This is a genomic window from Actinocorallia aurantiaca, from assembly GCF_039533685.1.
Taxonomy (GTDB): Bacteria; Actinomycetota; Actinomycetes; order Streptosporangiales; family Streptosporangiaceae; genus Actinocorallia; species Actinocorallia aurantiaca.
Genome location: NZ_BAAATZ010000019.1, coordinates 41998 through 93101, shown reverse-complemented (window position 1 = coordinate 93101; position 51104 = coordinate 41998). Strand labels below are relative to the sequence as shown.

General features: G+C 72.3%; 51 protein-coding genes. 22 read left to right on the top strand and 29 right to left on the bottom strand.

Annotated features, from left to right (window positions below):
* Positions 1-105: 105 nt before the first annotated feature.
* From ABD327_RS22545 to ABD327_RS22530, 4 genes are read right to left on the bottom strand one after another with little or no spacing between them, the layout of a single operon-like run.
* Positions 106-879, bottom strand: coding sequence for an NRDE family protein (locus ABD327_RS22545; protein ID WP_344452595.1), 774 nt, complete (start codon positions 877-879; stop codon positions 106-108).
* A gap of 33 nt (positions 880-912) precedes the next feature.
* Positions 913-1641, bottom strand: coding sequence for an SCO1664 family protein (locus ABD327_RS22540; RefSeq protein WP_344452593.1), 729 nt, complete (start codon positions 1639-1641; stop codon positions 913-915).
* On the bottom strand, positions 1638-2195 hold the full coding sequence (locus tag ABD327_RS22535; RefSeq protein ID WP_344452592.1) for a DUF3090 domain-containing protein: 558 nt from the start codon (positions 2193-2195) through the stop codon (positions 1638-1640). The genes ABD327_RS22540 and ABD327_RS22535 overlap by 4 nt, the downstream gene beginning before the upstream one ends.
* A 9-nt stretch (positions 2196-2204) precedes the next feature.
* Positions 2205-2876 (bottom strand): MSMEG_4193 family putative phosphomutase, encoded by a 672-nt coding sequence (locus ABD327_RS22530; protein ID WP_344452591.1) that lies wholly within the window; start codon positions 2874-2876, stop codon positions 2205-2207.
* A gap of 31 nt (positions 2877-2907) precedes the next feature.
* On the opposite strand from ABD327_RS22530, the gene ABD327_RS22525 reads away from it, so the two are divergent.
* Positions 2908-3876 carry a magnesium and cobalt transport protein CorA gene (locus ABD327_RS22525; RefSeq protein WP_344452589.1) on the top strand — a complete coding sequence of 323 codons (969 nt, stop codon included), beginning with the start codon at positions 2908-2910 and terminating at the stop codon, positions 3874-3876.
* A 12-nt stretch (positions 3877-3888) separates the two neighbouring features.
* On the opposite strand, the gene ABD327_RS22520 is transcribed toward ABD327_RS22525, so the two are convergent.
* On the bottom strand, positions 3889-4749 hold the full coding sequence (locus ABD327_RS22520; RefSeq protein ID WP_344452588.1) for an SDR family oxidoreductase: 861 nt from the start codon (positions 4747-4749) through the stop codon (positions 3889-3891).
* Between the two features lie 60 nt (positions 4750-4809).
* Entirely contained in the window at positions 4810-5385 is a 576-nt protein-coding gene (locus ABD327_RS22515; protein WP_344452587.1) for a hypothetical protein, read from the bottom strand.
* A 117-nt stretch (positions 5386-5502) separates the two neighbouring features.
* Here ABD327_RS22515 and ABD327_RS22510 point away from each other — a divergent pair, with 117 nt between their 5' ends.
* The 3 genes from ABD327_RS22510 to ABD327_RS22500 all read left to right on the top strand — a co-directional run bounded on the left by ABD327_RS22510 (position 5503) and on the right by ABD327_RS22500 (position 8850).
* The gene (locus tag ABD327_RS22510; protein WP_344452586.1) at positions 5503-6438 is read left to right on the top strand and encodes an aldo/keto reductase; all 936 of its coding nucleotides are present in this window, start codon (positions 5503-5505) and stop codon (positions 6436-6438) included.
* The gene (locus ABD327_RS22505) at positions 6431-8092 is read left to right on the top strand and encodes a helix-hairpin-helix domain-containing protein (RefSeq protein WP_344452585.1); all 1662 of its coding nucleotides are present in this window, start codon (positions 6431-6433) and stop codon (positions 8090-8092) included. The genes ABD327_RS22510 and ABD327_RS22505 overlap by 8 nt, the downstream gene beginning before the upstream one ends.
* Positions 8093-8190: 98 nt before the next feature.
* Positions 8191-8850: a hypothetical protein gene (locus ABD327_RS22500; protein WP_344452584.1), complete on the top strand. Its 660-nt coding sequence runs from the start codon at positions 8191-8193 to the stop codon at positions 8848-8850.
* Positions 8851-8915: 65 nt separating this feature from the next.
* Here ABD327_RS22500 and fabI read toward each other — a convergent pair whose 3' ends face one another.
* A complete protein-coding gene (gene fabI, locus ABD327_RS22495) occupies positions 8916-9707 on the bottom strand; it encodes an enoyl-ACP reductase FabI (protein ID WP_344452583.1) in 792 nt (263 codons plus the stop codon).
* Between the two features lie 2 nt (positions 9708-9709).
* Complete coding sequence (locus tag ABD327_RS22490; RefSeq protein ID WP_344452581.1) at positions 9710-10414, bottom strand: beta-ketoacyl-ACP reductase; 705 nt, start codon at positions 10412-10414, stop codon at positions 9710-9712.
* Between the two features lie 209 nt (positions 10415-10623).
* On the opposite strand from ABD327_RS22490, the gene ABD327_RS22485 reads away from it, so the two are divergent.
* On the top strand, positions 10624-12120 hold the full coding sequence (locus ABD327_RS22485) for a TldD/PmbA family protein (RefSeq protein WP_344452580.1): 1497 nt from the start codon (positions 10624-10626) through the stop codon (positions 12118-12120).
* Positions 12117-13466, top strand: a complete 1350-nt coding sequence (locus ABD327_RS22480) for a metallopeptidase TldD-related protein (RefSeq protein WP_344452579.1) — start codon at positions 12117-12119, stop codon at positions 13464-13466. Before ABD327_RS22485 ends, ABD327_RS22480 begins: the two co-directional genes overlap by 4 nt.
* Positions 13467-13485: 19 nt before the next feature.
* Here the strand turns inward: ABD327_RS22480 and ABD327_RS22475 are convergent, their stop codons facing one another.
* Positions 13486-13704: a dodecin gene (locus ABD327_RS22475; protein ID WP_344452578.1), complete on the bottom strand. Its 219-nt coding sequence runs from the start codon at positions 13702-13704 to the stop codon at positions 13486-13488.
* Between the two features lie 72 nt (positions 13705-13776).
* Here ABD327_RS22475 and ABD327_RS22470 point away from each other — a divergent pair, with 72 nt between their 5' ends.
* Complete coding sequence (locus ABD327_RS22470; protein ID WP_344452577.1) at positions 13777-14142, top strand: DUF3099 domain-containing protein; 366 nt, start codon at positions 13777-13779, stop codon at positions 14140-14142.
* 169 nt (positions 14143-14311) lie between these two features.
* Here ABD327_RS22470 and ABD327_RS22465 read toward each other — a convergent pair whose 3' ends face one another.
* The 3 genes from ABD327_RS22465 to ABD327_RS22455 form a co-directional block, all read right to left on the bottom strand.
* Positions 14312-15151, bottom strand: coding sequence for a universal stress protein (locus ABD327_RS22465; RefSeq protein ID WP_344452575.1), 840 nt, complete (start codon positions 15149-15151; stop codon positions 14312-14314).
* 32 nt (positions 15152-15183) lie between these two features.
* The gene (locus ABD327_RS22460) at positions 15184-16038 is read right to left on the bottom strand and encodes a universal stress protein (RefSeq protein ID WP_344452574.1); all 855 of its coding nucleotides are present in this window, start codon (positions 16036-16038) and stop codon (positions 15184-15186) included.
* Positions 16039-16150: 112 nt separating this feature from the next.
* Positions 16151-17863 (bottom strand): GAF domain-containing sensor histidine kinase, encoded by a 1713-nt coding sequence (locus tag ABD327_RS22455; RefSeq protein WP_344452573.1) that lies wholly within the window; start codon positions 17861-17863, stop codon positions 16151-16153.
* Between the two features lie 163 nt (positions 17864-18026).
* On the opposite strand from ABD327_RS22455, the gene ABD327_RS22450 reads away from it, so the two are divergent.
* Positions 18027-18716 (top strand): response regulator transcription factor, encoded by a 690-nt coding sequence (locus tag ABD327_RS22450; protein WP_344452572.1) that lies wholly within the window; start codon positions 18027-18029, stop codon positions 18714-18716.
* 49 nt (positions 18717-18765) lie between these two features.
* Positions 18766-19221, top strand: coding sequence for a pyridoxamine 5'-phosphate oxidase family protein (locus tag ABD327_RS22445; RefSeq protein WP_344452571.1), 456 nt, complete (start codon positions 18766-18768; stop codon positions 19219-19221).
* Here ABD327_RS22445 and ABD327_RS22440 read toward each other — a convergent pair.
* Positions 19166-21559: a phosphoketolase family protein gene (locus ABD327_RS22440; RefSeq protein ID WP_344452570.1), complete on the bottom strand. Its 2394-nt coding sequence runs from the start codon at positions 21557-21559 to the stop codon at positions 19166-19168. The two genes, ABD327_RS22445 and ABD327_RS22440, sit on opposite strands and share 56 nt — an antisense overlap.
* Complete coding sequence (locus tag ABD327_RS22435; RefSeq protein ID WP_344452569.1) at positions 21556-22575, bottom strand: Acg family FMN-binding oxidoreductase; 1020 nt, start codon at positions 22573-22575, stop codon at positions 21556-21558. Before ABD327_RS22435 ends, ABD327_RS22440 begins: the two co-directional genes overlap by 4 nt.
* Positions 22576-22723: 148 nt before the next feature.
* On the opposite strand from ABD327_RS22435, the gene ABD327_RS22430 reads away from it, so the two are divergent.
* On the top strand, positions 22724-23140 hold the full coding sequence (locus tag ABD327_RS22430) for a pyridoxamine 5'-phosphate oxidase family protein (RefSeq protein WP_344452568.1): 417 nt from the start codon (positions 22724-22726) through the stop codon (positions 23138-23140).
* 12 nt (positions 23141-23152) lie between these two features.
* Here the strand turns inward: ABD327_RS22430 and ABD327_RS22425 are convergent, their stop codons facing one another.
* A complete protein-coding gene (locus ABD327_RS22425; protein WP_344452567.1) occupies positions 23153-24025 on the bottom strand; it encodes a universal stress protein in 873 nt (290 codons plus the stop codon).
* Between the two features lie 133 nt (positions 24026-24158).
* Between ABD327_RS22425 and ABD327_RS22420 the strand changes: the two genes are divergently transcribed.
* Positions 24159-25622, top strand: coding sequence for a bifunctional aminoglycoside phosphotransferase/ATP-binding protein (locus tag ABD327_RS22420; protein WP_344452566.1), 1464 nt, complete (start codon positions 24159-24161; stop codon positions 25620-25622).
* A gap of 6 nt (positions 25623-25628) precedes the next feature.
* Here ABD327_RS22420 and ABD327_RS22415 read toward each other — a convergent pair whose 3' ends face one another.
* The 3 genes from ABD327_RS22415 to ABD327_RS22405 all read right to left on the bottom strand — a co-directional run bounded on the left by ABD327_RS22415 (position 25629) and on the right by ABD327_RS22405 (position 27920).
* Positions 25629-26459, bottom strand: a complete 831-nt coding sequence (locus ABD327_RS22415; protein WP_344452565.1) for a universal stress protein — start codon at positions 26457-26459, stop codon at positions 25629-25631.
* A 58-nt stretch (positions 26460-26517) separates the two neighbouring features.
* Positions 26518-26928: an OsmC family protein gene (locus ABD327_RS22410; protein ID WP_344452564.1), complete on the bottom strand. Its 411-nt coding sequence runs from the start codon at positions 26926-26928 to the stop codon at positions 26518-26520.
* A 128-nt stretch (positions 26929-27056) separates the two neighbouring features.
* Positions 27057-27920 (bottom strand): universal stress protein, encoded by an 864-nt coding sequence (locus ABD327_RS22405; protein ID WP_344452563.1) that lies wholly within the window; start codon positions 27918-27920, stop codon positions 27057-27059.
* Between the two features lie 233 nt (positions 27921-28153).
* Here ABD327_RS22405 and ABD327_RS22400 point away from each other — a divergent pair, with 233 nt between their 5' ends.
* Positions 28154-29023, top strand: a complete 870-nt coding sequence (locus tag ABD327_RS22400; protein ID WP_344452562.1) for an iron-sulfur cluster-binding protein — start codon at positions 28154-28156, stop codon at positions 29021-29023.
* Positions 29024-29040: 17 nt separating this feature from the next.
* Here ABD327_RS22400 and ABD327_RS22395 read toward each other — a convergent pair whose 3' ends face one another.
* On the bottom strand, positions 29041-29550 hold the full coding sequence (locus ABD327_RS22395; protein WP_344452561.1) for a hypothetical protein: 510 nt from the start codon (positions 29548-29550) through the stop codon (positions 29041-29043).
* Positions 29551-29788: 238 nt separating this feature from the next.
* Between ABD327_RS22395 and ABD327_RS22390 the strand changes: the two genes are divergently transcribed.
* Entirely contained in the window at positions 29789-31042 is a 1254-nt protein-coding gene (locus tag ABD327_RS22390) for a sulfite oxidase (protein WP_344452560.1), read from the top strand.
* A gap of 222 nt (positions 31043-31264) precedes the next feature.
* On the top strand, positions 31265-32728 hold the full coding sequence (locus tag ABD327_RS22385) for an arylsulfatase (protein ID WP_344452559.1): 1464 nt from the start codon (positions 31265-31267) through the stop codon (positions 32726-32728).
* On the opposite strand, the gene ABD327_RS22380 is transcribed toward ABD327_RS22385, so the two are convergent.
* From ABD327_RS22380 to ABD327_RS22370, 3 genes are all read right to left on the bottom strand, one after another.
* Positions 32725-33477 (bottom strand): MBL fold metallo-hydrolase, encoded by a 753-nt coding sequence (locus tag ABD327_RS22380; protein ID WP_344452558.1) that lies wholly within the window; start codon positions 33475-33477, stop codon positions 32725-32727. The genes ABD327_RS22385 and ABD327_RS22380 overlap by 4 nt on opposite strands.
* Positions 33474-34757 carry an acyltransferase family protein gene (locus ABD327_RS22375; RefSeq protein ID WP_344452557.1) on the bottom strand — a complete coding sequence of 428 codons (1284 nt, stop codon included), beginning with the start codon at positions 34755-34757 and terminating at the stop codon, positions 33474-33476. Before ABD327_RS22375 ends, ABD327_RS22380 begins: the two co-directional genes overlap by 4 nt.
* Positions 34758-34951: 194 nt before the next feature.
* The gene (locus tag ABD327_RS22370) at positions 34952-35638 is read right to left on the bottom strand and encodes a hypothetical protein (protein ID WP_344452556.1); all 687 of its coding nucleotides are present in this window, start codon (positions 35636-35638) and stop codon (positions 34952-34954) included.
* Positions 35639-35724: 86 nt separating this feature from the next.
* On the opposite strand from ABD327_RS22370, the gene ABD327_RS22365 reads away from it, so the two are divergent.
* The 3 genes from ABD327_RS22365 (at position 35725) to ABD327_RS22355 (ending at position 39158) form a co-directional block, all read left to right on the top strand.
* Complete coding sequence (locus ABD327_RS22365) at positions 35725-36357, top strand: isochorismatase family protein (RefSeq protein ID WP_344452554.1); 633 nt, start codon at positions 35725-35727, stop codon at positions 36355-36357.
* A 79-nt stretch (positions 36358-36436) separates the two neighbouring features.
* On the top strand, positions 36437-37912 hold the full coding sequence (locus tag ABD327_RS22360; protein ID WP_344452553.1) for a class I adenylate-forming enzyme family protein: 1476 nt from the start codon (positions 36437-36439) through the stop codon (positions 37910-37912).
* A gap of 7 nt (positions 37913-37919) precedes the next feature.
* Positions 37920-39158, top strand: coding sequence for a DUF4437 domain-containing protein (locus tag ABD327_RS22355; protein WP_344452552.1), 1239 nt, complete (start codon positions 37920-37922; stop codon positions 39156-39158).
* Between the two features lie 92 nt (positions 39159-39250).
* On the opposite strand, the gene ABD327_RS22350 is transcribed toward ABD327_RS22355, so the two are convergent.
* The 6 genes from ABD327_RS22350 to ABD327_RS22325 form a co-directional block, all read right to left on the bottom strand.
* A complete protein-coding gene (locus ABD327_RS22350) occupies positions 39251-39886 on the bottom strand; it encodes an LPXTG cell wall anchor domain-containing protein (protein WP_344452551.1) in 636 nt (211 codons plus the stop codon).
* Positions 39883-40476 (bottom strand): neocarzinostatin apoprotein domain-containing protein, encoded by a 594-nt coding sequence (locus tag ABD327_RS22345; RefSeq protein ID WP_344452550.1) that lies wholly within the window; start codon positions 40474-40476, stop codon positions 39883-39885. Before ABD327_RS22345 ends, ABD327_RS22350 begins: the two co-directional genes overlap by 4 nt.
* Complete coding sequence (locus tag ABD327_RS22340; protein WP_344452549.1) at positions 40473-42137, bottom strand: hypothetical protein; 1665 nt, start codon at positions 42135-42137, stop codon at positions 40473-40475. Before ABD327_RS22340 ends, ABD327_RS22345 begins: the two co-directional genes overlap by 4 nt.
* Entirely contained in the window at positions 42124-43185 is a 1062-nt protein-coding gene (locus tag ABD327_RS22335; protein WP_344452548.1) for a hypothetical protein, read from the bottom strand. The genes ABD327_RS22340 and ABD327_RS22335 overlap by 14 nt, the downstream gene beginning before the upstream one ends.
* Positions 43182-44195 (bottom strand): hypothetical protein, encoded by a 1014-nt coding sequence (locus ABD327_RS22330; RefSeq protein ID WP_344452546.1) that lies wholly within the window; start codon positions 44193-44195, stop codon positions 43182-43184. Before ABD327_RS22330 ends, ABD327_RS22335 begins: the two co-directional genes overlap by 4 nt.
* A gap of 95 nt (positions 44196-44290) precedes the next feature.
* Positions 44291-45610, bottom strand: a complete 1320-nt coding sequence (locus tag ABD327_RS22325; protein WP_344452545.1) for a WxL domain-containing protein — start codon at positions 45608-45610, stop codon at positions 44291-44293.
* 172 nt (positions 45611-45782) lie between these two features.
* On the opposite strand from ABD327_RS22325, the gene ABD327_RS22320 reads away from it, so the two are divergent.
* The 4 genes from ABD327_RS22320 to ABD327_RS22305 all read left to right on the top strand — a co-directional run bounded on the left by ABD327_RS22320 (position 45783) and on the right by ABD327_RS22305 (position 49498).
* Positions 45783-46451 carry a class E sortase gene (locus ABD327_RS22320; protein ID WP_344452543.1) on the top strand — a complete coding sequence of 223 codons (669 nt, stop codon included), beginning with the start codon at positions 45783-45785 and terminating at the stop codon, positions 46449-46451.
* A 127-nt stretch (positions 46452-46578) separates the two neighbouring features.
* On the top strand, positions 46579-47379 hold the full coding sequence (locus tag ABD327_RS22315; protein ID WP_344452542.1) for a cyclase family protein: 801 nt from the start codon (positions 46579-46581) through the stop codon (positions 47377-47379).
* Positions 47372-48787, top strand: a complete 1416-nt coding sequence (locus ABD327_RS22310) for an MmgE/PrpD family protein (RefSeq protein WP_344452541.1) — start codon at positions 47372-47374, stop codon at positions 48785-48787. Before ABD327_RS22315 ends, ABD327_RS22310 begins: the two co-directional genes overlap by 8 nt.
* 3 nt (positions 48788-48790) lie before the next feature.
* Complete coding sequence (locus tag ABD327_RS22305; protein WP_344452539.1) at positions 48791-49498, top strand: hypothetical protein; 708 nt, start codon at positions 48791-48793, stop codon at positions 49496-49498.
* A gap of 3 nt (positions 49499-49501) precedes the next feature.
* Here the strand turns inward: ABD327_RS22305 and ABD327_RS22300 are convergent, their stop codons facing one another.
* Positions 49502-50308: an IclR family transcriptional regulator gene (locus tag ABD327_RS22300; RefSeq protein ID WP_344452538.1), complete on the bottom strand. Its 807-nt coding sequence runs from the start codon at positions 50306-50308 to the stop codon at positions 49502-49504.
* Between the two features lie 153 nt (positions 50309-50461).
* Between ABD327_RS22300 and ABD327_RS22295 the strand changes: the two genes are divergently transcribed.
* The coding region (locus ABD327_RS22295) for a flavin reductase family protein (protein WP_344452537.1) at positions 50462-51104 on the top strand (643 nt) is incomplete at its 3' end.

The following is a 51104-nucleotide window of genomic DNA, read 5'->3' as shown; positions in this document are numbered from 1 at the left end:
GACGCCCTGCTGGGCGTCGTGCTCTGATCCTCCCTGACCCGGAACGCCTGTCCGGACCGCGGCCGTCACCGACGCCTGCCGGGGGTGTCGTGCTGTGATCCGGCTCTAGCCCAGGACGGCCGTCCAGGCCGAGGGGTCGCCGGGACGGCCGGAGAAGTCGTAGCGCAGTCCGTCGGCGCTCAGGGCGACCAGGCTGACCGAGGTGGTGGCGAAGACCCGTCCGGCGTCGGTGAGGTGCCGGTGCAGCAGGGCGCGCGGGTCGGTCTGCTCGAGCCCGTCGCCTTCGGCGAGCGGCAGCCAGTCGCCCCAGGCGTCGGCGGTCGCCCCGTCCTTGGGTTCTGGGCGGGCCGCGGTCAGCAGCCGGGGCCGGAAGTGCCCCATCCGGGCGCGGATGCCGTCCAGCGCGCTCTGCGGGATGGCGGTGGGTCCCGGGCAGGTGGCGTCCAGGCCCGTGTTCACCACCATGTGGACGCCCGGCTCCAGGGAGCGCTCGGTGAGCTCCAGGCCGGTCCAGGTCCACACCCGGACCCGGTCCGGCTCGGCGCACACCAGGTGGAACGGGTCGAGCCTGGAGGGGTCGAGGTCACCGAGCCCGCCGGTCTCGGCGGCGCGCAGCGGCAGGTCGCCCCGGGAGAGCCGGGCGTCCTGCGGCGCGTCGACGCCGCAGCCGTTGAGCACGCACGCGGCCCTGGGCGCCGAGGGGTTCACCGCCAGCCAGGTGCCGCCGGCCTGCCGGTCCCGGCCGCCGAACAGCTCCGGCCGGTCCGGCCAGTGCGCGGCGGGCGGGTCCCAGGCCCGGTCGGCGTATTCGTCGCGGACTCCGACGAGCAGCACCGGGACGGCGGAGGAGGGGTCGAAGCTCAGCAGGCAGGTGCACATCGCAATATTTCAACAAATGTCTGAAAGTGACTCTTACATCGGGGGCCAGGGAATGGCGGGCCAGTCCTCCGGCGGGTAGGGGTGCACCCGGTGCTTGAGCATGAGGTCGACCCTGCGCCGCGTCGCCTCGACCTCCTCCTCGGTGATCAGCCCGGACAGGCGCCCCGCCAGCGCGCCCTCCAGTTCGGCCCGGACCTTGGCCAGCCCCTGCAGCGCCAGCGGCTTGAGCGGCTTGCCGCGCCACTGCCACAGGACCGTGCGCAGCTTGTACTCCGTGGAGAAGCACACCCCGTGGTCGCAGCCGTGCACATGGCCGCCCTCCACCGGCAGCAGGTGCCCGATCTTGCGGTCGGCGTTGTTGACCACCGCGTCGAACACCGCGATCCGGCGCACCGCCGCGTCGTTGGCGCGGGACAGCGCGACGAGGTCGACGGACGGGTCGGGCTCGATCCACAGCTGGACCATGCCCGGGCCCCAGGGGCCGTCGCGGTGCACGGTCGGCGGGACGATCCGCCACCCCATCGCCTGGGACACCAGGTAGGCCGCCACCTCCCGGCCGGCCAGGGTGCCGTCGGGGAAGTCCCACAGCGGGCGCTCCCCCGCCACCGGCTTGTAGACGCACTTGGCGCGCACGCCCTCGAACTCGATGTCGCATCGGAGAGTGGCGTTGGAGGCCTGGACCAGCCGCCCTTCGACCGTCATGGCGCCGTGCGCCAGCAGTCGCTCGGCCGCGGCGGTGTCCTCCGCGAGGGACTGCGTCATATCGTTTTGAGATGTCCGTTCTGACGGGGGCACACGTGCCCGGAGGAGTCCAGCGGCAGCCCGCACAGCGGGCAGGGCGGGCGGCCGGCGGCCACCAGTTTGAGGGCGCGCTCCGCGAAGGCCCTGGCCTGGGCCGCGGTGAGCGAGACCCGCAGCGTGGAGCCCTCCTCCTCGTCCGGGTCGGGCTCCTCGGGGTCCAGCAGCGTGGGGTCGTTCTCGGCGGCCTCGACGATGACGCGTTCCTCCTCGGGGTCCCAGGCCAGCGCCATCGCGCCGACCCGGAACTCCTCCTCCACCGGCTGGTCCAGCGGGGAGTCGTCGCCCATCCCCTCGGGAGTGACCGCGGGGATGGGCGCGGAACCGCCGCTGCGGCGCAGGACCTCGTCCAGCAGTTCCTCGAGGCGCTCGGCCAGCAGCCCTACCTGGAACTTCTCCAGGCTGACGCTGGTCACCCTGGCGCCGTCGCGGGCCTGGAGGTAGAAGACGCGATCCCCGGGCTGGCCGACGGTCCCGGCGACGAACCGGTCGGGCAGGTCATAGGAGATGACGGGCATGATCCGACCCTACGCGCCGCCGCCGACCGGCGCGTCACTGTCCCCCTGGTTAACGGGCACCAAACCGCTCAGATCGGTCCCGCCGTCGTTCAGCCGCACCAGGAAGGGGCGCAGCTCGGTGTAGCGCACGACGGTCAGCGAGGCTGGATCGACCTGGATCCGCTGGAACTGGTCGAGGTGCAGGCCCAGCGCGTCCGCGACGATCGCCTTGATGATGTCCCCGTGCGAGCAGACGGCGTAGACCGCCTCGTCCCCCAGGCGCTCGTTCCAGTCCCGCACGGCCCGCACCGCCCGCAGCTGGGCGGCGGCCAGCGACTCCCCTCCGTCGCCGGGGAAGGTCACCGCGCTGGGATGGGCCTGGACGACCTTCCACAGCGGCTCCTCGGCGAGCTCTTTGAGCTCCCGGCCGGTCCAGTCGCCGTAGCGGACCTCGCCGAAGCGTTCGTCGACCTCGAGACCGCCGGGCGTGTCGCGGTCCTCCAGTACGGCCCTCGCGGTCTGCAGGCACCGGTCCAGGGGGCTGGAGACCACCGCGTCCAGCGGGAGCCCGGCCAGCCTGGCCGCCACCGCCCCCGCCTGGGCGGTGCCGCGCTCGTCCAGCGGCACCCCGGGGGTCCAGCCGGTCAGCACCGGCCCGGTCTTCGCGGTCAGGCCATGACGAATCAAAAGAACAGTAGGCACGGTTCATACTTTATGCCGGATACTAGGCGGCATGATTGTCGACTGCGCCCTCTACCGGGGCGGCTTCCGGCAAGAGGTGGACGGTGACGTCCGCGGGGCCCTGAAGGCCGCCAGGGAACACAACGACGCCTTCGTGTGGATCGGCCTGCACGAGCCCGAGCACGAGGAGTTCGACACCGCCAGCAAGGACCTCGGGCTGCACCCCCTGGCCGTCGCCGACGCCACCTACGGACACCAGCGGCCCAAACTCGAGGACTACGGCGACACCCTCTTCGTGGTGGTGAAGACCGCCACCTACACCAAGCCCTCGGAGATCACCGTGGGCGAGGTCATGGTGTTCACCGGCCCGGGCTTCGTCATCACCGTGCGGCACGGCGACGCCAACCCGCTCTCCCCCGTCCGGCGCAGGCTGGAGGGCGACCCCACGCTGCTGTCCACCGGCCCGAGCGCGGTCCTGTACGCGGTGCTGGACGAGGTGGTCGACAGCTACGACATCATCGCCCACGAGGTCGAGGCCGACATCATCGCCCTCGAGCGCCGGGTCTTCACCCACGACGGCATGGACGTCACCGAGGACGTCTACACCCTCAAACGCGAGATCCTGGAGTTCCGCACCGCGGAGGACCCGCTGCTGCCGGTGATGCAGGAACTCGTCAAGGGCAGGATCCCCCTGTGCGTGCGGCACAAGGAGCGGTTCCGCGACGTCCAGGACCACCTGCTGCGCATCGACCGGCAGATCGACGCGCACAGCGAGATGGTCACCAATGTGTTGACCGCGCACCTGGCCGTCCTGGGCAGGCGGCAGAACGAGGACGTGCGCAAGATCTCCGCCTGGGCGGCCATCCTCGCCATCCCCACCATGATCGCGGGCATCTACGGCATGAACTTCAAATACATGCCGGAACTCGGCTGGATCACCGGCTATCCGCTGGCGCTCCTCACCATGGCCGGCTCCTGCCTGCTGCTGTACCGGAAGTTCAAGAAGAGCGGCTGGCTCTGAGGACGGGGCGCCTCAGCGCTTGCCGCGCATCGCCTTGAGCTTGGTGGCCGCCGCGGAGGCCTTGTGCATGACCCCGAGCGCGAGCTTGCCGATCTGCATCCCCTCCGGCTTCAGCGGGTGCAGGATCGCGTCGGTCCCGCCGTCGACGAACAGCACGGTGCCGACGATGAGCGAGGACGCCTCCGACAGCAGGAAGGAGATCGTCGCGGCGACCTCCTCGGGCCGTCCCGGACGGCCCAGCGCGCTCGGGTAGGCGTCGGCGAAGACTCCGAGTTTGGGGTCCTTGCGCAGGCCCTCGGTCATCGCGGTGTCGATCATGCCGGGGGCGACGGCGTTGAGCCGGATCCCCGCGCCGGCCCACTCCTCCTTCACCGACTCCTGGCGCGTCCAGTAGGCCAGCGCCGCCTTGGTCGCGGGATAGACCGCGACGGCGTCCGACGACGCGGCGGCCCGGCGCGCGCCCTCCTCGTCGCCGCGCAGGCAGGCGGCCGCGACCTCGGCGTTCCAGCCGGGCTGGCAGGTCACCGAGTTCGACGACAGCAGCACCGCCGAGGAGCCGCCCGCCGCCTCCAGCTCCGCGCGCAGCCCCTGCACCAGCGCCAGCGCGCCGAAGAAGTTCACCGACACCACCAGCTCCGGGTCCACGCCGGTGAGGCCGGCGATCCCGGCGCACGGCACGACCCCGTGCACCGCCCCGGTCCTGGCCCGGACTCCGGCGACCGCGTCCTCCCTGCCCTGCGCCGTGGACAGGTCGGCGACGACGTCCGCGTCCCTCAGGTCGACCGTGATGACCGTGTGGCCCTGCTCGCGCAGCAGCGCGGCGGTGGCCGCCCCGATGCCGGACGCCGCTCCGCTGATGACATAGGTGCCCATCGGTCCCGCCTTCCGCTTTGATCAATTCCGGCCCGACTGTAACGACGGAAGGGCCGGAAGTCAGCCCCTCGCCCCGGCTTCGCGGTACGGGGACAGCAGCGCCGTCCACAGGTCGCTGCGGGCGCCGTCGGCCTCCAGCCGCGCCCGGATCCGCTCGATCGTCCCCCGGGTCGGGACCGCCATCTTGAGCACCAGCGGGTAGCCGAGGCAGAAGGCGAGCGCCATCGGCAGGAAGCTGTCCGCCGCCATCGACAGCGGGAGCCCGAGGAGCACCACGCCCTCGGTGAGCGCGAAACGCAGGAACAGGCTCGCGCGGAAGGACTCCGACGCGTCGGGCCGAAAACCGCCGGGCTCCGCCCGGTTCGGCAGCGCGGTGGGCATGCGGCGCGCCAGGAGCAGCGCGCACACGGCGGCGACCGGCACGACCGCGCACGCCCACAGCGGCGGGGTGTCCACGGTGTGCGTCTCCAGCCTCATGATGTACGGCGAGAGCGCCAGCACGCCCACGGGCACCGCCAGCAGCCCCAGGAAGGCCCTGCGCAGCTGGGCGAGCAACGTCCCCGTGCGCAGCGACGCGAGATAACCGGGGTCGCCCTCCGGGCCCGCCCCCGGCGGCGGATCTGCTGGAACTGCCACGAGGCCGAACCTTAGCCTGAGCGCGCCCGGTTGTGACAGTCCCGTGGCGACAGTACAGCCGTGTCGCTTTTGCCCCTTCCGTATACCGGGGCGGAAACGCTATAGCCTGTGGACCTTATGGAGCAGCGTCAGCTCGGTCGGAGCGGTCTCATGGTGTCCCGGCTGGGGCTCGGCACCATGACCTGGGGTGAGGGCACCGGCCCGGAGGAGGCCGCGGCGCAGCTCGCCGAGTTCGTCGACGCGGGCGGAAACCTCGTCGACACCGCGGACGTGTACGGCGGCGGGCGCAGCGAGCAGATCCTCGGCCAGCTGCTGCGCACCGTCGTGGACCGCGACGACATCGTCGTCGCGACCAAGGCGGGGGTCACGCCCCGCGGGTACGACTCCTCGCGCCGGCACCTGCTGGCCGCGCTCGACCGGTCGCTGGACCGCCTGTGCCTCGACCACGTCGACCTGTGGCAGGTCCACGCGCACGACCCCGCCACCCCCTACGAGGAGACGATGGCGGCGCTGGACGAGGCGGTCTCCTCGGGGCGCGCCCGCTACGTCGGGGTGTCCAACTACGGCGGCTGGCAGCTGGCGACCGCCGCGACCTGGCAGCGGGCCTGGCCCGGACGGCAGCCGCTCGTCTCCGACCAGGTGGAGTACTCGCTGCTGCAGCGCGACCCCGAGCGGGAGGTGGTCCCGGCCGCCCTGGACTCGGGCACCTCGGTCCTGGCCTGGTCGCCGCTGGGGCGCGGCGTGCTCACCGGCAAGTACCGCAACGCGATCCCCGCCGACTCCCGCGCGGCGCGCGACCGGCTGGAGGACTTCGTGGCACCGTATCTGGGCGAGCAGAGCGCCCGGATCGTGGAGTCGGTCGCCACCGCCGCCGACGGCCTGGGCGTCACCCCGCTGGCCGTCGCACTGGCCTGGGTCCGCGACCAGCCGGGGGTGGCGGCGCCCCTGGTCGGCGCCCGCACCACCGCCCAGCTGCGGGCCGCTCTGCAGGCCGAGGAACTGACCCTGCCCGATGAGATCCGCGACGCACTGGACGACGTATCAGATGTCTGAACTTCCCTCCCCTTCCCTGCTCGGCCTGCCCGAGGAGATCGCCGTCCGCGCCCGGGCCCACCTCGGCGAGGGCGCCGAGTCCCTGCTGCGCGGCGACCCCTGGGAGCTGCTGCGGGTGCCGGGCGTGCGGCCGGCCCAGGCCGACAGGTTCGCGCTGTCGGTGCTCCCCCCGGACGCCCCCGCCGATCCGCAGGACCCGCGGCGCGGCCGTGCGCTGGTGGAGTTCCTGCTCGCCGAGGCCGCGCGGCGCGGCGACACCGCGCTGCCGGGCGAGGAGGTGGTGAAGGAGCTGAGCGGGCTGCGCATCGCCGACCCGGTGGCCGCGGTGCAGGCGGCGCTGGACGAGGCGCGGGTCATGCTGTTCCACTCCGAGCCCGATCTCCCCGAGTTCACGGACCTCGCCGACTCCGAGTCCGAGGAGGACGACCTCCCCGACGCTCAAGAGTGGCTCGCGCTGGCCCGCTACGGGCTGGCCGAGGAGACCGTCGCCGAGGGCGTGCAGCGGCTGGCCGCCACCGCCCCTCCGATCGAGGCGGAGCCCGGCGCGCCCGAGCACGGCGAGGCCGCGCGCCAGGCGCTCTTCCACGGCGTGAGCATCGTGGCCGGCCCTCCCGGGTCGGAGGACGGGCTGATCGCCGACCTGCGGGCGCTGGAGCCGTCCCTGCCCGTCCCCGTGACGGTCGCGGCGGTCACCGCGACGGCCGCCGCGAGGCATGAGGGGGCGGTGAGCCTGCACCGGCTCCTGGAGGCCCGTGAGGGCCTCGGCGGGCTGGGCTACGCCCGGGGCGAGCAGTGGCCGCTGGAGCCCGGCGTGGTGGTGGTGACGGGCGCGGAGGCGCTCGACGTGGAACTGGCCGCCACGCTGGTGGAGGCGTGCCCGGACGGCGCCCATCTGGTGCTGGCCGGCGATCCCGGCGGGCTGGCCTCCTACCGTCCGGGCCGGGTGCTGGCCGACCTCGTCGAGTCGCAGGAGGTGCCCGTCACGCCCGTGCCCCTGGAGGACGGTCCGCTGGCGGAGCTCTCCGAGGGCGTGCGCGCGGGCGTGCTGCGCCGGGTGGAGGCCCCGGGCAAGGAGGTCGTCGTGGTGCCGGCCGCCGACGGGCGCGAGGCCGCGCACCGGGTGGGCCAGCTGCTCGCCGACTCCATTCCCCGGGCGCTGGGCATCGCCGCGGGGGACGTCCAGGTGCTCACCCCGGGCGCGGCGGGGACGGCCGCGCTCAACGCCGCGCTGAAGGCGCGGCTGAACCCCGGTCCCGGCGTGTGCGGCGGTTTCGACGCGGGCGACCGCGTGGTGGTGGCGGTGCCGTTCGCCGAGGCTGCCGCGGGCGAGACGGGGACGGTCTCCGAAGCCTCCCCCGAGGGGCTGACGGTGGAGTTCCCCGACGCGGTGGTGCGCGTTCCCGCGGAGTCGCTGCCGCGGCTGCGGGCGGGCTGGGCGATTCCGGTCCAGCAGGCCGCGGGCACCCGCTGGCCCGCCGTCATCGCGGTCTTCCCGGGCGGCGGGGAGTTGTCGGGGCCGCTGGTGCTGACCGCGTTCACCCGGGCGCTGGAGCACCTGTCGGTGGTGACGGCCGCGGGCCCCGCGCTCGCCGCGGCGGTTACCGATTTCAGGCAACTTGAGAGACAAACGAGGCTTGTGTCCCTTTTTCACTAGAACGCCATTCGTTTTTCTCTTTGTCAAGACGTGACGACAGTGCCGCTGATCCGTTAAACAAGTGTGTGAGCGACACCACCCCCCGGGCAAGGAGGAGCATGCTTCCAGGACGAACTCGCGTCCGCCGTCTGAGCGCGGCCTCCCTCGCGCTGTCGGCCGGCGCGCTGATGGTCTTCGGTACCCCCGCGCCCGCCGCGGCCGCCGAACCCAAGAAGTGCGTGAAGGGGCACGACCCCGAGACGTCGATCGCGGACATCAAGTGCCAGTTCGGCAACAACGTCGAGACCATCAAGAAGAAGATCGACGAGGCGAACGGCAAGAAGGACGACACGGGCGCCAAGCCGAAGGAGGAGAAGCCGAAGGAGGTCAAGGGCACCAAGAACCCCGCGAAACCCGACAAGCCCTCCAAGCCCAAGAGTCCGGTCAGGCCTCCGGTCACCCCGCAGAGCATCGTGCGGACCCCCTCGAACTTCACGGTGAACCCGCCGGAGGAGTTCACCTCGAAGCCGCCGCGGGAGTCCGCGACCGACGCGCTGCCGGAGCAGCCCCAGGTCGCCGACGCCCCCGGGCAGGAGCAGGCGCTCGCCCTCCCCGAGACCCACCTGGTCGCGCCCGTCGCGGCCCACCTCCCCCTCGAGGACGGCTCCGAGCGGGCCATGTGGGCCGCCGGGGGCGCCGCGGCCGTCACCGCCGTGGTGATGGGCCAGTTCAGCCTCATCGGCTCGCGGCTGCGCCGCCGGGCCCTGAGCACGCGCTGAGGCCACGGACACGCGCAGGGCCCCGGACGTCGGAGCGTCCGGGGCCTTCGCACGTCACGGGGCCGTCAGCCGTCGAACTGGCCGCCCATCGCGTGCACGCCGCCGTCGACGTGGATGATCTCGGCGGTGGTCGCCGGGAACCAGTCCGACAGCAGCGCGACGGTCGCCTTGGCCGTCGGGACCACGTCGGTGATGTCCCAGCCCAGCGGCGCCGACTTGCTCCAGCCCTCGGTGATGCCCTCGAAGCCGGGGATGTTCTTCGCCGCCATCGTCTTGATCGGGCCCGCCGCCACCAGGTTGAAGCGGATGCCCTCCTTGCCCAGGTAGCGGGCGAGGTAGCGGTTGGTGGACTCCAGGCCCGCCTTGGCCACGCCCATCCAGTCGTAGACCGGCCAGGCGGCGCGCGCGTCGAACGTCAGGCCGACGACCGAGCCGCCGGACTTCATCAGCGGCAGGCACGCCATCGTCAGCGACTTCAGCGAGTACGCCGAGATCTGGACGGCCGTCGCGACGTCCTCCCACTTGGTGTTGAGGAAGTTGCCGCCGAGCGCTTCCTGCGGCGCGAAGCCGATGGAGTGCACCACTCCGTCGACCCTGTCCCAGCCCAGGGCGCGGAGCTGCGCCTCCAGGCCGCCCAGGTGCTCCTCGTTGGTGACGTCCAGCTCGATCACCGCCGGCGGGTCGTCGGGGCCGCTGGGCAGCTTCTTGGCGATGCGCTGCGTGAGGGTCGGCCGGGGGAACGCGGTGAGGATGACGTTCGCGCCCTCCTCCTGCGCGATCCGCGCCACCTGGAAGGCGATCGAGGCGTCGGTCAGGACGCCCGTCACCAGGATGTTCTTGCCGTCGAGGATGCCCATGCTCAGTGTCCCATTCCCAGTCCGCCGTCCACCGGGATCACGGCCCCGGTGATGTAGGAGGCCGCGTCGCTCGCGAGGAACCGCACGACCGCGGCGATCTCCTCGGGCTCGGCCTGCCGCTTCAGCGGGATGTTCTGCTTGATCGTGTCCTGGAGCTTCTCGCTCAGGTCCGCCGTCATGTCGGTGTTGACGAAGCCCGGCGCCACAACGTTGGCGGTGATGTTCCGGGAGCCCAGCTCGCGGGCCATCGAGCGGGCCATGCCGACCATGCCGGCCTTGGACGCCGCGTAGTTCACCTGCCCGCCCGAACCCGCCAGGCCCACCACTGAGGAGATGAAGACGACGCGGCCCTTGCGCATCCTCATCATGCCCTTCACCGCGCGCTTGGCGACGCGGAAGGAGCCGGTGAGGTTGGTGTCCAGCACCTTGGTGAAGGAGTCCTCGCTCATCAGCGCCATCAGGTTGTCGTCGGTGACGCCCGCGTTGGCGACGACGACCTCGACCGGGCCCTGCTCGGCCTCGATCTTGGCGAAGGCCGCGTCGACGTCCTCCCAGCTCGTCACGTCGCACTTGACGCCGAACAGGCCCTCCGGAGGCTGCCCCGACCGGTAGGTGACGGCCACGGCGTCCCCCGCGGCCTGCAGTTCCCGGGCGATCGCGAGGCCGATGCCGCGGTTGCCGCCGGTGACCAGGACTGAGCGCGCCATGCGCTGCACCTCCGTGTGGGTATGTGGGTAGCGAACGTCACATTGCGGCACGAGGCTATCGTTCCGGGGGCCCGGTGTCGGGTGCGGAGATCGACAAGTTCCGGGGCCCATTCTTGTGCCCGGGCACCGCCGCCCGGGCACCTCCCGGCGGCGCCGGGCGGCGCCGAACCCCGTGCGGCTCCCGGGCGGCGGCGGATAGGTTCGGATCCGTGCATGAAATCGATCCGGCATTCACCGCGCTCCCCCTGCGCGCCCTCGCAGATGCCGCGCTGTCCCGGGCCCGGGAGCTGGGGGCCTCCCACGCCGACTTCCGGCTGGAGCGCATCCGCGGCCAGTCCCTGCGGCTCAAGGACGGCGCCCTGGAGACCTCCCTGGACACCGACGACATCGGCCTGTCCGTCCGCGTCGTCAAGGACGGCACCTGGGGGTTCGCCTCCGGCATCGACCTGACGTCCGAGGCCGCCGCGGGGCTCGCCGCGCAGGCGGTCGCGGTGGCCCTGGTGGCCAGGTCCATCAACCGCGAGCCCGTCGAGCTGGCGTCCGAGCCCGCCCACGGCGAGCAGGTCTGGGTGTCGTCCTACGAGATCGACCCGTTCACGGTGCCGACGTCCGAGAAGGTGGAGCTGCTGACCGACTGGTCCAGGCGGCTGCTGGCGGCCGGCGTCGACCACGTGGACGCCTCTCTGCTCCAGGTGAAGGAGAACAAGTTCTTCGCCTCCCTCGACGGGACGGTCACCACCCAGCAGCGGGTCCGGCTGCACCCGCAGCTGACCTCCGTGCGGGTCGCGAGCGGCGCGTTCGACACGATGCGCACCGTCGCGCCGCCGGCCGGCCGCGGCTGGGAGTACCTCACCGGCACCGGCTGGGACTTCGACGCCGAGCTGGCCCGCATCCCGGAGCTGCTGGAGGAGAAGCTGGCGGCCCCGTCCGTGGAGGCCGGGTCCTACGACGTGGTGGTCGACCCGTCGAACCTGTGGCTGACCATCCACGAGTCGATCGGGCACGCCACGGAGCTGGACCGGGCGCTGGGCTACGAGGCCGCCTACGCGGGCACGTCCTTCGCCACCCCCGACAAGCTCGGCGCGCTCCGGTACGGCTCCCCCGTCCTGAACGTCACCGGGGACCGCACCGCCGAGCACGGCCTGGCCACCATCGGCTTCGACGACGAGGGCGTGCGGACCCAGGAGTGGGACATCATCTCCGGCGGGCTGTTCACCGGCTACCAGACCGACCGGCGCATCGCGCACCTGACCGGCCGGGAGCGCTCGAACGGCTGCGCGTTCGCGGACTCCCCCGCCAACACCCCGATCCAGCGGATGGCGAACGTGTCGCTCCGGCCCGCGCCGGACGGGCCGTCCACCGAGGAGCTGATCTCCCGGGTGGAGGACGGCGTCTACATCGTCGGCGACAAGAGCTGGTCGATCGACATGCAGCGCTACAACTTCCAGTTCACCGGCCAGCGCTTCTTCCGGATCAGGAACGGGCGGCTGGACGGCCAGCTGCGCGACGTCGCCTACCAGGCCACGACCACCGACTTCTGGAACTCCCTGGAGGCGGTGGGCGGCCCGCAGACGTACGTGCTGGGCGGCGCGTTCAACTGCGGCAAGGGCCAGCCCGGGCAGGTCGCGCCGGTCAGCCACGGCTGCCCGTCCGCGCTGTTCCGCGGCGTCAACATCCTCAACGCGCTCAAGGAGGCGGGCAAGTGAGGCCCCAGGAAGCGGTCGAGCGCGTCCTCGACCTGTCGACGACCGGCGACTGCGTCGTCATCGCCGAGGAGTCCAGCGCCGCCAACCTGCGCTGGGCGGGCAACACCCTGACCACCAACGGGGTCAACCGGTCCCGGCGGCTGACGGTGATCGCCGTCCAGGACGGCGCGGTCGGCGTCGTCTCCCGCGCGGGGGTCGACGCCGAGGGGCTGCCCGACCTGGTCAAGGCCGCCGAGGAGCAGGCCCGCGGCGCCGAACCCGCCGAGGACGCCGCCCCGCTGGTCGCGGGCGGCACGGCCGGGGACTGGGACGCCGAGCCCTCCCTCACCGACATCTCGGTGTTCTCCTCCTTCGCCCCCGCCCTGGGCGAGCAGTTCGAGGCGGCGGAGGCCGCGGGCCGCAGGCTCTACGGCTTCGCCCACCACGAGCTGACCTCCACCTACCTGGGCTCCTCCAGCGGGCTGCGGCTGCGGCACGACCAGCCGACCGGCAAGCTGGAGCTCAACGCCAAGGACGGGCGGAGCTCGGCGTGGACCGGGTCGGGCACCCGCGACTTCACCGACCTGGACGTGCCGGGCCTGGGCGCCGAACTGGAGCGCCGCCTGTCGTGGGGCCGGCGCCGGGTGGACCTTCCAGCCGGGCGGTACGAGACGCTGCTGCCGCCCAGCGCCGTCTCCGACCTGATGATCTACCTCTACTGGACGGCGGGGGCCCGCGACGCCCACGAGGGCCGGACGGTCTTCAGCTCCCACCCCGTGGGCTCGCGGCTCTCCCCCCTGCCGCTGCGGCTGTACAGCGACCCGCACGCGCCGGGGCTGGAGTGCCCCCCGTTCGTCGTCGCCCACGCCTCGGGCCGTGACGCCTCGGTGTTCGACAACGGGCTCGAGCTGTCGGCCACCGACTGGATCTCCGACGGGAAGGTCGCCGCGCTCACCCAGACCCGCCACTCGGCGGGGCTGACCGGGCGGCCCGTCACGCCGTCCGTCGACAACCTCCTCATGGAGGGCGCGCCGGGCGGCCCCACCCTCGAGGAGATGGTGGCGTGCACCGGGCGCGGGCTGCTGCTGACCTGCCTGTGGTACATCCGCGAGGTCGATCCGCAGAGCCTGCTGCTGACCGGCCTCACCCGCGACGGCGTCTACCTGGTGGAGAACGGCGAGATCACGGGCGAGGTCAACAACTTCCGGTTCAACGAGAGCCCGGTGGACCTGCTGTCCCGGGTGACCGAGACCGGCCGGACCGAGCGCACCCTCCCCCGCGAGTGGTCGGACTACTTCACCCGCGCGGCGATGCCCACCCTGCGCGTGCCCGACTACAACATGTCCACGGTCAGCCAGGCCTCCTGAGACGGGCCGCCCGGGGGCCTCAGGCCTCCGGTTCCTCGAGGCGGAAGCCCACTTTCAGGGTGACCTGGAAGTGGGCGACCTCGCCGTTCTCGACCTGCCCGCGCAGTTCGGTGGCCTCGAACCAGTCCAGGTGACGCAGCGTGGCCGAGGCGCGGCGGATCCCGTTCCTGACCGCCTCGTCGATCCCGTCCGGGGACGTCCCCACGATCTCGGTCACCCGGTAGGTGTGGTTGCTCATGTGCTCCTCCTGAAAGCCGGATTCCCTCCCCCTACCCAGCGGCGGCCCGGAGCGTCACCTAACGTGGAGGGCGTGAGGGTACTTTCCCGTCGCAAGACGACCGTCTACACCGTGACCGACGCCTCCCGGCCCCTGTCGGAGGACGTCGACGAACGCCAGCGCCGCTATCTGATCTCGATGGGCGTCCGGATGATCTGCTTCATCCTGGCCGTGGCCCTGTGGGGCCGGGTCCATCCGGTGCTGTCGGGGCTTCTGCTGGTCGGCGCCATCCTTCTCCCCTACACCAGCGTGATCTTCGCCAACGGGGGGCCCAAACCCGCCGAGAAGGCTGATCTCACCGACCCCGCCGAGCTCAGGGGGCTCTCCGCGCCCTCCGGACCCGCCGCGACCGTCTCCGGGGAAGCCGGTTCCGACATTCCCTCAGAAACCAACCCGTGACTATCTCTTGACTAAACCCGGGGGGTTTCGGTGTACGATTTGTACCTGGCGCTCCGGTCCCCCGTCGGGGCGCCCGTGCCGGTGTTCCGGGCCCCCGTCGGAACACCGATGTGCGGCGCAGAGAGGGTTGCCCCCGTATCCTCTCTGCGCCGCTTTCTCTTTCCCGGCCCTAGTCCTCGTCCGCCTCGGACCGCTCGGAGACGACGACCACGGGACAGGCCGAGTGGTGCAGGACGGTGTGGTTGACCCGGCCCAGCACCATGCCGAAGCCCAGCCTCCGCCTGCGGGCCCCCACCACCAGCAGGGCCGCCCCCTCCGAGGCCTCGACGAGCGCGCGCGCCGGGGACGTCTCGGCCAGGCTGTACTCCACCTCCAGGTCGGGGTGATCGCACCTCTGGCCGGCCAGCGCCTCGGCCAGCTCCATCTGCTCCCCGATGCGCTGCCCGGGCGCGCCGAAGCCGCCCACCGCGTGCAGGGCCACCAGGGGAGCCCCGCGCAGTTCGGCCTCGGCGAAGGCCCAGGAGATCGCCTGGGACTGCTCGTGTCGCTCGTCGACGCCCAGCACGATCCGCTCGCCGTGCTCACGCTCGCCTCCGCGCGGCACCACCACGACGGGGCAGTGGCCGTGCGCCGCCACGTGCAGGCCGACCGACCCCAGCAGCAGCCGCTCGAACCCCCCGGCGCCCCGGGTGCCGACCACCGTCATCAGCGCCCCGCGGCTGAGCTCCACCAGCACCCGCGCCGGGTCGTCCGCCTCCAGCCGCAGTTCGACCTTCAGCCCCGGCAGGTCCTCCAGGATCCCGTCGCGGGTGGCCTCCAGCAGCTGGAGGCGCTCCCGCCGCAGCCGGTCGAGCGCCCCCTCGTCGAGCATGCTCCCCGGCTCCAGCAGCCTGCTGGCGTGCACCAGCAGCAGAGGCGCGTTCCTGCGGCCCGCCTCGATCGCCGCCCAGTCCAGGGCCGCGGCGGCTCCCGAGGAGCCGTCGACACCCACCACAATCGGTTCGTTCATGGCACTGACGCTAGTGCTCGCGGGGCCGGTTGTCAGACCGGGACGATCACCACGGGGCAGCGGGAGTGGTGCAGGACCGCGTGGCCGACCGAGCCGAGCAGGAGGCTGCCCAGGGTGCTCCGCCCGTGGGTGCCGACGACCAGCAGGTCGGCTCCGGCCGAGGCGTCGGTCAGCGTCGACGCGGGGTGCTCGTTGACGACCTCCTCGGCCACCTTGACCTCCGGGTAGCGGCTCCTCCAGAGCTCCAGCATCTCGGTGAGCCGGTCGAGCGGATCGACGAAGGAGGGGTCCTCCTTGGCCTGGCGGGCGAAGGTGTCGGTGACGTCCCAGGCGTGCACGGCCCGCAGCCGCGCCCCGCGCCGCCTGGCCGCCTCGAAGGCGTAGGTGAGGGGCCCGGTCGGGTCGTGGTCGAAGGCCACCCCCACCACGATCTCGCCGCGGCGGGACGCCGGCGCGCCCCGCACCACCACCACGGGCCGGACGGCGTGCCCGGCCACCTGCAGCGTGGTGGAGCCGAGCAGCAGCTCGGCGAACCGGCCCCGGCCCCGGCTGCCCAGCACCAGTTCGCCGCCCTGCTCCGCGATGAGGCGCAGGGCGCGGACCGTCTCGCCCTGGATGTTCTCGGTCTCCACCGCCAGTTCCGGACGGCCCTCGGCGGCCAGGGCCGCGGCCTCGTCGAGGATCTCCCTGGCCTCCACCGACCGCGCCTCGTCGGCCATCGGCGGCGGGATGTCGGGCAGGCCCAGCGTCCAGGGCTCCTGCACGTGGACGATGCGCAGCGGACGGCCCTCCCGGAGCGCCTCGTCGGCGGCCCAGACCACCGCGGCGTTGGAGGCCGGCGAACCATCGGTGCCGACGATGACCGGCTGCTGGGAAGTGTCGCTCATACCCCGAGCCTGCTCCTCTCCCCCTCTCCGGGCGAGGCACGGAGGTCACGGCGGGCAGGGACCTTCGTCCCCCCTTCACGGGGCCGCCCTCCCCTGGCCCGGAGGCCGGCTCTCAGCGCAGGGGGACCCGCCACAGCAGGACGGTGCCGCAGCCCTCGCGGTCCTTCAGCTCCAGGAAGCCGCCCAGGGACTCGGCGCGCTCGGCCATGTTCCTCAGGCCGCTGCGGCGGCCGCCCGGCGGGATGCCGCAGCCGTCGTCCTCGACCCGCAAAATGAGGTCGTCGCGGACGTCCAGGACGACTTCGACACGGCTCGCCTTGGCGTGCCTGGCGACGTTGGACAGCGCCTCGGACACCACCGCGACGAGCTGCTCGCCGATCTGGCCGTCGACATCGGTGTCGAGCAGGCCGTCGAAGCGGACGGACGGCGAGAAGCCCAGCGGTTCCGTGAAGTCGTCGACGACCGAGTACAGCCGGCTGCGCAGGCTCTCGGCGTCCGGTTCGACCTGGAGCGCGAAGATGGTGGAGCGGATCTGGCGGATGGTCTCGTCCAGGTCGTCCACCGAACGCTGGATCCGGCGCCGCACGTCGGGCCGGTCGGCCAGCTTCCCCGCGCTCATCAGCGTCATCGCCGTGGCGAACAATCGCTGGATGACGGTGTCGTGCAGGTCCTTGGCGATGCGGTCGCGGTCCTCCAGCAGCGACAGCCGCTCCAGGTCCCGCCGCCGGTCCGCCAGCTCCATCGCCACCGCGGCCTGGCCCGCGAACGGCTCCAGCAGCCGCTGGGCGACCTCGTTGAACACGCTGCCGCCCTCGGTGTTGGCGACCGCGAGCACGCCGCGCGCCGAACCGCCGCGGCCCAGCGGGACCAGCAGCGCCGGGCCGATCGGCAGCTCCCGGCAGATCGGGTCCTCGGGGGCCTTCCCCCGGGCGTCGGCCGTCAGCAGCGACCGGTCGTGCTCGTGGACGTCGCCGCCGAGCGTGTTCTCGAACGGCAGCCGCAGGCCCCGGATGCGCTCGGCGCCCTCTCCGGAGGCCGCCGCCACCAGGAACTCCCCCGCCGCCTCGTCGGCCGTCGCGACGAAGGCGAGGTCGGCGTCGCAGATCTCCCTGGCCCGGTCGGCGACCAGGCCGCCCACCTCGTCGGGGGCGGTGCCCGACAGCAGCGCCGTGGAGATCTCGGTCAGCGCCTGCTGCCAGCGCTCCCTGCGGCGGGTCTCCTCGTACAGGCGGGCGTTCTCGATGGCGATGCCCGCCGCGGTGGCCAGGGCCGTGAGGACCACCTGGTCCTGCTCGTCGAACTCCCCGCCGTCCCGCTTCTCGGCCATGTAGAGGTTGCCGAACACCTCCTCGCGGACCCTGATGGGGACGCCGAGGAAGCGGTGCATCGGCGGGTGGTTGGCAGGGAAACCCACAGATTCGGGGTGGGTGGACAGATCTGCCAGGCGCAGCGGGCGCGGATCCTTGATCAGCAGGCCGAGGATGCCGTCGCCGTGCGGCCAGTGCCCGATCGCGGCGATCTCCTCGTCCGACACGCCCACGGTGACGAACTCCACCAGGCACTCCCCGTCGTCGCCGATCACGCCGAGGGCGCCGTAGCGGGCCTCCACCAGGGTGGTGGCCGCCTCGGTGATCCGGCGCAGCACGGTGGCGAGGTCGAGTTCGCTGCCGATGGAGAGCACGGCCTCCAGCAGGGAGTGCACCCGGTCGCGGGTGGATCGCGCGGCCTCGATACGGGACTGCAGTTCGCTCAGCAGGTCGTCCAGCTGCAGCTGGGGAAGGATCAACCGCGCCCGGTCCCCTCCGTGCCGGGAATCGGTGTCCACGCTGACGGCCTCCCGAATCCCAGGTGTAACGTCTCGATCAGGTGGTCGGGAGGCCTCTCGGGGGACCTTCGTCCCGCGAACCCGGGCCTTCGACCATTGATGAGGGGCGAAACGCCCCAGTACCTTCAGCAGCAACATACCGTCATAGGAAGAAGGCCACTCCGTGACCCAGGTCACTCCCTCCCCCGGGATCAGGGTATTCCTGCTCGACGACCACGAGGTCGTCCGCAAGGGGGTCGCCGCGCTGCTGGAGGCCGAGGGGGACATCGAGATCGTCGGAGAGGCCTCCTCCGCGGCCCAGGCGCTGGCCCGCATCCCCGCCGCGGCCCCGGACGTGGCGGTGCTGGACGTGCGCCTGCCCGACGGCGACGGGGTGAGCGTGTGCCGGGAGATCCGGGCGCAGCTGCCCCAGGTGGCCTGCCTGATGCTCACCTCCTTCTCCGACGAGGAGGCCCTGTTCGACGCGGTCATGGCCGGCGCCTCCGGTTACGTGCTCAAGCAGATCCACGGCTCGGACCTGGTGGGCGCGGTGCGCACCGTGGCGTCCGGCCAGTCGCTGCTGGACCCCCGCTCCACCAGCCAGATGCTGCAGCGGCTGCGCGAGCGGGAGAGCCGCAAGGACCCGCTGGCCGCGCTGTCGGACCAGGAGCGCCAGATCCTCGAGCTGATCGGCGAGGGCCTGACCAACCGGCAGATCGGCGAGCGCATGTTCCTGGCCGAGAAGACCGTCAAGAACTACGTCTCCAACCTCTTCGCCAAGCTGGACATGCGCCGCCGCACCCAGGCCGCGGCGTTCGCCGCCCAGCTCAAGGCGTCCAGGACCGACGTCAAGAACCGCCCGGACGCGGGATAGGGACCTTCGCCCCTACGGCCGCGGGGGCGCGGCGAGCAGGATGACGCTCATGCCCTTCGACGCCGGAGGCCTGGAGATACTCGGGGACGACGAGTGCCTGGCCCTCCTCCAGAGCACCCCCGTGGGCCGGATCGTCTTCACCCACCAGGCCCTGCCCGCCGTTCAGCCGGTGAACTACGCGCTGGACGGCGAAGACGTGATCATCCGCACCTCGCCCGGGTCGAAGCTGGCGGCGGCCCTGCGCAACGCGGTGGTGGCGTTCGAGATCGACGAGTACGACGCCGAGGAGCGCACCGGCTGGTCGGTGGTGCTGGTCGGGCAGGCCAGGAGGGTGAGCGAGCCGGCCGAGCTGGCCGGGCTGCGCGAGCTGGACCTGTGGCCCTGGGTGCCCGGCGACCGGGAGGAGTTCATCCGGATCTCCCCCCGGCTGCGGTCGGGCCGCCGCGTCCTCAGGCCCGTCGAGACGGCCGGTCCGGCCGGCCGGACCGGTAGTTCCAGCCGCTGACCATCGGGTCGTCCTCGCCGTGCTCCCGGGTGTAGGCCCGGCACCGGAGCCTCTCGTCGGCCATCCGCTGGCGCAGCGGCGCCACCCTTCCGCCGAGGCCCGGCACCCGGTCGATGACGTCCATGACGAGGTGGAAGCGGTCGAGGTCGTTCAGCATCACCATGTCGAACGGGGTCGTGGTGGTGCCCTTCTCCTTGTAGCCCCGCACGTGCAGGTTGTCGTGGCCGTGCCTGCGGTAGGTCAGCCGGTGCACCAGCCACGGGTAGCCGTGGAAGGCGAAGATCACCGGCTTGTCGGTGGTGAAGAGGGCGTCGAACTCCGCGTCGCTCAGCCCGTGCGGGTGCTCCGACGGCGGCTGCAGGCGCATCAGGTCCACCACGTTGACCACCCGGACCCGCAGGTCCGGGAGGTACTTCTGCAGGAGGCGGGCCGCGGCGACCGTCTCCAGCGTCGGCACGTCCCCCGCGCAGGCCAGGACGACGTCGGGGTCGGTGCCGCCGTCGGTGCTCGCCCACTCCCAGACGCCGACGCCGCGGGCGCAGTGCGTGATCGCCTCGTCCATCGGCAGCCAGACCGGGGCCTCCTGCTTGCCCGCGACGATCACGTTCACGAGGTCCGTCGCGCGCAGGCAGCCGTCGGCGACGGCCAGCAGGGTGTTGGCGTCCGGCGGCAGATAGACCCCGACGACCTCGGGCCGCTTGTTGAGGACGACGTCCAGGAAGCCCGGGTCCTGGTGGGTGAAGCCGTTGTGGTCCTGCCGCCACACGTGCGAGGACAGCAGGTAGTTCAGCGCGGCGACCGGCCGCCGCCACGGCAGCTCGCGCGAGGCCTCCAGCCATTTGGCGTGCTGGTTGAACATGGCGTCCACGATGTGCACGAACGCCTCGTAGGTGTTGATGAGACCGTGCCGACCGGTCAGCAGGTAGCCCTCCAGCCAGCCCTGGCACAGGTGCTCGCTCAGCACCTCCATGACCTGACCGTGCTCGGCCAGGTGCTCGTCGGTGGGCAGCAGTTCGCCGCGCCAGACCCGGTCGGTGCGTTCGAAGACCGCCGACAGCCGGTTGGAGGCCGTCTCGTCGGGCCCCATGATGCGGAAGTTCGTGCGGTTGGCCGCGACCACCTCGCGCAGGTAGCCGCCGAGCACCGTGGTCGCCCCCGCCTGGACCTCTCCGTGCTCGGGGACGGCCACCGCGTAGTCCCGGAAGTCGGGCAGGTCCAGCGGGCGCAGCAGCGTCCCGCCGTTCGCGTGGGGGCTGGCGCTCATCCGGCGGGCCCCGCGCGGGCTCTGCTCCAGGATCTCCGGCCGCGGGACGCCCTGCTCGTCGAAGAGCTCCTCGGGCCGGTAGGAGCGCAGCCATGCCTCGAGCTGGGCCAGCTCCTCGGGCTCGGTGCGGGGCGCCTTCAGGGGGATCTGGTGGGCGCGCCAGGTGCCCTCCACCAGCACGCCTCCCACCTTGCGGGGCCCGGTCCAGCCCTTGGGGGTGCGCAGGATGACCATCGGCCAGGCGGGACGGGCGGAGTTCCCGCCGGAGCGCGCCTCCTCCTGGATCCGCGCGATGTCGTCCATCGCCCGGTCCAGGGTCTCGGCCATCAGCCGGTGCATCAGCGCCGGATCGTCGCCGCTCACCAGGTAGGGGCGGTGCCCGTAGCCCTCCATGAGGGAGATCAGCTCCTGCTCGGGGATGCGGGCGAGCACCGTCGGATTGGCGATCTTGTAGCCGTTGAGGTGCAGGATCGGCAGCACCGCGCCGTCCCCGACCGGGTCGAGGAACTTGTTGGAGTGCCAGCTCGCCGCCAGCGGCCCCGTCTCGGCCTCGCCGTCGCCCACGACGCAGGCCACCGTCAGGCCGGGGTTGTCGAACGCCGCGCCGTAGGCGTGGGCGAGGGAGTAGCCGAGCTCGCCGCCTTCGTGGATGGAACCGGGCGTCTCGGGCGCGGCGTGGGAGGGGATGCCTCCGGGGAAGGAGAACTGCCGGAAGAGCCGGGCCATGCCCCGCTCGTCCTGCGAGACATGAGGGTAGATCTCGCTGTAGGTGCCGTCCAGCCAGGCGCTGGCGACCGCGGACGGGCCGCCGTGGCCGGGGCCCATCACGAACATCATGTCCAGGTCGCGCTTCCGGATCACCCGGTTCAGGTGGGCGTAGCAGAAGTTCAGGCCCGGTGAGGTGCCCCAGTGCCCGAGCAGGCGGGGCTTGATGTGCTCCGGACGCAGCGGTTCGCGCAGCAGGGGGTTGCCCAGAAGGTAGATCTGCCCTGCGGAGAGGTAGTTCGAGGCCCTCCACCAGGCGTCCAGAGCGTCGAGTCCATCCGTTCCGTCGAATCCGTCCAGTCCGCTCATACTTCCTCGTCTGTGAGTTCATCGGGCTTCCTGCGTACCGTTCCCAGAGCCGAGGCCGCCTCACCCAGGCGGAGCAGAACCTGGGGGTGTCCTCCACGACACAGGCGGACGCGTATGAGCGCCCGGAGTTCGGGTATCTCCAGGGGCTGGGTGTGCAGCGCCGCCGACAGGCCCTCGGCGGAGGCGTGCAGCAGCATGCGCTGCATCCCCTGCCCCGCCGCCAGCCAGTCGGCGCGATCGTCGCCCCGGGTGGTGATGATCGCGACCACGCCCGTGATGCCGGGGTCGGGAGGCCTGTCCTCCCGCGCTCCCCACGGCCGGCCCTGAGCGAAGTCCCGGGTGGCGAAGTGCGGAGAGGTGAACGCCTCTTCGGCGGGGTAGGAGCGCTCGACCATGCCCTCGGAGCGGTGCCTGCCGGGAGGCGGCGCCCAGCGCGCCGCCTCCGCCTGGTATTCGGGATCGAGCCGCTGGAGCTGCTCGGCGACCTCGGTGAAGGCGGCCAGCGCCCGGCGCTCCCTGGGGTCGGACACCAGGAACAGCTCCGCGCCCTCCCGGTGGGCCTCCTCGCGCAGGGCGGTCAGCACCGCGGTGGGCACGACGCGCTGCTCGAAGGCGCCGCGGTGGCTGCGCCGGACCTTGACCTGCCGGTACAGCCGCTCGATCTCCGGTCCGACGCCCGGCTCGGCCTCCGCGGCGGGATCGATGACCAGGTCCGCGAGCAGGCCGGGCCGGTCGGGTTCGGGCAGCACCCGCACCCGGGGTTCGTATCCCCGGGCCTGGACGGCCAGGCGCAGCGTGAACAGGGCCGCGCCGCAGCTGACGAGCATCTCCCGGCCGTCCGGATCGGCGATGTCCAGCCGCCGTTCGGAGTCGGAGTGCAGGCTGACGCGCGCGCCGTCCTGGCCGTACGCGGAGGTGCCGAACCACCAGGGCTGGGTGTTGTTCACCGACGGCGCCCACACCGCCGCCTCGATGGCGGCCCGCATCACGCCCTCCATGTCGGTTCCCACGGTCATGGCGCCTCCTCACCGAGATTCCTCCTCAGCACATCACCGGGGGGTCCGGCACGACAGGGACCAAGGTCCGTCGCCGCACCGACCAACGCTCACCGGCCGGGACCTTCGTCTCTGCACCCGGCCGCGCCTCCCGCTACACGATGAGGGCATGGAAGTCGACGCTCATGGACTCGAAGTGCTGGACCAGCCGGAATGCCTCCGGCTGCTGGCCTCCGTCCCGGTCGGGAGGATCGCCTTCACCGACCGGGCGCTGCCGGCGATCCAGCCGGTCAACTTCGCTCTGGACGGCTCGGACGTCATCGTGCGGACGGGCCCCGGCAGCAAGCTCGGCCTCGCCGTCCAGCGGGCGGTCGTCGCCTTCGAGGCCGACGACTTCGACCCGGCCTCCCACGAGGGCTGGTCGGTGACCCTGCTCGGCGAGGCCAGGGCCGTCACCGACCCGGCCGAGCTCGAGCGGCTCTCCCGGCTCTCCATTCCCTCCTGGGCGCCGGGTCCCCGCGACCGCTACATCCGGATCTCCGGCCGGTACGTGTCGGGGCGCAGGATCAACGCGGTGGCCGTCTGAGTCCCTTTCCGCCTACCTGACGATCGCCACGGGGCAGTGGCCGTGGTGCAGCATCGCCTGGCCGACCGAGCCCAGGAGCAGCCCGGCGAAGCCGCCGCGCCCGCGGCTGCCGAGGACCAGCAGGTCCGCCCGCGCGGACGCTCCCGCCAGAACGCGGACGGTCCCGCCCCGCACCGTCTCCTCGACCACCTCGACGTCGGGGTAGCGGGACGACCAGCCGGCCAGCTCCTCGGAGAGGAGCCTCGACTCCTCTCCCCCGACCAGTTCGGGGTCGTAGACCGGCGGCTGCATCTCGCCCCGGCCCAGGGAGGCCGGGTCGTGCCAGGCGTGGACGGCCCGCAGCCGGACCGAGCGCAGCGCGGCCTCCTCGAAGGCGAACGCCAGGGCCGCCTGGGCGCTCGGCGTGTCGTCCACCCCCACCGCGATCTCGCCGTGCTCCGACTCCTCGGTGCGCCGGACCACGACGATCGGGCGGCGCGCGTACAGCGCGAGCTGGTTGGTGGCGGAGCCGAGCAGCAGACCGCTGAGCTCCCCCAGCCCCCGGCCGCCCACCACGAGCATCGGGGCGTCCTCCGCCTCCTTCAGCAGGCCCTGGACGGGCCCTCCGGGGATCAGCTCGGTCTCCACCTTCACCCGCGGTGTCCGGGCGGCGGCCCGGGCCGCGGCCTGCCTGAGCACCTCCTGGCCGCCCTCCTGCAGGTTGCGGCGCACCGAGTCCGCGGCGGGTTCGGGCAGCGGCTCCAGCAGCCAGGGGGCGAGGACGAAGACGATCCGCAGGCGCCGGTCGCGGCGGACCGCCTCCACCGCGGCCCACTCGACGGCGGCGTAGGCGTGCTCGGAGCCGTCGGCCCCGACGATGATCGGCTTCTCGGCGCGCTCGTTCATCCTTCGAGCGTAGAGGCGAAGATCTTGGGTCGAAAAGGACCAAGGTCCCGCGGGGTGATGCTGGACGGCCCTCACCGCGCGCTCCCGCCGCACGATGGACTGGACCCTGGTGACACACGTGTGAGGGGTCCTCATGTCCGACAGCAGGCCCGCCATGGTGGCCGAGACGCACATCGCCACCGTCTTCTTCACCGGCGACCGCGCCTACAAACTGAAGAAGCCGGTGCGCAACGGCTTCCTGGACTTCACCACCAGGGAGGCCAGGGAGCGGGCCTGCCGGCGGGAGGTGGAGCTCAACCGCCGGTTCTCCCCCGACGTCTACCTGGGCGTCTACGACGTCCGGGACGAGGAGGGAACCGTCCGCGACCACCTGGTGGCGATGCGCCGCATGGACCCCGAGCGCAGGCTGTCCTCGCTCGTGCGCATGGGGGAGCCGGTGGGCGAGCCGCTGCGGGAGGTGGCGCGGAGGCTGGCGGCCTGGCACGCGGGCGCGCCCCGGTCCCCGGAGATCTCCCGGGAGGGCGGCCGGGACGCGCTGCGCCGCCGCTGGACCGACAACCTCTCCGAGACCGTCGTCTACGGGCTGCCGGGCGCCGCCGAGGCCGAACACCTGGTGCTGCGCTTCCTGGAGGGCCGGGCGCCGCTGTTCGCGCGCCGGATCGCCGACGACCGGATCGTGGACGGGCACGGCGACCTCATCGCCGACGACGTCTTCTGCCTTCCCGACGGACCGCGCATCCTGGACTGCCTGGAGTTCGACGACCGCCTCAGGTACGTCGACGGGCTGGACGACGCGGCGTTCCTCGCCATGGACCTGGAGCGGCTCCGCGCCCCCTCGCAGGCCCGCGCCTTCCTCGACCTGTACTCCGAGCTCAGCGGCGACCCCGCGCCCACCTCGCTGCGCCACCACTACATCGCCTACCGCGCGTTCGTGCGGGCCAAGGTCGCCTGCCTGTCGGAGCGGCCCGCCGTGGCGCGGGAGTACGCCGAGCTGTCGCTGCGGCACCTGCGGGCCGGTTCGGTGGCGCTCGTGCTGGTCGGAGGCCTGCCCGGCACCGGCAAGTCGACCCTGGCCGACGCGCTGGGCGAACGGCTCGGCTGGAGCGTCCTGAGCAGCGACCGCACCCGCAAGGAGCTGGCCGGGCTGCCCGCGGAGCGGTCCGCCCGAGCCTCCTACGGGCAGGGCATCTACGACTCGCGGACCACCAAGGAGACCTACGCCAGGCTGCTGGAGCGGGCCGGGAAACTGCTCGGCATGGGCGAGTCCGTCATCCTCGACGCCTCCTGGACCGACGAGGTCTTCCGGGACGAGGCGGCGGTGCTGGCCGAACGTGCCCAGGCGGACCTGGTCGCCCTGGAGTGCCGAGTCCCCTCCGCGGTCTCCGCGGCCCGGCTGCGGTCCCGCAGGGGCGGGCCGTCCGACGCCGACGTCCCGGTCGCCGAGGCGATGGCCGCAGGGGCCGCTCCCTGGCCGGGGGCCACCGCCGTCGGCACCGACCAGCCGGTCGAGGCGTGCGTGGAGGAGGCGCTGCGGGCGGTCAGGCCGCACGGCCACGCCCACCACTGGCCGCGGCGCCCTCAGATGGCCCCGGACTGAGGGGCCTCAGCCCCTCCGCCAGGGATGCACCACCACCAGGGTGCAGGGCGACAGGTCCAGCAGCGCGCTGCTGACCGCGCCGAGCCTCAATGTGGAGGGCATGCCGTCCTGCCGGTCGCCGAGGACCAGCAGCGCGGCCTGCTCCGCCGCCGCGCGCAGTGCCTCCCTGGGCTCCTCGTGCACCAGCCTGGTCTTCAGCCGGACCTGCGGGTACTTGGTCGACCAGGCCGCGACCTGCCGTTGCAGCAGGGCTCCGGCCGCCCGCGCCGCCTCCTCCTGCAGGGCCGGGTCGGACGGCAGCGGCGCGGCGTGCACGGCGACCACCTCCCGCTCGCGCACCGACGCCTCCTCGAAAGCGAAGGCCATGGCGGCGTCGGCGGCGTGCGAGCCGTCCACCCCGACCACCACCGGGCCGTCCGCCCCGGGCTCGCGGACGACCACCACCGGGCACGGCGCGTGCTCGGCCATCTGGGTGGCGGTGGAGCCGGTGCGCAGTTCGGGGAACCCCTCGCCGCCGCGCGCGCCCACCACCACCATGGTCGCCTGCGCGGCCTCGTGCAGCAGCGACGCGGCGGCGGGGCCCCGGTGCAGCACCGAGCGGATCTTGAGCCGCGGGGCGAGGCCCTCGGCCTCGAAGACCCCTTTGTAGAGCAGGTTCTCGGCGAACCTGCGGACGGTGTCCGCCGAGGGCAGGTGCACCGGGTCCATCGCGTACGGCCAGTGCCAGGCGTGACAGACCGCCAGCGGCAGCCCCCGCAGGGTGCTCTCCCGCACCGCCCAGCGCAGAGCCTCCTCTGCCGCGGGCGAGCCGTCGTAGCCGACGAGGATCTCGGACATGGGTACTCCCCTCGGTGAAGCTCGGCCGGCCCCGCCGGTCTCACGGCCCACGCGGCGCTCAGGCCGCCTGCGCCTCGTCGGCCAGCATGATCTGCAGTTCCGGCGACACCATCAGGGCCTGGGTGACCGGGCAGTTCCTGATCGCCGTGATCATCGCGTCGGTCTCCTCCTGCCGCAGCCGGGAGGGCGGCCGCACCGTGAGGGTGAGCCGGGAGATCCGCTGCGGGGAGGTCCCTCCCAGCATGTAGCGCGCGCCCATCTCCAGCCCGTTGTAGGGCAGACCCTGCTTCTTCAGGTGGTGGCACGCGAAGTGCGCGGCGCAGGCGGCCATCGCGGCGACGAAGAGCTCCACGGGGGTCGGCCCGCTCTCCTCCCCCGCCGACATCGGCTGGTCCACCTGGACGACGTAGTCGCGAACGAAGATGGCGAACGCGTCCCGGTCGCGATGGATGACGTTGATCTCTTCCACCGGTCCCTCCCCCCTGAGTCCTGCTTCCAGGATGGGCCTCCCAGCCCCGCCGGGCAGAGGCCGAAGGGCGGGCATCGGGGGGACCTTCGTCCGTAGGCGCGCCCCCGCCGAGCCGTCCCTCGCCGTCCTCAGCCCTCGGCGGGGTGGACCACGGTGACCGGGCAGAGGGCGTGCCGGACGGCGGCGTTGCTCACCGAGCCCAGGAGCACGCCCCTGAGGCCCGCGACTCCCCGCGAGCCGACGACCAGCAGCCGGGCCCCCTCGGTGGCGGTGATCAGCTCGGTGACCGGATCGCCCTCCAGGAAGATCTTCTCGACCCGCGCCTCGGCGTACTTGACCTGCCAGGACTCCACGGACCGCTCGAAACGCTCCCGCGCCAGCTCGCGCAGGACGTCGTCGTCGATGAACGGGGTGTCCCGCACGCTCGCGTCCTCGGGGCACACGCACAGGACGGTCAGCCCGGCCCGGCGCAGGTGCGCCTCCTCGAAAGCCACCCGCAGCGCCTCCTCGGCGGCGGGCGAGCCGTCGACGCCCACCACGATCCGCCCGGAATGAGGGCCGGTGCCCTCCCCGGTGGTCCTGCGCACGACCGTCACGACGCCCGGCGCGTGCGAGGTCACCTGGGCGCTCACCGACCCGATGAGGGCCTTGCGCACGGTGCCGGCGCCCTCGCTGCCCACGACGGTGAGCTCCGCGTCCCGCGCGTGCTCGATCAGCGAGTAGGCGGGCGAGCCGCTCTCCACGATGCTGCGCACCTCGAGCCCCGGGTGTACTCCCGAGATCCGCTCCACCGCGGTCCGGGTGATGCTCTCGGCCGCGTCGCTCAGCGTGGTGACCGGGAGCATGACCAGCCCCGGGTAGACGATCTGCCAGACGTGGGAGATCGTCAGCGGGAGCCCTCGCAGCACGGCCTCCTCCGCGGCCCAGTCGAGGGCCAGGTCACCGCCCTCGGAACCGTCGTAGCCGACGAGCACTCCATGACGCCGAGTCATCGTGTGTCTCTCCTTCGCCTCGTGCTTCTCATCGGATCTCAGCCGATCAGAGTACGGGAGGCGCGGGCAGGGTCGCCCGTCCCTTGATCGCCGGGACCTTCGCCACCGACGCGCCGACCTCGGGAAAGGGACTTTCGTCCCTATCTGGGAGGGGGTCGCCGCCCCCAGCCTGGTTCGGTCGGCGGAATGCTCCGGATCGCCGCGGGGATCCGGGCCGGGAGTCAGGGGTGTGCGTGCCGGGCAGGGAGCGGTATCGGATCTGGACCACTGCGCCGCGTCCCTACCGGATCGTGGACCGGTACGCCGAGCTTCCGGGGGAGATGACGCTCGTCCTCGTCCCCGACGGCCCCGGCTCCGGCTCCGGCGGCCGCGGCGCCGGACGGGACGCGGCGGAGCCCGCCGAAGGGAGCGCGGAGCCGGCGCCGGGCCGGTTCTGGGTGCTGCACACCGAGTCGGGCATGCGCATCCCCGCCGCCGACGTGAGCACCCGGCCGCTGCTGTCGGACGGGCAGGTGGGCGAGAGCTCCCTGGTAGAGCTCCGGGCGCTGCGGGTGCCGTGCGGGCCGGGCTCCTGCCGGATCGGCGACCGGGTGGGGCTGGCCGGGCCGCGCGGCAACGGCTGGGACCTGGACCGGGCGGCGGGCGGCGAGCTGCTGGTCCTCGGCTGGGACTCGGGGCTGGGCCTGCTGCGACCGGTGGTGGAGCGGGCGCTGGCCGGCGCCGGGCGCTACCGGAGCCTGCGGGTGTGGGCGGCGGGGGCGGTCTGGTCCGCCGCGCCGGAGGGCGCCGGAGGGCGGCCCGTTCCGACGGGGGTGGTCTCGCCGGTGGTCGACGGTCCGCTCCCCCCTGGAGAGCTGGTCTTCGATCCGGTGTCCGCCGTGGCGCTGCTGGCCGGGCCGCTGCGGCTGGCGCTGGCCACCGCGCGGAGGCTCCGGGAGCAGGGGATGGACGCCGAGCGGATCCAGGTGGCCGCGCACGAGCTCATCCAGTGCGGCAGCGGCCGGTGCGGGCGCTGCCTGCTGGAGACCGCCGAAGGGCCCGTCCGGGTCTGCCGGGAGGGGCCGGTCCTGAGTTACGACCGGTTGGCGGGGCTCTCCCTCTGAATCCGGCGCGGGCCGGGTCATCCGTCTCCGTCGTCCGGCGGGTACCGCCCTCGCGCGTCCCGTCCGGAGGCGCGGGACGCCTCCGCGCGCAGGGGGCGCTCCTCCTCCTGGAGGGAGAGCACGATGATCAGCAGGAAGGCCAGGGCGCTGTAGAAGATGAGGGTCACGATGCCCCACCGGCGAGATCCGGGCATCAGGCCCGTCCAGGGCGCGTCCGCGAAGGCGAAGATGAACAGGGCCAGGAGCCCGCCGACCAGGCAGGACCACAGCGCCGTCCGCTGCCGACGGCACCAGAGCGGGGGATCGGCGGCCGAGCGCACCCCGCGCACGCCCGCCCAGAGCAGCAGGATGCCCGCCAGCACCCCGGTGGACACCACCAGCGGGAAGACGACCAGCGCGGTGGCGGCGCCGGCCTCCCGGCCCGGCGAGGGCGGCGGGTTCTCGGCCACCTGCTGCGGAATCGTCACCAGGCCCGCCATGCAGATCACCACGACGAACGCCCCGGCCGCCCCCACCAGGACACTCATCGACCTCCGCGCCCAGATCACCGGGCGGGACGCTCCTGGCGCGCCGCCGGGACGTCCCGCCCCGGCGAGAACCGGCCTCGCATGTCCCCTCCATCCGATAACGGAAAGTGAAATATAGTATCTCCTACGTGACCGTAACCCGGCCCCCCCGGGGTGCCCGCGACCGGGTCGCGGACACTCCCGACATAACCAACCAACCCGGTTGACTTAGCAGGAAATCCCGGTGACGATCGACCGCATGGATCATGACCTCACCGACGAACACGTCTACGACGCCGTCCGCACCCGCCAGTGGCGGCACCTGTCACGGCGCGGCCTGCTGCGCGGCTCGGCCGTCCTGGGCGCCGGAGCGGCCGTGGCCGCCGCCGTCCCCGCGGCCCCCGCCGGCGCCGCCGAAGCCGGACCGATCGTCAAACCGCTGCCCCCCGAATGGTTCGTCTCCTACGGCACGAACGCCGAGATGCGCTGGGACTCCGTGCGCACCCGGGACTTCCTCACCCCCGCCGAGCGCTTCTTCGTCCGCAACCACACCGCCACCCCCGAGATAGACCCCGCCGCCTACCGCCTCAGGCTGTGGGGCAGCGGGCTGCGCGGCGCGCCCGGCCAGGACCGGGCCGTCGAGTTCGGCTACGACGACCTGCGCTCCCTGCGCGCCGAGACGGTCACCACGGCCGTCGAGTGCACCGGCAACGCCCGCAGCTTCTTCACCAGCCAGCAGGGGCAGGCCGTCAGCGGCACCTCCTGGAAGCTCGGCGCGATCGGCGTCGGCCGCTGGCGGGGCGTTCCGCTGTCGACCGTCCTCCGGCGCGCGGGCATCACCCCGGAGGCGGTGGACATCCTGCCGTCAGGGCTGGACGCCGAGTTCGTCGACAAGGGCGTCAACCAGGGCCGGGTACGCCGCCCCCTTCCGGTCGCCAAGGCGCTGAAGGACGTGCTGCTGGCCTACGAGCTGAACGGGCGGCCGCTGCCGCCGGACCACGGCTTCCCGCTGCGCCTGGTGGTCCCGGGCTGGGCGGGGATCGCGTCCATCAAGTGGGTCGGCGACATCCAGGTCGCCGCCGAACCTCTCTTCTCCCCCTGGAACACCCAGTACTACCGGTTCTTCGGCCCGTCCTACCCCGCGGAGGGCAGCGCCCCCATCACGAAGCAGGGCGTCAAGAGCGCCTTCGAACTCGCGTGGAACGCGCGGCTCCCGGCGGGGAGGAAGGTGGAGCTCACCGGACGCTCGTGGTCGGGCAACGCCCCGATCCGGCGGGTCGACGTCAGCGTCGACGGAGGCGCCACCTGGCGTCCCGCCGAACTGGAGGGCGCCCACGCCCCGAACGCCTGGCAGCGGTGGCGCTACACCTGGAACCGCCCCGCGGCCGGCTCCCACGAGCTGCTCGCCCGCGCCACCGACGTGACGGGGGCCCGCCAGCCGGACACGACGCCGCACAACACCCTCGGGTACATCTTCGACGCGGTCGTCCGCCATCCGGTGACGGTCGTCTGACCGGTCCCGGACGCTGGGCCGGAGCGGAGTCCTCCGCCATACTGGAAGGACTCCGGTGTGCGGAGAGGGGGAACCGGGCAGGGCGAGGGGCTGACAAGGGTGCGAACCGGACGCCAAATGATCAGCGGTGCTCTAAGCTTGCTGGCGCCACCCCCCGCTTGACCGCTCGGAGCTCGACCTATGATCTCAACCTCGCCGAACAGGCGCCGCTTCCTGATGGGGATGGGCGGTCTGGCTGCGGGCGCGGTCGGGGTCGCGGCCTGGCCCGTCTCCCGGGCGCCCGGGACCTCCGCCGCCCCTGAGGAGCGCGACGCCGCCTCCCCCGTTCCGGCCCGGCGTCCGAACTTCATCGTCGTGCTCGCCGACGACCTCGGCTACGGCCAGCTCGGCTGCTACGGGCAGCAGAAGATCCGCACCCCGCGCATCGACCGGCTGGCCGCCGAGGGGCTGCGCTTCACCCACGCCTACGCCGCGGCCCCGGTCTGCGCACCCGCCAGGGCCTCGCTGCTCACCGGCCTGCACAGCGGGCACGCGCCGGTGCGCCGCAACCCCCCGCAGGGACAGGACCTGCCGCTGCAGGGCGTGCCGACCTTCGCCACGCTGCTGCGCGAGAGCGGCTACCGCACCGGCCTGTTCGGCAAGTGGGGCTTCGGCCCCGACCAGGCGGGCCCCGAGCACCCCAACTCCTACGGGTTCGAGGAGTTCTTCGGCTACCTCACCCACCGCTCGGCGCACTACTACTACCCGCGCGCGCTGTGGCACAACGAGGAACTGGTCCCGGTGCCGGGCAACCAGGGCGAGAGCGGCATGCTCTTCGGGCCCGACCTCATCATGCGGCGGGCCCTGGACTTCCTGCGCGAGCCCAACCGCGAGCCGTTCCTGCTCACGCTCACCCTGCCGCTGCCGCACGCGCCCTCGGCCGCTCCCCGGCTCGGGGAGTACTCCGGCCTGGGCTGGGATCCCGAGGACGCCGCGCACGCCGCGCAGATCACCCTGCTCGACACCTACGTGGGCACCCTCGTCGACGAACTGCGCACCCAGGGGCTGGACGAGAACACCGTCGTCATCTTCACCAGCGACAACGGCCCGCACCAGGAGCGGGGCGTCCATCCGGACTTCTTCCAGGCGGCCGGGCCGTTCCGCGGGCTCAAGCGCAACCTCTACGAGGGCGGCATCAGGGTCCCGTTCATCGCCTGGGCGCCCGGCATGTTCCAGCGCACCGCCGGGACCACGGTCGAGCACCCGACCGCGCACTACGACCTGCTCACCACGCTCGCCGACTTTGCGGAGGTCCCGCCTCCCGACGCCACCGACGGCTTCTCCCTGCGCCCCGTCTTCACCGGCGAGGGCGAGGTTTCGGTGCACCCGTACCTGTACTGGCTGCGCCTGCACGTCGGCAGCACTCCGGCCCACCGCGCGGAGGAGGACGAGCGGGGCCTGAACGTCTCCGCCGCGGTGCGGTTCGACCGCTGGAAGCTCATCGGCTGGGGCCCCTCCCCCGACTACAGCCGCCCGGGTCCCGGCTGGACGTACGAGCTCTACGACCTCTTCGACGACCCGTGGGAGAGCGAGGACGTCGCCTCCCGGCAACCCTCCGTGGTCGAGCGGGGCGCCGCCTACATGCGCGAGGCCTGGGTGCCGCCGGACCTCACGCAGCAGAGACCCGTCACCGGCGCCCCCGCCTAACCGTCCCCGCCCCGGACGACGGCGACGGCCTCGGCCGGGGAGAGGGCGAGGTGCGGCCCGTGGCCGGGCAGCAGGAGCCCCGCGGGCAGCGGCGCGAGCAGGTCCAGCGCCGCGCGGGCGGCCGCCTCGTCGTGGTGGAACAGCGACGGCAGGAGCTGGGGGCCGTCGGTCCGCGACGTCGGGTGGGCGGTCACCAGCGCGTCCCCGGTGAGGAGCGCCCCGGCTTCCGGCAGGTGGTAGCAGGTGTGGCCGCTGGTGTGCCCGGGAGTGAGGACGGGCACCGGACGGCCGGGGACGTCCAGGGGCCCGGGGCCGGGAAAGGCCTCGGCACGGGGCACGCGGACGTCCTTCAACGCGCCCGCGCGCATGATGTGCAGCGTCCACGACGGGAATCCCGGACGCCACAGGTTGGCGGCGACGTCCAGCGGCGTGGCCTGCTCGAGGAACTCGCGCCGCGCGTGGCGCGCCTCGGTCCCGGAGGTGAGGACCCTGGCGTCGGGCGCCCGCGACAGCAGCCGCGGCAGGGAGCCGATGTGGTCGACGTGCGCGTGGGTGACCAGGACCGCGCCGATCTGCTCCGGGCGGCGGCCGAGCCTTTCCAGCGCCCACAGGACGGCCGGCAGGTCGCCCGGGTATCCGGCGTCGACCAGGGTGACGTCGCGGCCTTCGGTGAGGATCGTCCAGTTGACCGCTCCGGTGCGCACGAAGTGCACGCCGTCGGCGACCCGGGTGAGGAGAGGAGGTTTCACGCTCTCTCTTCTACCGGTTCCGGCCGCTCCCGGCGGACCAGGCGGCGGCCGAGTCGCTGGAAGGGGGCCTCGACGTACCGGTACGTCAGGAAGCTCACCGCCACGAGCGCCAGGATGAAGGCCGCCAGCCCGGGTACGCCCCACCGGTGGGTGCCGCGGTCGCCCAGCAGGGCCTCGACCGCCATGAGCAGCACCGGGTGCACGAGGTACAGCGAGAAGCTGATCGTGCCGAGGGCGGTCAGGGCGCGGGGGGCGCGGCGGTGCCGGAGCCGCCGTCCCGCCCAGAAGCTCAGGGCGGCCAGCAGGAGCGAGCCCGTCCAGATCAGCCGGAGCTCGGTGACCGCGGCGCCGGTCAGCCACTGGTCCGCGTTGAGCAGGCCCGCCGCGATGGCGCAGCCGAACACCAGCACGGCGGACCACAGCGCCCGATTTCTGGAGATCTGCCCTTGTTCAGCGCGGTACACCGCGGTGCCCAGGAACATGACGGCGAAGATGGACAGGGTCTCCCACGTGCCGGGCCGCCCGTTGACGAGGATGAGCACCAGTCCCAGCGCTCCCCCGGCGACCGCGCCCCAGCGCGCCGGCGCGGGCCGTCCGGAGACCGACGCCCCGATCGCCGCGACGAGGACCGCGGCGGTGACGAGGACGACGGGGCCGGTGCCGAAGGCCTCCGAGAGCAGGACCCGGGGAAGCACGCCGCCGAGCAGCACCGCGCCCACCGCGAAGCCCACCGCGAGGTCCGCCGAGCGCCGGTGCGTCCCGGTGGCGAACAGGGCGACGACCAGCAGGTAGAAGACCATCTCGTAGGAGAGGGTCCACAGCACGTTGAGCAGGTTCGGGACGGCCAGCAGGTCCTGCAGCATGGTCAGGTGCGCCACCGCCCCCACCAGCGGGTCCATGCCCTCGGTCTCGCGGCGCGGCGCGAACCAGCCCAGGGAGAGGGGGACCAGCAGCAGCGCGCAGGTCACCAGCAGCATCGGGTAGATCCGCAGGACCCGCCCCGTCCAGAAGTCGCGCACGCTGCCCCGCCTCTCCAGCGAGGCGGGGATGATGTAGCCGCTGATCAGGAAGAACAGCAGGACCCCGTACTTGCCCGGGTCGACCCAGCGCGACATCTGCGTCCACGCGGCGGGGGTGAAGTAGTACATGGCGTGCTGCAGTGCCACCATCAGCGCGGCGATCCCTCTGAGCAGGTCGAGCCAGCCCAGGCGAGACGCCTCCCGGGGGTCGGGGGAAGCCGCGGGCACGACCGACGGGGGGCGCGTGGTCACCTGAGACATCTGGACAGCGTATGCGTCTCCAACCGCGACACGGGGAGCAAACAGCATCAAGAAGCACTCTTCGCCGCATCGATGCGGCGGCGGAGACGGCGGAGCGCCCCTCGGCCGGCGGAAATCCGCAGGTGGGGGCGCTCCTGGGTGAGGACGGATCCTCGAAGGGGAGAACCTGGATTCAGAACCGCGTCGGTTCCCGGTCAGACGGTCGCCTGGCCCAGCATCATCCTCTTGAGGTACGAGGGCGCGACGAACGTGCAGTAGTGCTGGCCGCGGAAGCTCTCGGGCAGGGCGTTCCACGTCCACGGCACGGACAGCGAGCGCGACGGAAGGTGGATCTTGCCGTCCCAGCCCTTGTAGGCCGGGGGGAAGTCCCACAGCCAGTCCCAGCCGGTGAAGGCCGGGATGTCGCCGTCGACCACGACCTTCGAGGCCGGGTAGGCCAGGGAGGCCCGCTCCGCCGCGGTGAAGGAGGCGTCGACCTCCTGAAGCGTGGTCTGGTTGACCGTCCTGCACTCCTGCTCAGGGCCGGCCACGGCTTCGCCGTAGACCAGCTGCAGGTGGTCGGACCTCTTGCTCTTGCAGCGGATCTGCTTGGGCAGCGTCCCCTCCGCGTCCTCGTAGGTCACGTAGGACCCGACGACGAGGGGCTTCTCGGTGGGCTTGGACTTCTCAAAAGAGGTCTTGTCGGGATAATCAATGTTGCTCAGCTCACCTCCGGCGTTCTGGAAGGCGGCCTGGTCGAGCTTGGCGGTCTGCTGTTGCGCGCGCAGGCACAGGTCGCCGACCGGTGCCGCCGCGGACGCGGAGGAGGCGCCGGAGAGGACGGCCAGGAAACTGCCCGCCGTCCCCAGGGCGAGGAGTCCCCGCCCGATTCCGTGTCGCATGGACCAACTCCCCAAGTGAGGGAAACAATGTTTCGCTTGAGGATACAGATCCCTATGCTGGAGGGAAGTGAAAGAAGGGATACGCAATGAATCTGGAACAGGATTACGAAAAAGCGGGATTCGGGGGGAATCTACCGTTCGGACGGCGCCCCGCCGTCCTCGTGGTGGACATGGTGAAGGCGTACCTGGAGAAGGACTCTCCCCTGTACGCCGGGGTCGAGGACGCCGTGGCCGCCGGGGCCGAACTGGTCGCCGCCGCCCGCGAGAACGGCGTGCCCGTCGTCTTCACCAAGGTGGAATACCTGCCCGGCGGGGCGGACGGCGGCCTGTTCTACCGCAAGGTCCCGGCGCTCGCCGCCTTCCAGCGCGGAGGCCCCTACGGTGAGTTCGTGCCGGAACTGACGCCGCGCGAGGGCGACGTCGTGGTGACCAAGCAGTACGCCAGCGCGTTCTTCGGCACCAGTCTCGCCGCGACCCTCACCTCGATGTCCGTCGACACCCTGCTGATCTGCGGCCTGTCCACCAGCGGCTGCGTCCGCGCCACCGGGGTGGACGCCCTGCAGCACGGCTTCGTCCCCTACGTGGTCGCCGACGCCTGCGGAGACCGCGACCCGCGCCCGCACGAGGCCGCGCTGTTCGACCTCCGGCACAAGTACACCGAAGTGGTCTCCCTCGACGAGGCCGCCGGACTGCTGGCGCGACTCCCCCGCACGCCTTGACGAGGTGGCCTCCGGGATACCATGCTACTGCCAATAATGGAACACAGTTTCCCTATGCGAAACGATTCTGGAGGCGCGGGTGCAGCTTTCGATAGCGGGCGGGATCAGGGAGTTCGCGGTCAGCAGCCCCGGCGCGGTCGCCGTGATCGACGGACCGCGCCGCCTCACCTTCGCCGAGGTGCATGACCGCTCCAGCAGGCTCGCCGACGGGCTGCTGGCGGCGGGGCTGGCCCCCGGCTCCCGGGTCGGCGTCCTGCTGGGCAACCGGCTGGAATGGCCCGAGATCGCCGCCGGACTGGCCAAGGCGGGCCTGGTGATGGTCCCGCTGGGCACCCGCTCCACCGCGGCCGAGAACGCCTACGTCCTGGAGCACTCCGAGTGCGCCGCCCTGATCGCCGACCAGGCGCTGCTCGGCTCCGTCGAGACCCCTCCCCCGGTCCTGGTCTCGGTGGACGGCGGCTACGAGGAGTTCCTCGCGGCGGCCTCCCCGGTGGACCCGCGCGTCCCCGTCCGGGAGACCGACCCGTTCACCATCGTCTACACCTCCGGCACCACCGGCCGCCCCAAGGGCGTCCTGATCAGCCACCGATCCCGCACGCTCACCTTCTACTGCGCGGCGCTGGAGTGGAACCTCGGCCCGGGACGCACCAGCGTCGCGGTCGCGCCGATGTACCACGGGGCGGGTTTCGCCTTCGGCTACGCCCCGGTCTTCACCGGCGGCACCGTGGTGATGCTGCGCTCCTTCAGCGCCGAGGCGCTGCTGTCGCTGGTCGCCGAGACCAGGGCGCAGAGCGTCTTCCTCGTCCCCACCCACGCCCACCAGCTCCGCGCCTCCGGGCTGATGGACCGCTACGACGTCTCCAGCCTCGACACCCTGTTCTTCAACGCCGCGGCGCTGCCCGTCACGCTCAAGGAATGGGTCATGTCGGCCTTCCCCGGCGCGGGCGTGCACGAGCTGTACGGCTCGACCGAGGGCGGCATCGTCACCGACTGCCGGCCCGCCGACGCGCTGCGCAAGCCGGGCTCCGTCGGCCCGCCCTGGTTCCTCACCGAGCTGAAGGTCCTCGACGACGACGGCGCCGAGGTGCCGCGCGGCGAGCGCGGCGAGCTGTGCTCACGCTCCCCCTTCCTGATGAACGGCTACCTGAAGAACCCGGAGGCCACCTCCGAGGCGCTCACCGAGGACGGCTTCTACCGCTCCGGCGACATCGCGGTGCAGGACGCCGACGGGTTCGTCACCATCGTGGACCGCAAGAAGGACATGATCATCTCCGGCGGCGTCAACATCGCGCCCCGCGAGGTGGAGGAGGTCCTCGGCTCCTGCCCCGGAGTCGCCGAAGCCGCCGTTGTAGGCCTCCCGGACGAGCGCTGGGGCGAGCGGGTCACCGCCTTCGTCGTCCCCCTGCCCGGCCACTCCCCCGACCCGGACGCGCTCGTGGAGCACTGCCGGGCCGTCCTGTCCGGCCCCAAGGTGCCGCGCCAGGTGGAGTTCCTGACCACCCTGCCGCGCAACGCGGCGGGCAAGATCCTCAAGCGCGAACTGCGGAAGGACTGAAACACATATGCGGCCACACGTCGAACTGATCCAGGAGAACGACTACGTCTGGCACGGCGCGGAGCTGATCGGCGGCGAAGGCCGCGCCAGCGAGCGCCGCCTCTCGGTGGACGAAGAGGACGGCTCCTGCTCGCTGCGGGTCGACTTCCACACCCGCTGGGGGCGCGGACCGGGCGTCCACCACGCCAACACCGAGTTCTACGTCCTCGAAGGCTCGATGACGTACGCGGGCAAGGAATACGGAAAGGGCGCCTACCTCTACGTCCCGAAGGGCGTCCCGGCCGAGGCGCTGGTGTTCTCCGAGGGCTCCAAGGTGCTGCACTACCGCGAGTACGGCGACGCCGGCTTCGACGCCGGAGCCTCCCGCTGGGAGGACTCCCGTGAAGAGATCATCGTCATGGACACCGAGGCGATGAACTGGGACGCGGTGCCCAACGCCGGGCCGATGCCGGGCCTGTTCATCAAGTACCTGCACGTGGACCCGGCGACCGGCTTCTACACCCGCCTCGTGCACGCCCAGGAGGGCTGGACCGACCACCGGCTGGCCCACCACCCCTGCTACGAAGAGGCCTACACCACGCAGGGCCACATGGAGTACAACTTCGGCACCCTCGACCTGGGCACCTACTTCTTCCGTCCGGCGCGGGTCAAGCACGGCCACTTCACCACCCAGGAGGGCGGCGCGACCTGGCTGCTGCGCTCCGACGGCGAGCTGATGAACTGGTACACCCAGAACGAGTGGCTGCGCTGGGGCGGCGAGGCCGTGAACTACGGACCGAACGGCAGCCGGATGCGCTGGTCGACGTCCTCGCACGACCTCGGCCCCGACGGACGCTCGGAGCGCGACCACGAGGAGCTCGCCGCCTCCGTGGCCTACCAGCACGCCCAGGGCGAGATGGACGCCCCGTTCGTCCCGCACGGCACCGGCATCGACAAGAGCGTCATCGCGCTCGCCAAGGCCCTGGACGCGGCCGCCCTGCAGGGCGGGCACGGCGGTCACGGCCACTCGCACGACCATGACCACGACCACGGGCACGACCACTCCCACGAGCCCGAGACGCCCGCCCTCGACTGGGGCGCGGACCCGGCCTCCCTGGAGCACGCCGACGAGCGCACCGACGAACTCAGCCACAACTGGGGCGCGGGACGGCAGTGGAAGCAGGGAGACCCCATCCCCGCCCCGATCCTGTCCACCCTCCCGGTGCGCAGCCGCTCGGCCGGCCGCTGGAGCGGCGAGGGCATGTGACGATCCGCTGACGGCGGGCCCGCTCCGGCGGGCCCCCTGAAACGAGGAAGGCCCCGGTCCTTGCGGACCGGGGCCTTCCTCGTCGTACGGGCTCAGTCCGCCTGGCGGCGGCGCGGAACCAGGAACAGCGCGGCCACACCGGTGAGCACCAGGGCCGAGGCCGCCAGCGCGAAGGTGGGGATGCCGTCAGGGCTGCCGGTCTGCGGCAGGGCGTCGGTGTCGGTCGTGGTCGTGGTGTCGTCGTTGTTCGATCCGGTGCTCGAGTCGTCCGAATCGTCGTTGGAGCCGTTGTCCGGCGTGGTGGAGCCCCCGCCGAACGTCAGGGGCGCCGTGGCGATGACGGCGCCGGGGTTGGTGAGGCTGGTGACGCCGATGATGCAGGCGCCCGCCTTGGAGGTGCAGTCGACCCCGTTGATCGTCTTCACCAGCTTGATGGCGGTCCCCTTGGTGGACTTCCACGTGCCGCTGGCGTCGGCGCTGCCCTGCAGTGCGCTGCCCAGCTCGCAGTCGGTGGGGCCGGCGACCTTGGCCTTGCACTGGGCGACGTACACCTGGGTCAGGTTGGCCTTCAGGCCGGTGAGCGAGACGACGTTGATCGTGCTCCCCACCGAGAGGCCGCTGGACTTGCTCAGCGAGAGCTTGGCCGCGGCCGCCGAGGCCGAGGCCGCGGAAGGCGCGCAGACGAGCACCGCCGCCGCGCCCAGCGCGGCGACCTTACTGAATTTCATGTGATCCTCCTGAGGGACTTGCGCCTGGCGGCGAGGAAGGTGACGAGGACGAGGAGCCCCGCTGTGACGAACCACAGAGGGGCGGAGGGCCCGCCCACGCCGTCGGGGTCGGCGTCCGCCGCGGCGGGTGCCGCGGACTCGGTGGCTTCAGGCTCGAAGGTGGCGCCTTCGAAGCCGAGGCGTGTGGTCACGATGTTGGCCTTCTGGATGGCGTCGGGCACCGATCCGGGAATCGGCCCCGCACCCACCACGCACTGCTGGATGAGGCAGTCGTATTCCAGGAACTTGGTGGCGACCGTCAGGGTGAGCTCGGGGATCTTCCCCGAGCCGTCGGCGTTCACGAAGGCGGCCCCGCCTTCCAGATCGCAGTGCTTGAGGCCGTTGGTGTAGCCCTCGATGCACAGGCCGACCGCGATCTGCTTCAGCCCCGGCTTGAAGCCGGACCCGTTGACCTTGATCTTGTCGCCTTCCGCGATGCCCTCGGCCTTGCTGAGCTCGAGGACGGGGCCCTTCTCGGCCGGTGCGGCGAGAGCGGATGCGGGGGTCAGCGCCAGCGCGGCGGCGAGCGCCAGGAGCGCGGTTCTTCTCATGGGCGTCCTCGGTCCAGGCTCGCGGTCAGTTCTTCTTCGGTGGAATGGGGGAGCTCGTCCGCCAGGCGGCCGCGCCGCAGCAGGTGGGCGTGGGCTCCCAGGGCGACGGTCAGCGGCACCGGCGGCTCGGCGAGCACCACCACCGCGCCGCCCCTGGCCAGCCCGTCGAAGACGGGGGCCAGTTCGGGGTCGCAACCCCGGGCGTCGGCCAGCAGGATCCGGGGCCGGATCAGCAGCGCCTCGGCCAGGCCCAGCAGCAGCGCGCCGGTCTCGTCGAGGTCCGCGGCCGGCTCCGCTCGCCGGGCGTCCAGGGCGGGGAAGATCTCCAGCACCGCCCTGGTCCGCCACGGCTCGGTGACGGCCAGGTCGGCCAGGCGTTCGGCGACCGTCCTGCGGTCGTCTCCGGGCACGGCGGGCACCCGGTGGCACACCTTCAGTTCGGCCCTGCGCGCCGCGCCGGCCCGGGTGAGGTCGACGCCTCGGGACAGGAACCTGCCGCCGTCGGCCTTGACCTCGCCCGACAGCAGCCCGAGAAGGACGACGGATCCGCGCCCGTAGAAGGCCAGCTTCTCCCCCGGCTCGGCCCGCAGGTCGAGCCGGTCGACGGCGCGCTCGGGGTCGCTCAGCCGCCACAGGGCCAGCGGCGGCCCGGCGGCCTCGGTGGCCGGGGTGAGGTACACCGACCACACGATGAGCAGGGCCAGCGGGATGGCGCTCAGGGTGATGGCGCTTCCCGAGCCGACGAACATTCCCAGCAGCGGCGCCGCGCCGTAGGCGGCCAGGCCGCCCAGCAGCGCGGCGGTGGCGCTCAGCGCCGCGCCCCTGCCTTCGGCGAGCCGGTCGAGCCGGGAGAGCGCCGCCATGGACGCGCCGAACGTCACCGCGGCGCCGACGGCGATCCCCGCCGCCCACGGCGCGGTGGCCACCAGCAGCATGCCTCCGGCCGCCATCACCAGCAGCAGCTGGACCTCGTCCACCAGCCGGCCCAGCAGGAATGCCAGTGCGCATCCCGCGATCACCGCGGCGAACAGGAAGTACATCCGGTCGACGCCGAACAGCTCGAACCGGAACAGCCACAGCCGGTTGGCGGGCAGGATCACCGCGCCCAGCGCCCAGCCGACCGCCGCGTAGTCGGGCAGCATCCAGCGCACCTCGCGGAAGGCCCGGCGGGAGTCGGGGACGGGCCCGGAGAACGCCCCGGAGAACACCGCGAAGACGCCCGCCACGGCCAGGCCCAGACGCGGCTGGTCCTGCCACACGGCGGCGATCAGGACGGCGCCGACCGCTCCGGCGACGCCGGCGTAGCCCATGCCGCGCCCGCCACCGCCCCGGGTCAGGGCGAGCAGGGTCGGTATGCACAGGCCGACCACCATGGCCAGGGTGGCGAACACCGGGACGATCGGGAGTGCGGCCATCACCAGCAGGCTGAGTCCCGGAAGCAGGCACAGCACCCGGCGGACCACGGGGTGGCCCTCTCCGCGCAGCACCCACGGGGACACGCCGACGCCGATCAGCATGCCCATGGCGACCATGTAGCCGACCACGTCGCCGGGGAATCCGAGCAGGGTGCCCAGCCCCTCGCGCAGCAGGATCAGCGAGCCGAGCGCGAGCGGCGCCACCGCCGCGGAACCGACGATGTGGACGCGTTCACCGTGACGCATCGGACCCTCCATCGTTCAGGAAGCGGTCGAGGGCCTGGGAGTCCAGGAGCGGAGGCCCGTTCAGGTAGGCCACCAGGGAGGGCTTGTCGATCACCAGGGTCTCGCCGTCCGCACGCCTGGCGTTGCTCTCCAGGTAGGTGAGCAGGGCGGTCTGGTCGAGCGAGCGCGGGGCCGCCTTCGGCGCGGCCGGGAAGGGAACGTCTGCGGCGGCCCCGCGGGATCGGGTGCGCCTGCGGCGCAGGGCGGCGCGCACTCCTGCGAGCAGCGCCAGGAGCGCGACCAGGTTGACCGCGAACAGCAGGTACGGGTAGGTGGTGAACTTGACCTCGAACTCGGTCTGGCCCGCGAACCTGCCGCCGACCAGGAACGTCCCGTAGGAGGCGGGCGGCAGCTCGACCGGTACCCGGTAGACGGCCGTCGCCCCGGGTTCGATGGTCCCGGTGGGCGGCGCGGTCAGCGGGGACTCCGCCGTCGCGTCCGCGCCCCAGCCGACGACCAGCGGGGCGTCCGTCACCGGGTCCGGACCGTTGTTGCGGACGGTGAGCACCAGCGTCCGCTTGGTGCGCCAGCCGAACAGCTCGCTGACGCCGCCGCTGCCGCGCAGTTCGGCGTCGACCACGTCGATCCGGGCGGGGTTCTCCTGCTTGACGACGTCGGCGGTCTTGTGGCCGAGCACGGTGAACGGGATGTCCACCGTCATCTTCTCCGAGCCCGACGGCGTCACCATGTGGATAACGCAGGGGCACGGTACGGGCGGGGCGCTGACGGTGAGCCCGGCGGTGACCACACCGTCGGGGCCGACCGGCGCGGTGACCGCGCCGGGCTGGTCGCAGTCGACCGAGCCGTTGACGGCGTTGCGGCCGCAGACCGAGACCTGCACCGAGACGCCGACGGGCCAGCCCGCGCCTCGGACCTGGACGACGGTCCCGGGAGCGCCCTCGGCGGGGGCCGCGCTCGCGCCCGGGTCCGCCGAGGCCGGCACGGGCCACAGGAACAGGGACACCAGCACGAGTGCGGCGAGAACGCGTGGACGACGCGTGCCGGTCATGCGTTTCTCCGAGCGATGAGATGCCGACGCAGCCGCAGGAGCAGGGCGGCCGCGAGGACGAGGGCGAGTACGGAAACGAGCGTCTGCCAGGGCAGGGAGGTGTAGCCGGTACGGGCGACCGATTGCAGGCCGGCCTGGGTCTTCAGTTCGACGGTGACCTTCACGGTGTCGGCGGGCGGGGCGCCGGGCCACTTCAGCTCGACCTCCACGTCCTCTCCCGGGAGCAGTTCGGGCATCGCCCGCTCCGGGAAGTCGCGCAGGACCCGGCCGAAGAGGCCGGTGGCGCGGATCTGGGCGGTGGGGGTGAGCCGGACGTTGCCGACGTTGACGATCCGGTACTTGATCACGGTGCCGACGGGGCTGCCCCAGGGCAGTTCCGGCTTCGTGTTCTCCACCCGCAGGCCCTCGACCTTGGCGCCGGGCACCAGGGAGCCTTCGAGCCGCAGGTAGATCCGGGCGCCGACGGCACGGCGCAGTCCGAGGACGGTGCCGCCGGTCTGCTTGACCGCTTCGACCTGCTTGTTGGCGACCACGACGCCGCCGATGTGGTCGCCGGGGGTGGCGTTCTTCGCGACGTTCACGATGAACGGCACGTCGACGGCGCGGCCGGCGGGGACGGTGACGTCGCGGCTGCCGACCTTGGTCCACAGGCCGATCCCCTTCTGCGGCTCCTCAGCACCGCGCAGGGCGAAGGCGCCGTCCCGGGCGGTGTTGTAGCCGTCCGCTCCGTAGACCTCGAACTTCATCTTCTTGCCGGTGAGGTTCCAGATCCGGACGGTGTCGCGGATGACGTCGCCCGCGCGTCCTTCCAGGGTGAAGTGCAGCCGCGGGGTGAGGGTCTTGCTGTCGGTGGCGGGTCCGACGGCCCAGGAGCCGTTTCCGGTCGTCCCGGCCGCGGGCTGCTCCTTGGCGTCCTTGCTGGCCGGCGGGGATTCGCCGTCCGCGCGGGCCGGGGAGACGGGGGCCAGCGCGGACAGCAGCACGACGAGGGCGGTGATCACTCTGATCATGTGGTCACCTCCTTCGGGGGAAGATGGCCCCGCCGGGCGGGCGCGTTCGCCCAGCGGGGAGCAAAGGGGGGTAGGGGGACAGAATCGGGGTCTTTTCAGGACAGGGTGAGGGTGAGGACCGCGTCGTACTCCCCGGAGGCGGTGGCCGCCGGGACCTCGAGCGACAGGTCGGCCCCCGCGTCGTAGGTTCCGCCGACCGGTCCCGCGGTGCTGTCGGCGGTCGAGCACAGCAGCGCGCCCGCCTCGCCGAGCGCTCCGGGGGTTCCGGTGACCACGGGGGTCGCGCCGGCCCTCGCGGTGCACTGCGGGGTCCAGCTGAGGTTCCCCGCCGCGATCGAGGCGCCCGCCGGCCCCTTGAAGTCACTGAGAGTGCCGATGAGCGACCAGCCGACGGACGAGCCGCGCGCGTCGCTGACGGTCACCCGCTTGAGCGTTCCGGTGGTGGTCTTGACGCTGCCGTCCAGGGTGACGGGGTCGAGGACGACCTCGCCCGGGTCCTGGGCGAGTGTGAGGGGTCCGCCGGCGACGGTCACCGAGACGTCCTGCTGCCCGCACTGGTCGGGTTCTTTGCCGGCGCAAGGGTCGGGTTCGGCCTCCGTACCGGGGGCCTCCACCTTGAGGGCCACCAGTTTGACCATGTCGCCCTGGGTGGCCTTGATCTTGTAGGTGCCGGTCGCGGTGCCGTCCTTGACCTTCGCGCTGCCGGTGAGCTTCCCGCCCTCCACCGCCGTGGAGGCGTCGGTGAGCCGGTTCGGACCGCAGTCGGTGCCGTCGGCGTCGCACAGCGCCAGCTTCACCGCCCCTCTCCCCCAGCCGGAACCGGAGATCTTGATCTCGGTTCCGGGGGCGACGGTGGCGGGGTCGGCCAGCAGGGTGACGGGCGAGCTCTCCCCGCGCACCTTCACCGACAGCAGCTTGGGCGGGTTTCCCTTGGGAACGCAGGTGATCTGCACCGAGATGCCGAACGAGGTGCCCGTGATGGTGAGGGCACCGAGGGTGACGTCGAGGGTCCCTCCGGCCGTCAGCGGGACCCGTGCGGTGAGCTCGCCGATCGGAAGAGGCTTTTTCTCCTTCACCGGACCCTTCCGCTCAGGCCCCGTGAGGTCGTATGTTCCCGTCTGTGCACCTGACACGACGAGCTTCGCCGTCGTCCTCCAGGAGTCGACCGTGAGCGGCGCGACTCCTGGGAGGTCGGAGAAGTCCGCCTCGATCCGGGCGGTGTCCCCGACCCCGCCGGGCGAGGGGGGACCACTCACCCGGACCTCGGCGGTGTAGGTGAAACGGCTGGCGAAGATCTGGCAGTCGTAGGTCACGGTGCCGGTTCCCGCCCGCGCCGGCTCCCCCACGGCCGTCGTGGCGGCCACGGCGGTGGCTCCTGCCACGAGGCCCCTGAGGGCGGCCTGTCTCTTCATCACGGGGTGAACTCCGTCTTGTTCCGCTAGAGGAAACACAGTTTCGCAATGTGGGCCTAGAGAACCGCTCCGGACGGACCGCTGTCAAGGGCAAGGGGTGACGCGAAACCCAAACGTTTCATTCAGGGATCATTCGTTTCCCATCCATCCGAAACTAGGGATACCGTCCCTGGACATGCGCACCGTGGTACGTCTGGTCGCGGAACTCCTCATCACCGCAGGCCTCGTCATCGCCCTCTTCGTCTCCCACCTGACTTGGGGGACGGACGACTACGCCCGCCGCGCCCAGGCGGGCCTCAACGACGAACTCGACGCGCTGTGGCGCAAACAGACCACGGTCTCGGCGGCGGCCCAGCCGGGCAGGCCGAAGGTCGTGCCCAAGACCGTCGTCGCCACCGAGCGGGGCAAGGCCTTCGCGGTGATCCGCATCCCCCGTTTCGGTTCCGGCTGGCGGTACGCCACCGTCGAAGGGGTGAGCAACGCCGACCTCGCCAAGGGCCCGGGGCACTACCCGGGCACCGCGATGCCCGGCGAGGTGGGGAACACGGTCTTCAGCGGGCACCGCACCACCTACGGCGGCCCCTTCAACCGGCTGGACGAGCTGGTGGCCGGGGACCAGATCCTCGTGGACACCGCCTCCGCCACGCACGTCTACCGGATGACCGGCAGCAAGGTCGTGCTGCCCACGGACGTGTCGGTCATCGCTTCGGTGCCCGGCAAACCCGGCGCGAAGGCGAAGAAGGCGCGGATGACGCTCACCACCTGCCACCCGAAGTTCTCCGCGGCCTACCGGCTCATCGTCTTCGCCGAGCTGATGCGCAGCGAGCCCCGCGCGATGACCTGATCCCCCCCGCCCGCCACCAGGCAGGACCCGGATCGTCTCGGCCGACTTTCGCCGACTGTTCCTCACAGGGTAACGTCGTTTCCATAACCTCAACGGGGCACCGCGCGAGAAAGGCATGGAGCTGACCTTGCTCTGGAACGATTTGACCGGGGCGACGGTCCTCGACCTCGCCCAGCCCATGCGAACCGGCATGCCGCAGTCACCCAACCACCCGCCGTTCCGCATGCTGCTGGAACGGCGTCACGGTGACATGGTCCGGGCCGACGGAGGATCCGCCGCCAACGAGATCATCATCACCGGCGGCCACGTCGGCACCCATGTCGACGCCCTGGCGCACGTCTCCCACGAGGGGCTGCTGTACGGGGGCGGGCCGGCCGTCTCCGACCACCGCGGCTTCGCCGAGATGGGCATCGACGACTTCCCGCCCTACGTCGGGCGCGGTGTGCTGCTGGACGTCGCCAAGGTCCACGGCGTGCCGGTGCTCCCCGCCGGATACGAGGTGACCGTCGACGACCTGGAGAAGGCCGCCGACGGCCTCGACATCCGCCCCGGCGACGTGGTGCTCATCGGCACCGGCTGGTCGCGGCACTGGGAGGACGGCGAGCGCTTCATCGGCGCCAAGGACGGCGTGCCGGGTCCCGGCGCCGCCGCGGGCAAGTGGCTGGCCGGGCTGGGCGTGCGCGCCGCGGGCGGCGAGACCATCGCCTTCGAGCACCTGGCGCCCGGCAAGGGCCACGCACTGCTGCCGGTCCACCGCATCCTGCTGGTCGAGTCCGGCATCAACATCATCGAGACCATGCGGCTGCTGCCGCTGCTGGAGTCCGGCACGCGGGAGTTCCTCCTGGTGCTCAACCCGCTGCCGATCGTCGGCGCCACCGGCGCCCCCGTCCGCCCGCTCGCCGTGCTCCCGGCGGTGGCCGGTGAGTGAGCTCACGCAGGTCCAGACGCTGGCGGAGTTCGCCGTCGGCTGCCGGGACGAGGGGATCCCCTCCGAGGTCGCCCAGGACGTCTCCGAACGCGTCCTGGACGTCGTCGGCAACTGCCTCGCCGGACGCGCCGAAGAGACCTCCGAGACCGATCCCGGCAACGCGGTGCTGTCCACCGTGCGGGGCTGGGGCGAGGGCGGCACGGCCGAGGTGCTCGGCACCGGGCTGACTCTCCCCTCCCCCAACGCCGCCCTGGTCAACGGCACCTACGCGCACGCGCTGGACTTCGACGACACCCACCTCCCCTCGGTGCTGCACCCCAGCGCCTCGGTGGTCCCGGCGGCCCTGGCCGTCGCGCAGGAACGCGGATCCTCCGGCGCGCACCTGCTGGCCGCCGTCGCCGCGGGCATCGAGATCTGCAACCGCCTGGGCATGGCCTCCTACGACCGGGAGCTGCGCAACTCCGTCTTCTTCGAGAAGGGCCAGCACGCCACCTCCATCTGCGGCACGCTCGGCGCCGCCGCGGCGGCCGCGCTGCTGTACGGGCTGGACGCCCAGGGCGTCGCCTCGGCCGTCGGCATCGCCGCGAGCATGGGCTCGGGCGTCCTGGAGGCCAACCGCACCGGCGGCACCGTCAAGCGCATCCACTGCGGCTGGGCGGCGCACGGAGGCGTGGCCGCGGCCGGGTTCGCCGCCGCCGGGGTGACCGGGCCGCCGACCGTCCTGGAGGGCCGGTTCGGCTTCTTCCAGGCCTGGCTGGACGGCACGTACGACTCCTCCGCGCTGATGGACGGGCTGGGAGAGCGCTGGGAGACGACCCGGACGGTCTACAAGCCCTACCCCACCAACCACTTCACCCATCCGGCCATCGACTGCGCGCTGGCGCTGCGCGAGGGCGGCCTCGACCCGGCCGACATCACGGCCATCGAGGCGGGCTTCCCCGCGCCGACGCTGCGCACCGTCGGCGAACCGCCGGAGGAGAAGGCCAGGCCCCGTTCGGCCTACCACGCCAAGTTCTCCGGCCCGTTCACCATCGCCACGGCGCTGCTGGGCGGCGGGGGCCTCGGCGTCTACCTGGACGACTTCGCCGACGGCTCGCACGAGGACCCCGAACGACTCGCGCTGGCCGCCAAGGTGACCTGCTTCGCCGACGAGAAGGCCAGTGACATCTTCCCCAACGCCTTCGCCGCGGTGCTGCGGGTGACCACCCGCGGCGGCTCCGTCCTGGAGCACCGGGTGGACTCCTCGCGCGGCGGTCCCGGGCACCCGCTGCCCGCCTCCGACCTTCGCACCAAGTTCCTGCTCAATGCCGCCCGCGCGGTCCCGCAGGACCAGGCCGAGGCCCTGGCCAGGGCCGTCACGGCTCTCGCGGACAGCCCTCGGGTCGGTCCCCTCACGACGGGAGAATGACCGATGGGAGCACATCCCTACGGTTGGTGGATCATCCTCCACCTCGTACTGTTCGTCTTCTGGCTGGGCGGTGACCTCGGCGTCTACTACTCCAGCCGGTTCGTCATCAAGCCGGACATCACTCCGGCCGCGCGCAGCACCGCGCTGAGCATCATGAACGGCCTCGACCTCGGCCCGAAGATCTGCCTGGTGCTGTTCCTGCCCAGCGGGCTCACGCTCATGGCGATGGACCCGCACGGCGCCGAGCTGGCCGGCTACGACGTCTTCAGCTGGCCGCTGGTGGTGCTGACCTGGGTGTTCTCGTTCGGCTGGCTGGCCTCGACCATCGTCGACCACCGCACGCACGGGAAGTACCCGTGGGTGAAGCGCGCGGACTGGACGATCCGGATCGGGCTCATCGCCGGGCTGCTCGGCATGGCGGGCTACGCGTTCTTCGCCGCCGAGCCGTTCGGCGTCGACACCAACCCCAAGTGGCTCGCCGGGAAGATCTTCTTCTACGGGCTGGCGATCGCCTGCGGCCTGGGCATCCGGATCAAGCTCAAGCCGTTCGGGCCGGCCTGGGGCGGCCTGATGACGCAGGGCAGCAGCCCGGAGACCGAGAACGCCATCAAGCGCTCGATCGACGGCTGCGTGCCCTACGTGCTGGGCATCTGGGGCAGCGTGCTGGTCACCGCGGCCCTGGGCGTGCTCAAGCCCGGCGCGAACCTGTAAGGGTCACCCGGGATGGCCGAGCTGAGCGGAGACCCGCGCCGCCGAGGCGAGCAGCAGCGGGGCGTACTCCCTGATCTGCGACTTGAACCTGGTCAGGGGGCCGGAGACGCTCAGCACGGCCAGCACCCGGCCGTCGTGGTCGAAGACCGGCGCCGCGATGGACGCGGCGCCCTCCTGGCGCTCGCCGAGCGAGGTGGCGTATCCGCGCTTGCGGATCAGCACCAGCTCGGCGCGCAGGGCGTCCTCGTCCACGATGGTCTTGTCGGTGATGGCGGCCAGCGGGTGGCGGGCCAGGTAGCCGTCGACCTCGGCCTCGTCGAGGAAGGCGAGGAAGGCCTTGGAGGAGCTGCCCGCGTGCAGCGGGTAGGGGATGCCGAGGCTGACCTCCATCCGCAGCTCCTGGTTGGGCACCGCCTGGTCCACGTACATGCGGGTGTCGCCGCGGCGGACCGACAGCGTGGAGGTCTCCCCGGTCTGGCGCGACAGCAGCCGCAGTTCGGGGCCCACCATGGCGCGCAGGTCCATCCGCGCCATGTAGGCGCGGCCCAGCGAGATCGCGGCGTGCCCGAGCGCGTAGCGGCGGGTCACCGGATCGACGGTGATGAGCTCCTTGCTGCGCAGCGCGGTGAGGATGCGGTGGACGGCGGCCTTGGTCAGGCCCAGCTCCGTGGCGATCTCCGTCACGCCGAGATCGGGCCTGGTGCTGCGCCCGAACAGCAGCAGCACGTCCATGGCCCGTTCCACCGCGGCGATCGATCTGCTCTGGCCCTCGGTGCCCTCATCGCCCTTGGTCGAAGCTGTCCTAGGCACGGTTTCGCCTCTCCTGAAGTGGTCCGACACGAGAAGTCTAAGGCAACACGTTTCTCTACGGGAAACATCCTTGGAAACGCATTGACACCCCATCCGGAGCATTGTTACCTTCTGCGGGACAGTGTTTCCATACGCGAAACGAGGGGGGCTCAGGTGGCGGTCGACGCCGAGACCTTCAAATCCGTGCTCGGACAGTGGCCCACCGGGGTCGTCCTGGTCACCACGGTCGCGGGAGAAGACTGGCACGGAATGACGGCCAGTTCGTTCTCCAGCGTCAGCCTCGACCCTCCGCTGGTCCTGGTCTGCCTGGACACCCGGCTCTACAGCCACCAGCTGATCTCCGACAGCGGCATGTTCGGCATCAGCATCCTCGGCCGGGACCAGGCCGAGCTCGGCCAGCGCTTCGCCGGCCGGCTCCCTCCCGCCGAGCGGTTCGAGGGGCAGGAGTGGCTGACCCCCGAGACGGGCTCGCCCGTGCTGGCCAACGCGCTCGGCTGGCTGGACTGCCGGGTCGTGCACGCCTACCCGGGCGGGGACCACACGATCTTCGTCGGCGAGGTGCTCGCCGCCGACATCCCGCGCGCCACCGGCCCGCTGCTGTTCCACTCCCGCAGCTGGGGCCAGCTCGCCGACCCGCTGCCCGCCGAGGTCACCCTCGCCGACACCGGTCTCGCCGACGCGCTGGAGCGCCGCGGCCTCGCGGCCGGACCGCTGCTCAAGGCGGTGCGGGAGGCCGGGGTGCGCACCCGGGTGCGCGAGGACGAGCCGGACGAGTCCGGCTCCGTACTGATGGACT

Coding starts and splice junctions, on each gene's coding strand:
- ABD327_RS22490 (WP_344452581.1), bottom strand. CDS start 10,414: ATGGCGCGCTCAGTCCTGGTCACCGGCGGCAACCGCGGCATCGGCCTC.
- ABD327_RS22385 (WP_344452559.1), top strand. CDS start 31,265: ATGGGCGGTCTGGCTGCGGGCGCGGTCGGGGTCGCGGCCTGGCCCGTC.
- ABD327_RS22460 (WP_344452574.1), bottom strand. CDS start 16,038: ATGAGCGACACTTCCCAGCAGCCGGTCATCGTCGGCACCGATGGTTCG.
- ABD327_RS22355 (WP_344452552.1), top strand. CDS start 37,920: ATGCGGCCACACGTCGAACTGATCCAGGAGAACGACTACGTCTGGCAC.
- ABD327_RS22365 (WP_344452554.1), top strand. CDS start 35,725: ATGAATCTGGAACAGGATTACGAAAAAGCGGGATTCGGGGGGAATCTA.
- ABD327_RS22465 (WP_344452575.1), bottom strand. CDS start 15,151: ATGAACGAACCGATTGTGGTGGGTGTCGACGGCTCCTCGGGAGCCGCC.
- ABD327_RS22535 (WP_344452592.1), bottom strand. CDS start 2,195: ATGCCCGTCATCTCCTATGACCTGCCCGACCGGTTCGTCGCCGGGACC.
- ABD327_RS22540 (WP_344452593.1), bottom strand. CDS start 1,641: ATGACGCAGTCCCTCGCGGAGGACACCGCCGCGGCCGAGCGACTGCTG.
- ABD327_RS22545 (WP_344452595.1), bottom strand. CDS start 879: ATGTGCACCTGCCTGCTGAGCTTCGACCCCTCCTCCGCCGTCCCGGTG.
- ABD327_RS22375 (WP_344452557.1), bottom strand. CDS start 34,757: ATGTCTCAGGTGACCACGCGCCCCCCGTCGGTCGTGCCCGCGGCTTCC.
- ABD327_RS22345 (WP_344452550.1), bottom strand. CDS start 40,476: ATGAGAAGAACCGCGCTCCTGGCGCTCGCCGCCGCGCTGGCGCTGACC.
- ABD327_RS22390 (WP_344452560.1), top strand. CDS start 29,789: ATGGATCATGACCTCACCGACGAACACGTCTACGACGCCGTCCGCACC.
- ABD327_RS22320 (WP_344452543.1), top strand. CDS start 45,783: ATGCGCACCGTGGTACGTCTGGTCGCGGAACTCCTCATCACCGCAGGC.
- ABD327_RS22330 (WP_344452546.1), bottom strand. CDS start 44,195: ATGATCAGAGTGATCACCGCCCTCGTCGTGCTGCTGTCCGCGCTGGCC.
- ABD327_RS22430 (WP_344452568.1), top strand. CDS start 22,724: ATGGAAGTCGACGCTCATGGACTCGAAGTGCTGGACCAGCCGGAATGC.
- ABD327_RS22525 (WP_344452589.1), top strand. CDS start 2,908: ATGATTGTCGACTGCGCCCTCTACCGGGGCGGCTTCCGGCAAGAGGTG.
- ABD327_RS22305 (WP_344452539.1), top strand. CDS start 48,791: ATGGGAGCACATCCCTACGGTTGGTGGATCATCCTCCACCTCGTACTG.
- ABD327_RS22475 (WP_344452578.1), bottom strand. CDS start 13,704: ATGAGCAACCACACCTACCGGGTGACCGAGATCGTGGGGACGTCCCCG.
- ABD327_RS22370 (WP_344452556.1), bottom strand. CDS start 35,638: ATGCGACACGGAATCGGGCGGGGACTCCTCGCCCTGGGGACGGCGGGC.
- ABD327_RS22335 (WP_344452548.1), bottom strand. CDS start 43,185: ATGACCGGCACGCGTCGTCCACGCGTTCTCGCCGCACTCGTGCTGGTG.
- ABD327_RS22510 (WP_344452586.1), top strand. CDS start 5,503: ATGGAGCAGCGTCAGCTCGGTCGGAGCGGTCTCATGGTGTCCCGGCTG.
- fabI (WP_344452583.1), bottom strand. CDS start 9,707: ATGGGCATCCTCGACGGCAAGAACATCCTGGTGACGGGCGTCCTGACC.
- ABD327_RS22420 (WP_344452566.1), top strand. CDS start 24,159: ATGTCCGACAGCAGGCCCGCCATGGTGGCCGAGACGCACATCGCCACC.
- ABD327_RS22395 (WP_344452561.1), bottom strand. CDS start 29,550: ATGAGTGTCCTGGTGGGGGCGGCCGGGGCGTTCGTCGTGGTGATCTGC.
- ABD327_RS22340 (WP_344452549.1), bottom strand. CDS start 42,137: ATGCGTCACGGTGAACGCGTCCACATCGTCGGTTCCGCGGCGGTGGCG.
- ABD327_RS22445 (WP_344452571.1), top strand. CDS start 18,766: ATGCCCTTCGACGCCGGAGGCCTGGAGATACTCGGGGACGACGAGTGC.
- ABD327_RS22520 (WP_344452588.1), bottom strand. CDS start 4,749: ATGGGCACCTATGTCATCAGCGGAGCGGCGTCCGGCATCGGGGCGGCC.
- ABD327_RS22425 (WP_344452567.1), bottom strand. CDS start 24,025: ATGAACGAGCGCGCCGAGAAGCCGATCATCGTCGGGGCCGACGGCTCC.
- ABD327_RS22435 (WP_344452569.1), bottom strand. CDS start 22,575: ATGACCGTGGGAACCGACATGGAGGGCGTGATGCGGGCCGCCATCGAG.
- ABD327_RS22440 (WP_344452570.1), bottom strand. CDS start 21,559: ATGAGCGGACTGGACGGATTCGACGGAACGGATGGACTCGACGCTCTG.
- ABD327_RS22500 (WP_344452584.1), top strand. CDS start 8,191: ATGCTTCCAGGACGAACTCGCGTCCGCCGTCTGAGCGCGGCCTCCCTC.
- ABD327_RS22415 (WP_344452565.1), bottom strand. CDS start 26,459: ATGTCCGAGATCCTCGTCGGCTACGACGGCTCGCCCGCGGCAGAGGAG.
- ABD327_RS22405 (WP_344452563.1), bottom strand. CDS start 27,920: ATGACTCGGCGTCATGGAGTGCTCGTCGGCTACGACGGTTCCGAGGGC.
- ABD327_RS22505 (WP_344452585.1), top strand. CDS start 6,431: ATGTCTGAACTTCCCTCCCCTTCCCTGCTCGGCCTGCCCGAGGAGATC.
- ABD327_RS22350 (WP_344452551.1), bottom strand. CDS start 39,886: ATGAAATTCAGTAAGGTCGCCGCGCTGGGCGCGGCGGCGGTGCTCGTC.